The following is a 55,495-nucleotide window of genomic DNA, read 5'->3' as shown; positions in this document are numbered from 1 at the left end:
GCACAGTCATGGGCTCGTTGCCCGGTCGATCCTGTCTTCGCGCGCAGGTCTCAGGGCAGTCGGCTGGAGCCTGCTGGTCCTGCTGTTCACCGCTGCTGCCCAGGTCGTGGTGTTCGTCGCTACCGGCTCGGTGGCGCTGCTCGCGGACCTGATTCACAACTTCGGTGACGCGTTGACCGCGATCCCGTTGGGGATCGCATTCTGGATGCGGTCATTCGTGGCGGAGAAACGCGCGGGCTACTTCGTCGTTGCCACCATCTTCATCAGCGCCATCGTTGCGCTCTTCGAATCGATCAACCGGCTGATTCACCCCCACCACCTCGAGAATTTAGTGGCGTTGGCGATCGCCGGGGTTATCGGCTTCGCCGGGAACGAAATCGCCGCGCTGATCCGCACCCGCGCCGGCAAACGTTTGAACTCGCCAGCCCTGATTGCCGACGGTGCGCACGCTCGCACCGACGGACTGGTCAGCCTGTCGGTGGTCGCCAGCGCCATCGTCGTCGGCCTCGGGTTTCAGCTCGGTGACGCGATCATCGGGCTGATCATCACCTTGGTGATCCTGCGGATCACCTGGCAGTCATTTCGCACCGTCCAACAAGACCCCGGCGGCGCGCTCGACACCGACGAGCATCACCATCACGAGCACGAGCATGCCTCCGAGCACGACCACTGACGGCAGTCGAAGTACGACCGGGTGAGCAGCGCTCGCCGGCCATCAAAGGAACCTCGCGACGAGTTCCTTCATGATCTCGTTCGTGCCGCCGTAGATCCGTTGCACTCGCGCGGCCGCGTACATCCGGGCGATCGGATATTCGGTCATGTAGCCGTAGCCCCCGAAGATCTGCAGGCACCGGTCGACGACCTTTCCCTGCATGTCGGTGCACCAGAACTTCGCCAGCGACGCGCCCTCCGCGCCGAGCTTCCCCTCGACGTGTTGGGCAATGCAGTGGTCGACCAGGGTGCGGGCCGCCAACGCGTCGGCGCTGCATTCGGCCAGCACGAAGCGGGTGTTCTGGAAACCGAGCAGGTTCTTGCCGAATGCTTCCCGTTCTTTGGCGTACGCCAGCGCCTCGCGCAGCGCGGCCTCGCACGCGGCGGCGCCACCCACCGCGATCGAGAGCCGCTCCTGGGGCAACTGGTTCATCAGCTGCCCGAACCCCTGACCCTCAACCTCGCCGAGCAGGTTCGCGGTCGGCACCACCATGTCGGTGAACGACAACTCTCGGGTGTCCTGCCCATGTCCGCCGATCTTGGCCAGCACCCGGCCCCGCTCGAAGCCGGGCAGGTCGGTGGTCTCGGCGACGATCAGCGACAGCCCCTTGCCGCCGGGCTCGTCGCCGGTGCGAGCCACGATGATCAACAGGTCGCAGTGAGTTCCGTTGGAAATGAACGTTTTCGAACCGTTGATGACGTAGTGGTCACCGTTTCGGACGGCCTTGGTGCGGACGCTCTGCAGGTCTGATCCGGTGCCCGGTTCAGTCATCGCGATCGCGCAGACCAGCTCACCCGAGGCCATGCCCGGCAGCCACTTCTTCTTCTGCGCCGCCGAGCCGTACTCGTTGAGGTAGTGCGCGCAGATCGTGCTGTGCACCTGGTTGGCCCAGGCGTCATCAGCGGCCATGGCCTGCTCGGCGATGATCACCGCCTCGTGACGGAAGTCGCCGCCACCTCCGCCGTACGCCTCCGGAATGGAGATGCACAAGAGGCCCGCGCTACCCGCCTTGCGCCAGAAGTCGCGGTCGACGCCGTGCTGGTCGGCCCAGCGCTCCAGATTCGGGACCACCTCCTTCGCGATGAAGGTGCGGGCGAGGTGTTGAAGGTCGGTGAGCTCCTCGTTCATCCACGGCGATCGGTAGTCATCCAAGATCATTTGGTGACCACCTCGTCACCTCGGGGCCATCCGGATCGAACCGTCCAGCCGGATGACCTCACCGTTCAGCATCCGGTTGGAAATGATGTGTGCGGCCAAGTCGGCGTACTCGGCCGGGTTGCCGAGCCGGGAGGGGAAGGGCACCTGCTGGCCGAGCGATTTCTGCGCTTCTTCGGGCAGGCCCTGCAACATCGGGGTGAGGAACAGACCCGGCGCAATGGTCATCACCCGGATCCCGTCACGAGCCAGTTCGCGGGCGATCGGCAAGGTCATCCCGACCACGCCACCCTTCGACGCGGCGTACGCGGCCTGGCCGATCTGACCGTCGTACGCGGCGACGGACGCCGTGTTGATGATCACGCCGCGCTCGCCGTCCTCGCCCGGCTCGTTCTCGCGCATCACAGCGGACGCGAGACGAATCATGTTGAATGTGCCGCCCAGGTTGACCTGGAGGACCTTCATGAAGGCGTCCAGCGAGTGCGGGCCTTCCTTGCCGATCACCTTCGCGGCGATCGCGATGCCGGCGCAGTTGACGACGCCGGACAGCGGGCCGCCCTGCTCACGGGCAACGTCGATCGCTTTCTGGACCTGCTGCTCGTTCGTCACGTCGGTCTCGACAAAGACCGAACCGGCCGGTCCGTCACCCGACAGGTCGGCGACGACGACATTGGCGCCGCGCTCCAGCAGGGTCTTGGTCGTGGCCCCACCGAGGCCGGACGCTCCGCCGGTGACGATGAAGGTCTTGTTCTCGAAATCCATTGCTGCTGCTCCTCGTTCGACGTTCGGTGCGAGTTTCGGGCCAACTCGTCCCGGTCGGCTGCTCGCCCCTGACGACGGTAGCGCCGCAGTCGGCAAGGCGGGCGTTGGGTGCAGCGAATGTTCGGGCGCGGACGGCTCAGAAGCCCGGGAACACCGTACGAAGTTCGTCGAGGGTGACGTTGCCCGTCACCGACACCTCGGCCGGCGTGTATTCCGACCGCAGCCGGCCACTGATCAATCGCAGTGCGGCCTCGGCCGGGCCCTCGAACGCGGCCGTCGGCCCGTCGACCGGTGTCACGAGCTTCACGCTGTCATCGATCGCCAAGCCGTAGCCGGAGTCGGCCACGGCCAGGACGACGGGCTCGCTCAGGAGGTCCGCCTTCCCGACGAAGCCCAGCAGCACCCCGAGGTCACCGGAGAACTGCTCGAGGAGAACGGGGGTGCTGGTGCCGAGCAGTCCGGCGCTGTGGTCGAGACCGACGCGGACGTCCCAACTGTGGTGAGCGACCTCGTTGAGTCGAAGTCCGGCGTAGGTCGCGACCGACACCGGCGCCGGCAGGAAGCCAATCGGCACAGACACCGAGTCGTGCTGCTCCGGGGTCAGCGCTTCGAGCGCCGCAACCAAGCGGGCGTTGTGGTCGAGAAACCCCGATCGCTGGTCGGCCGGTGACATCGCATCCCAGCGATCCCAGACGGACCGGTTGAAGTCGTCGGCCGGCGCTTCGCCCTCACCCAGCGCGGCGTGCAGGCTGGCAAGGCTGATCTCGGACCCGCTGCCGAGGTGGGAAAGAACCTGAGCGATCGTCCAATCGGTGGCGCCGGACGGGCCGTTCAATTGTTCGTCGCTCAGCGCGGTCACCAGGTCGGTGAGGGTGTCGTGTTCGTGGCGGAGTGCATCAATCGTTCCTGCTGCGAGGGTGCTCATGCCGGGAGTAACCGCGCCCAACCGGTCCCTGTTCCCAAGTCTTCCTATCGGCCGACCAGGATCGTCTCAAGCTGCGCCAACGCCTTGCTCGCATAGCCGTTCCACATCGCCCCAAAGACGGGCATGGCCAAGCGGCCGACCGTGGTCGGTGTGACGAGCCAGGTCCAGGTGATCCGTGTTCCGGTCCCCGCGGCTTCGAAGTCCCATCTCCCGATCGCCGAGGTGACCAGCGGCTTCATCGCACCCGTCACCTGGCTGATCGTGTAGCCGAACGAATCGGGACGATCGACTCGGTCGAGGGTCTCGAGCATCGTTCCGCCGTCGGTAAGAACGATCGTGCGAGTCTGGCCGGCCGAACCCCACTGCCCGACCTGTCCTCGTACGTCCTTGATTGGCGGGATCGCCAGGCTGCGCCGGGCGAACACCTCCGGTAGCGGATGCACCAGCACCCGGTCGAAGGTCTCCTCGAGCGGAACCGGGACAGCACGGGACTGGGACAGCTTCACGATGGCCATGCGGTCAGCCTCGCACGGCTGCCGAGTTGGCGGCGGCTAGCCGACTGAGACCTCGAGTGCCGCTCGGAATCGATGCTGAGGTGTGTGCAGAGGTGTGTGCAAACGTCAGCTCCGGCCGGGCCTGATCCATTCGCCGGTGAACCCCAAGACCCGGCTGCCGTCCAGATCGGCCAGCGAGGTCGACACGAACGCGCGGGCGGTATCCGAAGTCTGCCAACGGAATTGGTAGGTCGGGCTGGTCGCCGCGTCGGCGATCGCCCGGCCCGCATCGGCCGGGCTCTGGGCGTTGGCGAAGGCTCCCGCCGTACGAGACAGATAGGCGTTCTGCAGATCGGCATAGGGGCCGACCGCGGGTGTCCTGTTCGCGTTTTCAACAAACAAGCTCGCAACCGCGGCCGGCTCGATGACGCTGACCCACACCCCCATCTCGTGGGCGACGACCGCCAGCGACTGCATGAGCCCCTCGACCGCGAACTTCGCCCCGCAATAGGCGTCGGCGAACGGCTGACCGACAACGCCACCGACGCTCGTCACCGTCAGGATGCGACCGCTGCCCCGCTCACGCATGGTCGGCAGGACGGCCTTCGCCAGGCGTACGGGGCCGAGATAGTTCACCGCGAGCTGCGCCTCGATCTCGTCCATCGTCAGGTCTTCGGTGGTTCCGACCGCGCCCTGACCGGCGTTGTTGATCAGGACGTCGATGGCACCGAATTCGGCGGCGATTTCACCGAGGCGGTCGCCGCTGTCGGCGTCGGTGACGTCGAGGGCCCGCACCGACACCGTCACGCCGGCCTGTTCGGCCGCTGTCTGCAGCGCCCCGGCTTTGTCGGGGCTGCGCAACGTGGCCACGACGTCGAAACCGCGCCCGGCGAGTTCGACGGCTGCCGCGAGTCCCATGCCGGACGAAGCCCCGGTGACCACAGCGATCTTGTTCGACATCTGCTGCTCCTGAGCGCTCGACGAATCGGCCCGAAGAGGGTCGTGACAACCCTAGTCCGGCCGGTTGGGCCATTTCCTATCTCACTGGTCGGGATTATCTGGATTAAACATGACACCAAGCTATGGATTGAATAACTTCCTGTGATGTCACCGCAATGCCACAAGGAGTCCGACATGACCCGCACCTCCCGTACGCACCTGCTCACCACCGCTGTCGCAGGCCTCGGCATCGCCCTGGTGGCTACCGGCTGCGGCAGTGCCAGTGGCACCCAGAACAGCGGAAAAGTGGCGATCGTCGGATTCTCCGTTCCGAAACCGGCGTACGACGCCTTGGGGTCTGCCTTCGCCAAGACCGCCGACGGCAAGGGCACCACCTTCTCCGGCTCGTACGCCGCCAGCGGCAGCCAGAGCAAGGCAGTCGCCAACGGACAGAAAGCCGACTACGTCGCTTTCTCGGTCGGGACAGACATGAGCCGCCTAGTGCCGAAGTTCGTCGCCGCCAGCTGGGACACCGACGCGAACAAGGGCATCGTCTCCAGTTCGGTCGTGGTCCTGGTGGTCAAGAAGGGCAACCCGGAGCACATCACCGGCTGGGCCGACCTGGTCAAGCCCGGCGTCAAAATCGTCACGCCCGATCCCGCGTCGTCGGGGTCGGCGAAGTGGAACATCCTGGCGGCGTACGAACAAGCGATCTCCCGCGGGCAGACCCCAGCGCAGGCCAAAACCTATCTCTCGCAGCTGTTCAAGAACGTCGTCAGCAAGCCGAGCAGTGGCGCCGACGCAATGACCACGTTCACCCAGGGCACCGGCGATGTGTTGCTGTCATACGAGAACGAGGCGATCGCTGCCCGCCAGTCCGGCCTGCCGGTCGACTACGTGGTTCCGCCGCAGAGCGTTCTGATCGAGAACCCCGGCGCGGTCACCACCAAGGCCTCCCCCGCCGCGAAGAAGTTCCTGTCGTTCGTCACCAGCGCCGACGGCCAGAAAATCTTCGCCAGCAAGGGATACCGACCGGTCAACGACATCGTCGCTCCCGGAACCGTCGCCGGCGCGAACAACCCGGCCAACCCCTTCCCGAAGGTCGCGCAGTTGACCACGATCGCCGACCTGGGTGGCTGGAAGAAGGTCAACACCGACTTCTTCGACAAGAAGACCGGCATCGTCACCACCGTGGAGAACGCGTCGGGATGACCGCACTCGACCAACGACCGACCGTGACCGCTGCCGGCGACAAGCCCGCGGCCGCCGCGGCGGCTGAAGCCCTTCGCGCGCCGCTCGGCCCGTGGTCCGGGCTGGGGTTGGGCACAGGCGTGCTCTGGCTCAGCCTGCTGGTTCTCCTCCCGCTCGCGGCGGTCGTGGTCAACGCCACCTCCGGCGGCCTGGGCCAGTTCTGGGCCAACGTCACCGCACCCGGGGCTATCGCGGCGCTACGCCTGACGGTGCTCAGCTCACTGCTGGTCGGCCTGATCAACGCGGTCATGGGAACCCTGCTGGCTTGGATTCTGGTGCGAGACGCCTTCCGCGGACGGCGCGCGGTCGACCTGATCATCGACATCCCGTTCGCGCTGCCGACCATCGTCGCGGGGGTGGTGCTGCTGAGCGTCTATGGCAGCGGCAGCCCGGTGGACCTGCTCGGCAGCCAGAAGGCGATCGTCTTCGCGCTGCTGTTCGTCACGCTGCCGTTCGTCGTACGGTCGGTGCAGCCGGTGCTCATGAGCCTGGACCTCGAGGCCGAACAGGCCGCGACCTGCCTGGGCGCCTCCGGTTTCACCACGTTCCGGCGCATTGTGTTGCCGGTGATTTTCCCGGCGGTCGTCTCCGGCGCGGCGCTGGCCTTCGCCCGGGCGATGGGCGAATACGGGTCGGTGCTGCTGATCTCCGGTGGCCTGGACAAGACCCGCGTCGCCTCGATGTATGCCTTCCAGCAGATCCAGAACTTCGACTACGCCGGGGCCGCCGCGACCGCGACGGCGCTGCTGGTCGTCAGCCTCGTGGTGCTCGCTGCGGTCGACGTCCTGCAACGCAGGGTGGCTCGCCGTGGCTTCTAGTCGCTCCCGGTTAGCGCTGCGCGGCGCCGGGCTGGCGTACGTCGGTGTGTTGGTTCTGATCCCACTCATCGCCGTCACCTGGCGCACTGTGTCGGGTGGGGTAGGTCAGTTCTGGACCTCGATCACTGCGCCGGAGGCGCTGGTCGCGTTTCGACTGACGGCCGAGGTCGCCATTCTGGCGGTGATCTTGAATCTGCTGTTCGGGGTCGGGATGGCGACCCTGCTGACCCGCTACCGGTTCCGCGGTCGGCGGCTGCTCGGAATGCTCACAGACCTGCCAATCTCGGTGTCCCCCATTGTCGTTGGCCTGGCGCTGATCTTGGTCTACGGACCGGTCGACGGGTGGTTCGGGCCAGGTCTGGCGACCGCAGGGATCTCGGTCATCTTCTCGATTCCCGGGATGGTGCTCGCGACCGCATTCGTCTCACTGCCACTGATCCTGCGCGAAGTGGCGCCGGTGTTGATACAGGAAGGCACCGACCAGGAGGAGGCGGCGCGGGTTCTGGGCGCGAACGCCTGGCAGACCTGGTGGCGGATCACCTTGCCGACCATCCGCCCTGCGCTCTTCTACGGGATCGTGCTCTGCCTTGCCCGCTGCATCGGTGAGTTCGGCGCCGTTCGCGTGGTGTCGGGTGGCGTGAGCGGCGATGGCCAGACCCAGACGGTCCCGTTGTTGGTCGCCGAGCGGGTCGAACAGTTCGAACCCGGCTCTTACCAACTGTCATTCGTGCTGGTGCTCGTCACCATCCTGGCGATTTTGGCTGTCTCCCACCACCGGAAAGGAACGCTGCGATGAGCATCGAGATCAAGGGAGTCGTCAAGACATTCGGCAGCTTCACCGCCCTCGACGGGATCGACTTGGACATCCGCGACGGCGCACTCACCGCGCTGCTCGGCCCCAGCGGCGGCGGCAAGTCGACGCTGCTGCGGATCATCGGCGGCCTCGAACCGGCGGACAGCGGGATCGTACGGATCGGTGGCCAGGACATGAGCGAGGTCCCGGCGCAGCGGCGCGGGGTGGGCTTCGTCTTCCAGCATTACGCCGCGTTCAAACACCTGAGCGTCTACCGCAATGTTGCCTTCGGGTTGGAGATCCGCAAGCGCCCCAAGGACGAGATCCGCAGGCGGGTCCACGAGCTGTTGGAGTTGGTCCACCTCGACCAGTTCGCCGACCGCCTCCCGTCGCAACTGTCGGGCGGGCAGCGTCAACGGATGGCGCTGGCGCGGGCACTGGCCGTCGAACCGTCGGTGCTCCTGCTGGACGAGCCGTTCGGCGCACTCGATGCGAACGTCCGCAAGGAACTGCGCGACTGGCTGCGCCGACTGCACGACGAGGTCCATGTGACAACGGTCTTCGTCACCCACGACCAGCAAGAGGCCCTCGAGGTGTCCGACGAGATCGCCGTCATCAACCACGGCCGGATCGACCAGGTGGGCAGTCCGACACAGCTCTACGATCACCCGGCGAACGAGTTCGTGATGGGCTTCCTCGGGCCGACCACGCGGCTCGGTGGTCGACTCACTCGGCCGCACGACATCGAAGTTCTCACCAACGCGACGGCCGGCGCCACCCCAGCCCGGGTGCGGCAGGTCGTACGGATCGGGCATGAGGTGCGCGCCGAATTCACCGCCGGTGACGAGACGCCGTGGGCCCAGCTGACCCGCGGTGAGGCGGAAGCGTTGCGGCTGCGCGACGGCAGTGACGTGTGGGTCCGAGCAATCCCCACCCCGCTACACCCGTAGTAAAGGATTCCGGTCGTTATAGCGACCACTTCCGTAGCCTGGCGTCCATGACGCAGTTGCCTCACCCGATCACCGGTGACCTCTTCCCCTCCCCGGTCCGCCCGGGGACGGGCTGGCCTGGCGACCCGGCCGGACAGCGGACGCCGGTGGCTCGGGATGCCGCCGCGGTCGTCGACTTGGCAGCGCGGTCCCGCGACGTGAGGCAACTCGACGCCCGGATCTCGCTCTGCCGCGCCTGCCCCCGACTGGTCGATTGGCGCGAGCAGGTCGCCGAGACCAAGCGGGCGTCGTTCGCCGACCAGCCCTATTGGGGTCGCCCCGGCCCCGGCTTCGGCGACCCCGCTGCCGAGTTCTTCATCGTGGGCCTGGCGCCGGCCGCGAACGGCGCGAACCGCACCGGGCGAATGTTCACCGGCGACCGCTCCGGCGACTGGTTGTTCGCGGCGCTCCATCGAAGCGGTTACGCCAGTCAGCCGACGGCGACGCACGCCGGTGACGGGCTCGAGCTGCGCAACATGAGGATTGTGGCGACGGTGCGCTGCGCGCCGCCGGACAACAAGCCGACCACCAACGAACGCCACCGTTGCGCGCCCTGGCTCGACCGCGATCTGGAACTGGCGACCCCGCGACTACGGTCGATCCTTGCCCTCGGCTCGATCGCCTGGGACGCGACTCTTGCCTCGGCAAGGCGGCTGGGTTGGGAAGTCCCGCGTCCGAAGCCGAAGTTCGGACACGCGACGACCGCGTTGCTGCGCAACGAAACCCGCACCGTACGGCTGGTCGGGAGCTACCACGTCAGCCAGCAGAACACCTTCACCGGGAGGCTCACCGAAGAGATGCTCGACCACGCGATCGGACTGCTGGCCAACCAGGGCTGATGCTCAACCGGGCTGAGCCCGGGCTGATTGTGCTCGCTTGAGCAGCACAGACCGCTCGCCTTCATTCGAGGTCGCCGCGGCTGCGGCCCGGAAACTCGTGGCCGCCTCTGCGCCACGGCCAGCCCGCTCCAGCAAGTCCCCCCGCACGCTCATCAGCAGGTGGGAGTCGGTGAACACAGCATCGTCGATAGCGGCTAACACGGCGAGGCCCGCTGCGGCGTCGTAGGCCCGCCCGTGGGCAACCGCCCGATTGACTTCGACGATCGGACCTGGCGCGGCCTCGGCCAACAGGTCGTAGCAGCGCGCGATCGCCGGCCAGTCGGTCTCGCCGGCCACCGCGGCCCGCGCATGCATCGACGCGATGGTCGCCTGCAGGAAGTAGCGGCCGACCGGACGACCGCGAGCGCCCAATTCACGAGCCCTCGCCAGCGCGGCCAGACCCCGCCTGATCAGCAGGGCGTCCCACCGACTGCGGTCCTGGTCATCCAGCAACACCGGGTGACCAGCGCCGTCGAGCCGGGCCGGAATGCGGGAAGCCTGAAGTTCCAGTAGCGCCTGCAGGCCGTGAGTTTCGGGTTCCTCAGGCACCAACTCGGCGAGCATCCGAGCCAGTCGAATGGCTTCGCCGGTCAATTCGGGTCGCATCCAGTCCTCGCCCGCCGTCGCGGTGTAGCCCTCGTTGAAGACGAGGTAGATCACCGCCATCACGTCATCAAGGCGAACCTCCCGCTCGGCGCCGACCGGCAGCTCGAAGTCGGCGCCGGACTCCTTCAGAGTCTTCTTCGCGCGCGAAATCCGTTGTCCCATCGCCTTTTCGGTCGACAGGAAGCCGCGCGCGATCTCGCTGGTGGTGAGGCCACCGACGACACGCAGGGTGAGCGCGGCGCGCGATTCCGGCGACAGCAGGGGGTGGCAAGAGAGGAAGATCAGCCGCAGCACGTCGTCCTCGATGAAGTCGACCTGACCGGTGAGGTCGGGCATGACGCTCACCTCCTGCCGGTGGCCGAGTTCTTGGGTTTTGCGCTGCAGCGTGGCCGCGCGCCGGAACGTGTCGATACCGCGACGCTTGGCGATGCTCATCAGCCAGGCGCCGGGGTTGGCGGGAACACCGCCAGTCGGCCACTGTTCGAGGGCGCTGACCAGCGCGTCCTGCGCCAGGTCTTCGGCGAGGTCGAGATCTCCGGTCATCCGGGTGAGGGCGCCGACCAATCGGCCCGACTCCGCGCGCCAGACGGCCGCGATCGCGGCATCTGTGGCGGATTCGGTCGTGGAGGTGCGCTCGGAGGTGCCCTCAGCAGTCGGGTCGTCGCTCCGGTCGGCCATACGGCCAGCGTACGGACCCACTTACGGACCGGCGGTTGTCCGTCATCGGCGTTCGATCATCAAACGCCGACGACGGACAAGCGGCGGGTCATTCGGTCGGTGCGTCAGGACCGTCCGAGATCTGGCGCATGGTGGCGACCATTTCGCACTCCGGCCAGTGCGTTGCGTGCAGCGCAGCGAACTCTTCCTGGCCGGCGATCGCGGCCTCGACCGAGTCGTACTCGGTGATCGCCCAACCGCCGACGACCTCCTTGGCCTCGGCGTAGGGCCCGTCGACCCGGGTCACCTCGCCCTTGCGAACCACGAAGTTGATCGCGTCCTCGGTGCCATACAAACCGCCGCCATCCAGGAAATGACCTGCGGCAGCCTGCTCGCCGATGTACTTGTCCATCGCGTCGAACAGCGCCTTCGGCGGCATGCCGCCACCTTCGACCATCCGTACGAATCCCATGAAACGAGGCATGTCCTGCTCCTGTTACTCGGTGGGTCACCGCGGTTCGGTGACCGACTCACCCCTACGTCGGACAGCCTGCCGCGTTTTCGACATGGCGACGACAATCTTTTTTTCCCGGGCGTGGGGAGCCGGGCGGATGGGTCAGATTGGTTCGAGGATGCGGCGCAAGAAGTCCTGCGTACGCGGGTTCTGGGCGTTGGAGATGACCTGCGCCGGCGGCCCCTGCTCGACGATGAGTCCGTTGTCGATGAATAGCACCTGATCGGCAACCTGCGCCGCGAACTTCACCTCATGGGTGACGATCACCATCGACCACCCTTCGGCGGCGAGGTCGCGCATCACCCGCAACACATCACCGACCAGTTCCGGGTCGAGCGCTGAGGTCGGCTCGTCGAAGAGCACCAGTTCGGGCTTGAGGGCGAGCGCCCGGGCGATGCCGACGCGCTGCTGCTGGCCACCGGAGAGTTGGTAGGGGTATTTGCTGACGTGGTCCGAGAGGCCCACCTTGTCGAGCAATTCCAGCGCCTGCTCGCGGGCTTGCGCGGCCGGCACTCCCTGAACCACGACCGGTCCCTCGGTGACGTTCTCCAAGGCCGTGCGGTTCGGGAACAGGTTGTAGCTCTGGAACACCATCGCGCTGCGGTCGGTGAGCCGGGCAATTGACGCGCGCTGCTGCTTGGGCAACTGGCCGCGCTTGCCGGGGTGGACCTGCCCGAAGTCGACGCTCACATCGTTGATCGAAACGGTTCCGGATTCGGGTAATTCGAGTCCGTTGAGCGAACGCAACAGGGTTGTCTTGCCGGATCCGGACGGGCCGAGGATGACCGTGACCGTGCCCTCCTCGACGGTGAACGAGATGTCGTCGATCACCCGGTGATCGCCGAACGACTTGCGCAGGTTCTGAACCTTCAAGAGTTGTCTCATGCGACGAACCTGCTCACTCGCTTCTCGATGCGGGCTTGGATGAACGACAAGACAACGCTGATCAGCCAGTAGTAGATCGCGGCCAGGCCGTAGAGGGTGAAGAATTTGAACGTCGGCGCGGCAGCGATCTGCGCCTGCCGGAGCAACTCCACGACCAGGATGGCCGAGGCGAGTGAGGTCGATTTCACCAAATCGATGAGGGTGTTGGACAGCGGAGGAACAGCGGTGCGGGCGGCCTGCGGAATGATCAGCCGGCGCAGCGTGGTGCGGTGGTCCATCCCGATCGTGCGCGCCGCTTCCCACTGCCCGCGGGGCACCGACTGGATCGCGGCCCGGATGATCTCCGCGCCGTAGCCGGCGACGTTGAGTGAGAACCCGATGACGGCCGCGGTGAACGGCGACAGTTTCCAACCGAACTGGGGCAGCCCGAAGTAGATCAGCAACAGCAGCACCAACACCGGAATCCCGCGGAACACCGAGACGAAGAGCCGGGCCGGGAGGAATGCCAGCGGGTTGGTCGACATGCGCGCAACCGCGACACCAAGGGCGATCAACAGACCGATGATGAAGCTGACGATGGTCAGCGGGATAGTCACCTTGATCGCCGCCCAGGCCATCGGCCAGGCGTTGTCCTTGGCGATCTGCCAGTCGGTGATCGGCTTGGCGTCGGGGTTGAAGTACTTGTCGTACAACGTCTTGGTCGTGCCGTCGGCCTTGAGCTGGGCGATCCCGGCATCAAGTTGCGGCATGAAGCCCGAGTTCTTCCGCGCGGCCAACACCGACTCGGACCGATCGGCGGTCTCCGCAACGATCTTTACGCCGGGGTCGCTCTGGGTCGCCATGAAGTTGCGGACCGCGAGCTTGTCGTTGACCATCACATCGACGCTGCCTTGGCGCAGGTTCTGGATCGCCTTGTCCATGCTGTCGACACCGACGACGGTGGCGCCGTTCTGCTTGGCGACGTCGGCCCAGTTGCTGGTCAGGTTCTGCGCCGCCCGTTTGCCCTTCAGGTCCGACAGTCCCTTGATCGAAGTGTTGTTGTTCGCGACGACCACGACACCGGTCGTGTCGATGTAGGGGGTCGACAGGTCGTACAACGCCTTGCGTTGCGGGTTCTCGGTGACCTGGTTGGCGACGACGTCGATGCGGCCCGCGCCCAACGCGGCGAACATCGAATCCCACGGGACCTCGACGAACTGCACGTCGATGCCGAGCTTCTGGCCAAGAGCGCGCATGAACTCGACGTCGAAGCCGGTCAGCTTGTCACCTTGATGGAAGCTGAACGGCGGGTAGACGCCCTCGGTGCCGACTCGCAGCACCTTCGGCAGACCGGCGGCGTGGGCGGTCGCCGGCGCTGCCGAAGCGGCCGTCGCACCCCCGAAACCCAGCAACGAGGTGATCGCGACGAGCAGTGCGAACAGCACTGCGACCGCACGCGATGTTTTGTGACCCATGACGAACAGTTAACTCCTGCCAAAGGTTCCCGCGCCAATCCATCGGCGCCCATCCGTGGGATCCTCGACCGATCTTCCGTGACTAGGACCACATTCGCTTCTCGGGCTGGCAGGCTCGACCCATGAAAAGCACCATGCAGACCTCCAGCCTGAACATTGCCGGGCTGCTCGAACACGGCACCACGGTCCACGGCGAGTCCAAGTGCATCACCTGGACCGAGAATGGACCGCGGGAGACGACGTACGCCCAGATCGGCATCGAGGCGCGCAAGCTGGCGAACGCGTTGCGCGGGATGGGCATCGACGCGGATCAACGCGTCGCGACCTTCATGTGGAACAACGCCGAGCACCTCACCGCCTATCTGGCGGTGCCGGCCATGGGCGCGGTCATGCACGCCTTGAATATCCGACTCTTCCCCGAGCAACTGATCTATGTGGCGAACCACGGTGCGAGCGAGGTTGTCGTCGTCGACAACAGCCTCGCCGAGCCGTTCTCCAAGCTCCTTGCTCACCTGCCGAAGATCCGTCGAGTGATCGTCAACGGCCCGATTCCGGACGCCGTACGAGAGGCGCTTGGCGCGCCTGAACACGTCGAGGAGGTCCACGACTGGACCGAGCTGATGGCCGATCAATCAGACGAATTCGTTTGGCCGACAAGCGAGCTCGACGAGATGTCCGCCTCGTCGATGTGCTACACCTCCGGCACCACGGGCAACCCCAAGGGCGTCGTCTACAGCCACCGCTCGAACTACGTCCACGCCGTGTCTTGCGCGCAGTCACTGGAACTGACGTCGTACGACCGCACCTTGGTCGTCGTGCCGTTGTTCCACGCGAACGCGTGGGGTTTCCCCTACAGCGCGATGGTCGCGGGCAACACGCTCGTCATGCCCGACCGCTTCCTGCAGCCCGAACCGCTGTTGCGGATGTGCGGCGAGCTGGCCGTTACCACCGGCGCGGGGGTGCCGACCATCTGGAACGGCATGCTGCAACTGCTCGACGGCAAGGGTGGCGATGTCTCCCACCTGCGCCGACTCGTATCGGGCGGCTCGTCCTGCCCACCGGCGGTGATGAAAGGCTTCCAGGAGCGCCACGGCGTGGAGGTCATCCAGGCCTACGGCATGACCGAGACTTCACCGCTGGTCAGCGCGGCCAACCCGCCAACCCGACTTGAAGAGGGCTCCGACGAATACTGGCGCTACCGCCTCTCCCAGGGCCGCTTGATCGCCGGCGCCCGGGGCCGGATCGTCGGACCCGACGGCGAGGTGAAGCCGTGGGACGGTGAATCGATCGGCGAACTCGAACTGTCCGGACCGTGGATCACCGCCGCCTACTACTCCAACGGAACCGAGTCCGAAGCCGAACTCGCAGACATGGCCAGCAAGTTCGAAGGCGAATGGCTGCGTACGGGTGATGTCGGCACGATCAGCTTTGACGGCTTCATCTTCTTGTCCGACCGCGCGAAGGACGTCATCAAGTCCGGCGGCGAATGGATCTCCTCGGTCGACCTCGAGGACCTGTTGATGGCCCACGACGATGTCATCGAGGCCTCGGTCGTCGGCGTGCCCGACGAGAAGTGGGGCGAACGCCCGCTGGCGGTCGTCGTCGTCCGCGACGGAGTGAGCGTCTCGATGGAAGACCTGCGCGACCATCTGGCCGCCCACCTCGCGCGCTGGCAGGTGCCCGACCGCTGGGCGTTGATCGACGAGGTGCCCAAGACGTCGGTCGGCAAGTTCGACAAGAAGCGGATCCGCGCCCAGTTCGCTGACGGCGATCTAACGGTCAGCCGCACCCAGATGCCAGCGGAGTAGCCACCGCTGCGATCAGCGGGCCGTGCGCGAGGTCGACCACCAGAAACCCCGCGTACGCCTGCTGTTCGCCGGTTGGCCATTCCAGCGGGGTGCGCAGCGCCTCGTCCAGATCGAAAACACCTGCCTTCACCAACGCCTCCCCGCGTACGAACGACCGGCCGGAGCGGCCCATCGCCAGTTCGGTGTCGGGCGCGCCGGCCTCGATATCGATGCCCACCGGACCGGCTGAAGCCGCGACGGCCGCTACCCACCCGCCGGTATGTGACCACGACACCGCCAGGTCCGAATCGATGATCCGCGGCCGACCGTGTGGCCCCCCGCAGCGCTCGCAGCGCTGCTCGAAGCGGGCATCCGGAACCCCCAGCGCGGCCGCTGCTCGCGCCGCGAGCGCGCGAGCAGCGACGAAGTCGTCCCGATCCTGAGAACGCAGAAGGCGCGACCATCTGTCCCGCTCAGGGGCGGACAGATGATCCGGCGACAGACCGCTCCCGCTGGGTTCGATCAGGATCACTGGGTCCACCGCTCCATTGTCGGGGGTAGGCATCAAGATCGCGTCAACGCCCGTCAATGCCACCTCAAGGTGCGCTCCGCCACGGGCGGGCAGGCGTTGCCTGGTGTCATGGTCGAAAATCTGGCGGCCGCATTCGTCGCCCTCGCTCTGGTCGGATACCTGCTTTATGCGCTGATCCGCCCGGATCGGTTCTGAAATGTCCATGCCCCTGACGACCGTGGCTTTCGTCGCCAGTGTGGCGGTTCTGCTCGCCGCCCTCCACATGCCCTTGGGCAACTGGATCCACCGCGTCTTCACCGACGAGCATGACTGGGCACCCGAGCGATTCGTCTACCGGCTGGTCGGCGTCGACCCCCGGGCCGAGCAGTCCTGGCCCAGCTACGCCGTCGCCTGCGTGTCCTTCGGTGTCGTGTCGGTCGCGCTGCTGTTCGCGGTGGTGATGGGCCAGGCGATGTTGCCCTGGGACTTCGGCCGAGGGCAGGACTGGCATACCGCGCTGAATACCGCCATCTCCTTCACCACCAACACCAACTGGCAGTCGTACGGGGGTGAGAGCGGCGCCGGCTACAGCCTGGCGACTGTCGGCCTCACGGTTCAGAACTTCGTCTCCGCCGGAACGGGTCTCGCAGTCGCCATCGCCCTGTGTCGCGGGCTGTCCCGCGACCGCGTCGGAACCATCGGCAACTTCTGGGTCGATCTGGTCCGCGGCTGCCTGCGCGTGCTGCTCCCGCTGGCGGCCATCGGTGCGCTGGTCCTGCTCGCCGGCGGGGTCATCCAAAACTTCGACGCACCCCACTTGGTCTCCACGCTCACCGGCGGCCACCAGAGCATCCCGGGCGGTCCGGTGGCCTCGCAGGAAGCGATCAAACTCGTCGGCACCAACGGTGGCGGCATCTTCAACGCCAACTCCGCCCACCCGTTCGAGAACCCGTCATCGTGGACAAACCTCGTCGAGATCGTCCTGCTGCTGATGATCCCGTTCGCCCTTCCTCGGACGTACGGGCTGATGGTCGGCGACCGTCGCCAGGGTCGGGTCCTGCTGGTCACCATGGCCTCGCTGTTGATGCTCACTACCGCGTTGGCGGTGTGGGCCGAACAGGCCTCTGCCCACACCACCGGTTTCGGCGCGATGGAGGGCAAGGAGGAGCGCTTCGGCGTCGTCGGTTCGATCATCTTTGGGTCGGCCTCGACCGGCACCTCGACCGGATCGGTGAACGCCATGCACGACTCAATGAGCGCGCTCGGCGGCGGCCTGATGATGACGAACATGATGCTGGGCGAGGTCTCCCCCGGCGGTGTTGGAACTGGTCTCTACGGGCTGCTGATCCTGGTTGTGGTCACGGTGTTCATCGCCGGCCTGATGGTCGGCCGCACGCCCCAACTGCTCGGTAAGTCGATCGGCAGGTGGGAGATCACCTGCGCCGCGCTGTCCACGGTCGTCACTCCGGCGTTGGTGCTGATCTCGACGGGCGTTGCCTTGCTCGTCCCGGCAGCCCGAGCCGGACTGCTGACCTCGGGCCCCCACGGTCTGTCCGAAATGCTCTACGCCTACACCTCCGCGGCCAACAACAACGGCTCAGCATTCGCCGGACTTACCGCCGACCAACCCTTCTTGAACCTGACGCTCGGCTTCTGCATGTTCGTCGGGCGGTTCGTGCCGATCGTTCTGGTGCTGGCCGTCGCCGGGTCGCTGGCTCGGCAACAGCGACGCCCCGCGACTGCCGGCACCATGCCGACGCACGGGCCGGTCTTCGCCGGCCTGCTGATCTCGATCGTGCTGGTCGTCGCCGGACTCACCTACTTCCCTGCCCTTTGTCTCGGACCCATCGCGGAGGCCCTGTCGTGACCACGCCCCTGCTCGTCACCGCGTGGCATGCCCTCCCCCAGGCGTTGCGCAAGCTGGACCCGCGCCATTGCGTCCGATCGCCAGTGATCTTCGTCGTCTGGGTCGGATCGGCGATGACCACGCTGCTGGCCATCGCCAACCCGTCGGTCTTCGCCATCTCGATCACCGCCTGGTTGTGGCTGACGATCGTCTTCGCAAACCTGGCCGAGGCCATCGCAGAGGGCCGCGGAAAGGCGCAGGCCGAAGGGCTGCGCAACTCTCGGCGTACGACAGTGGCTCGCCGGTTGATCGACTCCGGCCAGGAGCAGGAGGTTGCCGGAACCGACCTACGGATCGGCGACCGGGTCGTAGTCGAGGCCGGCCAGGTAATCCCCGGCGACGGCGACATCATCGAAGGCGTCGCCTCGGTCGACGAGTCGGCCATCACCGGCGAATCCGCCCCTGTCATTCGCGAGTGTGGCGGCGATCGCTGCGCGGTGACGGGCGGCACAACCGTGTTGTCCGACCGGATCGTGGTTCAAATCAGCAGCAAACCGGGCGAGACCTTCGTCGACCGGATGATTGCACTGGTCGAAGGAGCACAACGGCGCAAGACACCCAACGAGATCGCCCTGGGCATCCTGCTCACGACCCTGACCTTGATCTTTCTGCTCGCCGTCGCGGCCATCCAACCCATGGCGTCGTACGCGGGCAGCCGGCTTCCGCTCGTCGTTCTGGTCGCGCTCCTGGTCTGCCTGATCCCCACCACGATCGGAGCTCTGCTGTCGGCCATCGGGATCGCCGGGATGGATCGACTGGTGCAACGCAATGTGTTGGCGATGAGCGGCCGAGCGGTCGAGGCGGCCGGCGACGTGTCGACCCTGCTGCTGGACAAGACCGGCACCATCACCTTTGGCAACCGGCAGGCGACCGACAGCATCCCCGCGGATGGAGTCGAACACAGTGTGCTGCTGCAAGCAGCACATCTCTCGTCACTGGCCGATGAGACGCCGGAGGGTCGATCGATCGTCGACCACGCGCTCGCCCAGGGAGTGACAGCGCGCCCAGCCGATGTCGCCGAGCTGACCGCGGCCGGTGCGCAGGTCGTGCCGTTCACCGCCCAGACGCGGATGTCCGGTGTCGACTTCGCCGACGGGTCATGTGTGCGCAAGGGCGCGGGGGCCGCGGTCGATGACTGGATTCAGAAGCAAGGCGGTCACTCCAGCGCCGACATCGCCGCCAACATTGATCGGATCAGCGGCGCCGGTGGCACACCTTTGGTGGTCGCCGAACGCGACGCTGCCGGGACCGCCCGCGCGCTCGGCGTCGTCCACCTGAAAGACGTCGTTAAGCCCGGGATGGCGGAACGGTTCGCGCAACTGCGCGCGATGGGGATCCGTACGGTGATGGTCACCGGCGATAACCCGCGCACCGCGGCGGCGATCGCAGCAGAGGCTGGGGTCGACGACTACCTCGCTGAGGCCACGCCCGAGGACAAGATGCGCCTGATCAAGAAGGAGCAGGACGGCGGCCGGATGGTCGCGATGACCGGTGACGGCACCAACGACGCCCCCGCGCTGGCCCAGGCCGACGTCGCAGTGGCGATGAACACTGGCACCTCCGCAGCGAAGGAGGCTGGCAACATGGTCGACCTCGACTCCGACCCCACCAAGTTGATCGACATCGTGCGGATCGGAAAGCAGCTGTTGATCACCCGCGGCGCCCTCACCACCTTCTCGATCGCAAACGACGTGGCTAAATACTTCGCGATCCTTCCGGCGATGTTCGTCGCGATTCACCCCGGTCTCGGGCGCCTAAACGTGATGCACCTGCACAGCCCGCAGACCGCGATGCTCTCGGCCGTCATCTTCAACGCCCTGGTGATCGTCGCGCTGATCCCGTTGGCGCTCAAGGGTGTTCGCTGGCGACCGTTGGCCGCGGCCGCGGTCTTACGCCGCAACCTACTGATCTACGGCGTCGGTGGCGTCATCGCGCCCTTTGCCGGGATCAAACTCATCGACCTCGTGTTGTCCATCGCCCCCGGAATGAAGTGATTCTCGTGTCCACCTCTCGTCAGGCCCTCGTGGCTTTGCGCACCCTGCTGGTGCTGACGGTTCTGCTCGGGATTGGTTATCCGCCGCCATCAGCGCCGCTGCTCTCGCTGTTCCAGGTCGCGCTCACGGGTCGCTGACCAGCTCCGGCGGTCGAGTGGTCGGCTCCACGCTGTTGGGCCAAATCACCACCGGCGCCGGTTGGTTCCGGCCGCGCCCGTCGGCCTCGGACTACTCCGGGCTGACCAGCGGCGGCAGCAACTATGGCCAGTCCGACCCGCAGCAGAAGGCCGCGGTGGCCGCGCGCCGCACGGCACTACTGTCAGCGAACCCCGCTGCGGTCGGCGCCCCGCCGGCCGACGCGCTCACCGCATCCGGGTCCGGTCTCGACCCCGACATCTCGACCGCGTACGCCGTCTGGCAGGTTCCGCGGGTAGCCGCGGCTCGGCATCTCGCAGCGGCCCAACTGCTCGCTTTGATCAAGCAGCAGACCGAAGCGCCCCTGCTGAGGTTTCTCGGTGAGCCTCGAGTGAACGTGCTCGAGCTGAACCTGGCGTTGTCTGCCTTGCCCGGGGCAGCAGAATGAACCCATGAGTAACGGCTCGCTGCGTGTCTATCTCGGTGCCGCTCCCGGCGTCGGAAAGACCTGTGCGATGTTGGCCGAAGGGGTCCGTCGAGCAAGCCGCGGCGCCGATGTCGTGGTGGGTTATGTCGAGACCCACGGACGGGCCCGCACAGCGGCGATGATCGGCAACCTCGAGGTCGTGCCCCGCAGGGTGATCGACCACCACGGGGTTGTCGTCCAGGAGATGGACCTGGCTGCCGTCCTGGCCCGCAAGCCCGCCGTTGTGCTGGTCGACGAATTGGCCCACACCGATGCCCCCGGGTCGGCTCACGAAAAGCGCTGGCAAGACGTCCACGAACTGCTGGCCGCGGGGGTTGACGTGATCAGCACTGTGAACGTGCAACACCTGGAGTCCCTCAACGACGCGGTCTTCGCGATCACCGGAGTGCGGCAGCGCGAGACGGTACCCGATGCGGTGGTGCGGGCGGCCGAACAGATCGAACTAGTCGACATGTCGCCCGAGGCGCTGCGGCGCCGCATGGCCCACGGCAACGTATATGCCTCCGACCAGGTCGATGCGGCATTGGCGAACTATTTCCGGCCGGGCAACCTGACCGCGCTGCGCGAACTGGCGCTGCTCTGGCTCGCCGACCGAGTCGATGAGAGTCTCGACCGCTACCGCAGTGACCACGACATTCGCCGCAGTTGGCCGACCCGCACCCGCCTGGTCGTCGCGCTCTCCGGTGGTCCCGAGGGCGACACCCTGCTGCGCCGGGCGGCGCGGATCGCAGCCTCCGGCTCAGGCGGAGAGCTGCACGCCGTCCATGTTCTCCGCGAGGACGGGCTGGCCGGCCCGGACCTGCCGACCATGGCGCGTCTGCGCCGGTTGACCGAGGAACTCGACGGTACGTTCCACACGGTCACCGGCAGCGTCCGGCCCGCGGCGGTGCTGGATTTCGCCCGCGGCATCAATGCCTCCCAGATCGTGGTGGGGATGAGTCGGCGGGCGCGCTGGCGCGGCATCTTTCGGCGTGACACCGCTGAGGCTCTCATCGCGGCCTCCGGCGATATCGACGTTCACGTCGTCACCCATGAGCTGGCGCGCACCGCCGGGTGGAGGCGGCCGCCCTCCGGGTTGGCCCGGAATCGATTGCTCGCCGGTTGGTTGTCCGCGTTGTTGGCCCCGCTGCTGTTAACCGGTGCTCTACACGCGTTGCCTGATGCTGCCGCGCCAAACCTGCCCCTCATCGTGCAGGTCTATCTGCTGCTGACCGTCACGGTGGCGCTGATCGGCGGAATGCTGCCCGCGGTCACCGCCGGGGTGTGCTCTTCGCTGCTGATCAACTGGTTCTTCACTCCACCATTCGGCACCCTCACCATCGCCAGCACCCAGAACGCGCTCGCGCTCGCGCTGTTCATCGCGGTCGGCGCGACGGTGAGTTTGGTCGTCCACCGCAGCGCCCGGCGCGCCGCGACGGTGGTGCAGGTCGGCGCGGAGTCGGCGGCGCTCGCCGAGCTCAGCCACACCCTGCTGGCGTCCACCGACCAGCTGACCCTGCTGCTCTCACGCGCCGGCGACCTGTTCGGGGTAAAGGGCGCCGCCGTTGTGACCACGCCACGCGACGGTGCGCGCGAGGTGGTGGCCGCCTCCGAGGGCTATCCCGGGCATCCCTGGACCACGTTGGAATCGATCGACGACGATCACGATCTTGTCTTGCTCGGAGCGCCGGTTCCGGCGGAACGGCAACGCCTACTGAGTGCGTACGCCGCCCATGCCGGCGCGGTGTTGCACCGCCGCGGGCTGGAGGAAGTCGCCCGCAGCACCGCCGGGTTGGAGCGCGACAACCGGGCCCGCACTGCGTTGCTCTCCGCGGTGTCCCACGACCTGCGCACTCCGTTGGCCGGGGTGAAGGCCGCCGTCGGCAGCCTGCGCAGCAACGTGCAGTTCAGCCCGCAAGATGAGGCCGAATTGCTTGAGGTGATTGAGAACTCGGCCGATCGGCTCGAGGGTCTGATCGACAACCTGCTCGACATGTCCCGGCTGCAGGTTGGCGCGTTGGTGGCCCACCCCCGAGTCGTCGACCTCGCGGAAGTGATCCTCCCCGCGATCGCTGCGACCGGAGCGAGCACTCGGATGCGATGGGCTATCGGGGAGAACGCGCGCTACGCGGTGGCCGACGCGGGGCTACTGGATCGGGTGTTGGGAAACTTGATCGAGAACGCGTTGCGCTATCAGGCGACCGATAGCCCACTGACCGTGACGACCAGCCGGATCGCCGCTCAGGTGGAGATCCGGGTGGTCGACACGGGGCGGGGGGTCCCGCCCGCGCTGCACGCCACGATCTTCCGACCGTTCCAGCGACACGACGATGTCCCGACCGACAGCGGTGTCGGGCTGGGTCTCGCCGTGGCCCGCGGCCTCACCGAGGCGATGGGTGGAACCCTGGAGTTGGAGGAAACTCCAGGCGGTGGGCTCACCTCGGTCGTGGCGCTTCCGGTGGAGACCGATGCCCACGACCCGCGGGAGCCCCGATGACCGACCGCCTGCTAATCGTCGACGACGACCCAACCATCCTGCGCACGCTGCGCATCACGTTGCGCGCCCACGGCTTCGAAGTCGAAGCGGTGACCAATGCGGCCGACGCCCTCAGCAGCCTCGCCCAGGCGCCGCCCGACCTGGTGGTGCTCGACCTGGGCCTGCCAGACCTAGATGGCGTCGAGGTGTTGCGGCGCATCCGGCGTACGAGCACGGTGCCGGTCGTCGTGCTGTCGGCCCGGCGGGAATCCGAGGACAAAGTCGAAGCGCTCGACTCCGGAGCCGACGACTTCGTCACCAAGCCGTTCGGTTCCGAAGAGCTACTGGCCCGCGTACGAGCTGCGTTGCGCCGCAGCGGCCCTCGCCTCGAGGTGACCCCAGCGGTCAGGACAGACGACTTCGTTCTCGACTTCGCGACGTACACCGCCACGACAGCGGCCGGAGCGGTACACCTCACGCCCACAGAGTGGCGTTTTGTGGCGACGCTGGCCGCACACCGCGGGCAGGTGGTGCCCCAGACCGCACTGCTGCATGCGGTCTGGGGCCCTGGCTACGGCCAGGAATCGAATTACCTGCGCGTCTACATCAATCAATTGAGGCGCAAACTCGAGCCGGAACCTTCCCGGCCGCGCCACCTGATCACCGAACCGGGGATCGGCTATCTGCTGCGCTGAACCTCAGAGGTTCGCCTTCTCGACCGACGCCTGCGGGGTCCACCCGCCGTTGGCCAACCGGCTCTTGCGGTAGCCATAGGCGAAGTAGATCGCGAACCCGAGCGCCATCCAGATCACGAACCGGATCCAGGTCTCGACCGGCAGTGTGAGCATCAGGTAGAAACAGATGACCGCCGACACGATCGGCAGCACCGGACTGAACGGCACCTTGAACGGTCGGTTCATCTCCGGGTTGCGACGTCGCAACACCGGCACCGCGATCGACACCAGGAAGAACGCGGTGAGGGTGCCGATGTTGATCATGAATTCGAGCTCACCGACCGGGGTCAGCGCGGCAACCAAGGCCACGATCAGGCCGATACCGAGGGTGATCCGAACCGGGGTTCCGGACTTCGGGTTGGTCTTGCCCAGACTCGGCGGGAGCAGCCAGTCGCGAGACATGGCGAACACGACGCGGGACGCGCCGATCAACAAGGTCATCACCACGGTCGTCAAACCCGCGACTGCCCCGGCCGAGATCAGCGTCGCGAAACCAGGATGGCCGACCTGCTCGAAGGCGTTGGCCAGCGACGCCTCGCTGGAGATCTTGTTGTAGGGCACCATGCCGGTGATCACGAGCGCAACGCCGCAGTAAAGAACGGTGCAGATGATCAACGAGCCGATGATCCCCTTGGGCAGGTCCTTCTTGGGGTTCTTCGCCTCCTCGGCCGTGGTCGCGACGACGTCGAACCCGATGTAGGCGAAGAAGACCAGCGATGCGGCGGCGAGGATGCCGCTGACCCCGAAGTGAGTCTGGGTGAATCCGAACATCCACTCGATCAGCGGGGTCTTGGCCACCGACGCCGCCTCAACGCCCTTGCTCGGCGGAACGAATGGGGTGTAGTTCGCGCCCTTCACGAAGAACAGGCCAGCGACGATGACGAACAACACGATGAACACCTTCAGCGCGACCAGAACCAGGTTGACCCGCAGCGACTCCTTGATCCCCACGCTCACCAAGACGGTCAAAACGGCCACCAGCAGGAACGCCGGCATGTCGAAGTGCGAGCCGTAGGAGATGGATTCGGGCAGCGTTATGTTCAGATGCCCGAGGAAGACCCCGAGATACGCCGACCAGCCCTGCGCAACGACCGATGCGCCGAGCATCAACTCCAGCAGCAGGTCCCAGCCGATGATCCACGCGACGATCTCGCCGAGAGAGGCGTAGCTGAAGGTGTAGGCCGACCCGGAGACCGGGATCGACGAGGCGAACTCGGCGTAACACAGGGCAGCGAGCGCGCAACAGGTCGCAGCGATGACGAATGACAACACCACCGACGGGCCGGCCAGCTCATGGGCCGCGCGACCGGCGACGGTGAAGATTCCCGCACCGATGACCACACCGACGCCGAACACTGTCAGGTCGAGCGCGGTCAGCCGTTTCTTGAGCTGATACTCCGGCTCGTCGCCTTCGGCGATCGACTGCTCGACCGATTTGGTACGCATCACGTTCACGGGCACATCACCTCTTCTCCACGCCACCCGGGCGGGCGCCCGTTGGTGAGTCCATTTGTACCGATATACCCATCGGTAGTGACCCCCGTCTCGCAATCCGCACGAATGGTTCGTGCTGCGTACGCTGGGGTCGGTCCAATCGAAGGAGAACTGATGACGTACGACGGCATGGGCGCCATCCGCTACGACGGCGGAGTCGCGTTCCGGGTGTGGGCTCCAAACGCCGAATCGGTCGGGGTGATCGGCGACTTCAACAGTTGGTCCGCGAGCCCGCTGACCAGCGAGGGCAACGGATATTGGTACGCCGAGGTTGCCGGTGCGAACCCGGGCCAGGAGTACAAATACGAGCTCACCCACGCCGGGCAGACCTTCCAGCGGATCGACCCCTATGCCCGCCAGGTGACCAACTCTGTCGGCAACGGCATCGTCTACGACCACGGCGCCTTCGACTGGGGCGACGACCAGCCGCAGCTGCCCGCGATGTCGGAGCTGGTCATCTACGAACTGCACATCGGGTCGTTCATGGCGCAGGGTTCGCGCGGCTCGTTCGCCTCGGCGGCGACCCGGCTTGACCACCTGAAGTCGTTGGGAGTCAACGCGATTGCGTTGATGCCAGTAATGGAGTTCGCCGGTGACGACTCCTGGGGCTACAACCCCGCCCACATCTTCGCGATCGAGTCGGCGCTCGGCGGCCCCGACGAACTGAAGAAATTCGTCCGCCAGGCCCACCAGGCCGGGCTTGCTGTTGTGGTCGACGTCGTCTACAACCACCTCGGCCCCAGCGACCTGTCGACCTGGCAGTTCGACGGGTGGTCGGAGGCTGGGAAGGGCGGCATCTACTTCTACGAGGACGACCGCTCCTCCACCCCGTGGGGCGACACTCGCCCCGACTACGGCCGCGGCGAGGTCCGCGAGTTCCTGCGCGACAACGCGCTGTCCTGGCTGAGCGACTTCCACGCCGACGGCGTCCGCTTCGACATGACGCCCTACATCCGCAGCCGCAACGGATCCGGCAAGGACATCCCCGAGGGCTGGGACCTCATGCGGTGGATCAACACGACCGTCCGTGAACAGTTCCCCGACCGGATCCTGATCGCCGAAGACATGCAGGGCGACGGGTCGATCAGTTCGACCGAGCCCGATGGCGCGGCCTTCCACGCCCAGTGGGACGGGGCGTTCGTTCATCCCGTACGAGAGATGCTCGCCGCAGCCGACGACGCCGCCCGGTCGGTCGACGCGGTCGCAGGTGCCGTCACCACCACCTACAACGGCGACGCCTTCCAACGGGTCATCTACACCGAGTCCCACGACGAGGTGGCCAACGGCAAGGAGCGTGTTCCCTCCGAAGTCGCTCCCGATGACACGCTCGGCCTGCTCGCCCAGAAACGGGTCACCCTCGGCGCAGCGATCCTGCTCACCTCGCCCGGCATCCCGATGCTGTTCATGGGTCAGGAGTTCCTGCAGGACGGCTGGTTCCAAGACACCGACCCGCTCGATTGGTCTCGGGCGGAGAAGGTGCCCGGTGTCGGTCGCGCGTGGAGTGACCTGATTGCGTTGCGCCGCAACGCATCCGGACACACCAAGGGTCTCACCGGGCAACACACCGAAGTGATTGGCAGCGACGAAGACCGCAAGCTGCTGGCCTATCACCGGTGGGCCGATGGCGGCGCCGGCGACAGCACCGTCGTGGTTCTCAACCTGGCCGGCAGCCCCGGCTCGCTGCCGGTTCACTTCCCGGCCGCAGGCTCCTGGGACCTCCTGCTCAACACCGACGGTGTCAGTTACAACGAGCAGTTCGGCTCGGTGGAGACCGGATCGGTCACGGCCGGCAACGACGCGGTTGAGGTGGCCGTAGGGCCGTACGCCGCCCTGGTCTTCGGACTGAGCTGAGTGCGAACGGGTGGGCGAGCGCATTTCTCGGGCGGTTGCTCGTCAGATATGCGCTCACCCGCCGGCCTCAGAACGTCAGCGGCGCACCCGTCTTGGTCTGTAGCTCTTCCTGAGATACACCGTCAACGAGCTCACGCACCACGAGCCCGTCGGTGGTCACGTCAATCACTGCCAGATCGGTGATGATCCGCTGCACCACCGCCTTGCCGGTCAGCGGCAACGAGCACTCCTGCACGATCTTGTGGGCGCCGTCCTTGGCAACGTGTTCCATCAGCACGATCACCTTCCGAGCGCCGTGGACCAGGTCCATCGCGCCGCCCATCCCCTTGACCATCTTTCCGGGGATCATCCAGTTGGCGATGTCGCCCGCGACGCTGACCTGCATCGCACCGAGGATCGCGGCGTCGACCTTGCCGCCACGGATCATCCCGAAGCTGGTGGCGGAGTCGAAGATGCTGGCCCCCTTGCGCAGAGTGACGGTCTCTTTGCCGGCGTTGATCAGATCAGGGTCGGCCTCGCCCTCGTACGGGTACGCGCCCGTTCCGAGGATGCCGTTCTCGGACTGCAACACCAGTTCGATGTCGTCGCCGACGTAGTTGGGAACCAGCGTCGGCAGACCGATGCCGAGGTTGACGTAGTCGCCGTCGTGCAACTCTTGGGCCGCGCGGGCGGCCATCTCTTCCCGGGTGAGCGGCATGTCAGGCCTCCTGCTGGTGACGCGGGCGCGTCGTGGTTCGTTCGATGAGTTTGTCGGCCGCCTGTTCTGGGGTCAGCGCGACGACGCGGTGCACATAAATCCCGGGGAGATGCACGGCGTCGGGATCGAGCTCACCGGGCTCGACGAGGTGCTCTACCTCGGCGATGGTGACTCGGCCGGCCATCGCGCAGACCGGGTTGAAGTTGCGGGCCGAGGCACGAAACACCAGGTTGCCGTGGCGGTCGCCCTGATAGGCGCGCACCAACGCAAAGTCGGTGGCGATCGCTTCTTCCAAGACGTAGTCGTGTTCGACGCCGAGGCTGTCGAACGACCGGGTCTCCTTGGCGGGCGAGGCCAGCTCGATGCCGCCGTCCGTGTCGTACTTCCACGGCATCCCGCCCTCGGCCACCTGGGTGCCGACGCCAGTCTGCGTGAAGAACGCCGGGATACCGGCGCCGCCGGCGCGCAGCTTCTCGGCGAGGGTGCCCTGCGGCGTCAGCCGGACCTCCAGCTCTCCGCTGAGATACTGCCGGGCGAACTCCTTGTTCTCACCGACGTACGACGCCTGCACCTTGCTGATCCGCTTGTCCCCCAGCAGAATTCCGAGGCCCGCGCCGTCGACGCCGCAGTTGTTCGAGACGACCGAGAGGTCGTCGGCGCCCTGGTCGTGCAGCGCCTTGATCAACACCGTCGGGATCCCGCAGAGTCCGAATCCGCCGACCGCAAGCGATGAGCCCGCGCCGATGTCGGCGACCGCCTCCGCCGCTGAAGCAACAACCTTGTCCATGCCTGCGCACGCCTGTCTTTCGTGTTTCCGGGGCTTGTTTCTACCGATGCTACGACCCGCCCGGTGATCCAGGTCACACCCACCCCGGGCTGCGTACGCTGGTCGCATGACCAAACGGATCGCGGTGGCCCTTGGCTCGGGCGGCGCCCGCGGCTACGCCCACATCGGCGCCCTCGAGGCGCTGGCCGAACGCGACCTGGAAATTGTCACGATCGCCGGGACCTCAATGGGCGCGCTCGTCGGCAGTTTCGCCGCTTCGGGGCGGCTGGAATACCTCAAGGAGTGGTCGCTGAGCCTCACCCAGCGCGACATTCTGCGATTGGTCGACCCGAGCCTGCGTGGCCCGGGCGTGGTGCGCGCCGAGCGGATCATCACCAAAATCGCCGACCTACTGGCCGATTCGCGCATCGAGGACTTCCCGATTCCGTTCACCGCCGTCGCCACCGACCTCGACGACCGACGTGAAGTGTGGTTCCAGCGCGGTCCGGCCGACGTCGCGATCCGCGCCTCGATCGCGATGCCTGGCGTCATCCAGCCGGTCATGGTCGACGGTCGAATGCTGGTCGACGGCGGCCTGATGAACCCGATTCCGATCGACCCGACAAGGGCGGTCCCCTCCGACCTGACGCTGGCCATCTCGCTGAACGGGGTGCGCCAGAGCCAGGGCCGCAGCGAGGCTGTGCCGATGTCGCCGCTGCGCACCTATTTGGAAAGTAAAGAGTCCCTGTCCCGGGGCGCGCGCCTGGTCCGCGATGAGATTCGGGACAGCGCCACGATGCAACGACTGTCGACCCGGTTGGCCGAGCGGCGGGCAGCGCATGACGTCGCAGTCGACCCGGACAGTCTCGAAGCGCTCCTCGGAGCACGCCTGCCCAAGGACCTGACGACCGTCGAGATCTTCAACCGCTCGTTCGACACGATGTCGTCGCTGGTCGCCCGCTATCGGATGGCCTCGAACCCGCCGGACATCCTGGTGACGCTGCCCTCCGATGCCTGCCGCACCCTGGAATTCCACCGCGCGGCCGAGATGATCCAGCTCGGGCGCGAGCTGACCGACAAGGCCCTCGACGCCGCTGGTCTCTGACCAGCCCGCCCCTCTCCCCCAACGGTGCACCTAGCGACAGACCCTGCAGGCACACCTGCAGGGTCTGTTCGGTGAATGCCGCGTTTGGGCGAAGGTCAGTCGGCGGAGGTCTGAACGATGGCCGGGCCACCGGGCACCTGCTGCTTCTTCACGCCACGGCCACGAGCCTTGAGCCGGCGGTCGATGTATTCCGCCAGCTTCGAGATCGAATAGTTGATCAGGATGAAGAGGATCGCGACCACGATGAGGGTCGGCACGATGTTGGCGTTGTTGGTGCCGCCGGTCTGACTTTGGTAAAGCAGTTCGCCGTAGAGGACGTTGTAGCCCAAGGCTGTGTCCTTCAGAACGACGACGAGCTGGCTGATGATCGCCGGCAGCATCGCGGTGATCGCCTGCGGGAGTTGGATCGTACGCAGTGTCTGCGACGACGTCAGGCCGATCGACAGCCCCGCTTCACGCTGACCGGATGGCAACTGACCGACACCGGCTCGTACGACCTCAGCCATGACCGAGGCGTTGTAAAGCACCAGCGCGGTCACTGTGGCAACCAGCGGAGCGTTGTCCGAGCTGACCAGATTATTAGTCGTCAACATGCCGTAGACGAACAGCATCATGATCAACACGGGCACGGCGCGGAACACTTCGACGAAGGTGGCGCACACCCATCGCAGCGCAGCGATCTCGGACATCCGGCCCATGGCGAAAAGAAACCCGACAATGCCGGCAATCACGATCGATATCGCGGCGGCTTTCAGGGTGCCGAGCAGCCCCGGGATGATGTAGTCGTTCCAGGTTTGGGCCTTGGTGAACGGGGCCCACATCCGGCTTTCGAGCTGTCCCTTGTCGGACAGTCGCATGACCACGACGTAGAGGACGGCCAGGAACAACAGGATCCCGACGCCGCTCAGGACCAGGTGGCGCCGACGGGCCTTGGGCCCTGGGGCGTCGAACAGAACACCGGCGCTCATCGCTTCACCGCCAACTTCTTGCCAAGCCAACCGACCAAGAGGCCGGTCGGGAGGGTGATGATCACGAACAGCAGTGCCACCGCCAAGAAGGCCATGTTCAGCAGACCGGGGTCATCCTCGGTGACTTTCGACAGCACCGACGCCATTTCAGCAACGCCGATGACGACGGCGACCGTGGTGTTCTTCGTCAGCGCGATCAGTGTGTTGCCGAGCGGAACAACAGCGCCGCGGAATGCCTGCGGCAAGATCACTTCACGCAGCGATTGGCTGAACGTCAGGCCGATCGAACGAGCCGCCTCTGCCTGCCCCAGGGGGATGGTGTTCACCCCGGAACGCAGCGACTCACACACGTAGCTGGCGTGATAAATCACCAGACCAAGCACCGCCAACCGGAAGTTGTTGGTGTTGAAGAACGTCGGGCTCTTGCTGTCGGCCAGGTTCACTCCGAGCTTTGCCCAGAGCACCAGGTTGGTGCTGAGGATGATCAGCGTGAGTGGCGTGTTGCGGAAGATGTTCACATACGACGTCCCGAGGAACCGCAGCATCGGCACCGGGCTCATCCGCAAGATGGCCACAAAGGTGCCCAGGATTGCCGCGCCGATGGCAGCAGCAACCGTGAGTTTGATCGTCATCCAGAATCCGGCCAGAAGGTCGAATTGGTTGAAAAGCGCTGACATGCACGGCCTTTCGAGGAGTCAGCTACGGCGTACGGTCACGGCTGGGTGAGCATCCCGCCCTCCCAGCCGTGGTCGTCACGCGCAGGCTTCGAACGTCTTCGGCGGGTTCTCCGAGGTGTTGTACTTGTAGTCAGAACCGAGGTTGTCCTTCAGTGCCTTCTCCCAGGATCCGTCGCTGATCATCTTCTTGATCGCGGCGTTGACCTTGGTGCAGGTCTCCTTGTCGCCCTTCTTCAGACCGACGCCGTAGCGCTCGGTGGAGAAGGTGCCGCCGACCAACTTGAACTTGCCCTTGTACGCGTCCTGGTTGGCATAACCGGCCAGGATCGTGTCGTCGGTGGTCATCGCGTCGATAGCGCCCGAGGCCAACGCGTCGGCGCACTGCGAATACTTGTCGTAGCTCTGCGGAACCAGCGCGGGCTGTTCCTTCTTCAAGTTGTCGACCGAGGTCGACCCGGTGACCGAGCAGACCTTCTTGCCGGCGAGATCGGCGACCTTGGAGATCGAGCTGTCCGACTTGACCAGCAACGACTGGCCGGCGACGAAGTACGGGCCGGCGAACCCGACGAGTGCCTTGCGCTTGTCGGTGATCGAGTAGGTCGCGAAGGTCATCTTCACGGTGCCGGCCTGCAGCATCTTCTCGCGCTGCTTGGAAGGCGACTCGATGAATTCGATCTGATTTTCCTTGAAGCCCATGTCCTTCGCGACATACTTCGCGACATCGACGTCAAAGCCCTTGTAGGTGCTTCCGACCTTCTGGCCAAGGCCCGGCTGGTCGAACTTGATCCCGATCTTGATCTTGGAGCCACTACCCGAGTCGCTGCTGCCGCCACAGGCGGACAGACCGAGGCTGGCCACGGCGGTCATCGCGACAAGTGCTGACGTTCTGCGCAGATTCATTGATTTCTCCCTTGAAGTGACGAACTGATGTGACGGACTGCTCGAATGCGGGTCAATGGGTGAGGATCTTGGACAGGAAGTCCTTGGCACGATCGGTGCGCGGATTCTCGAAGAACTCCTGCGGCGTCGCGTCCTCGAGAATCTCGCCGTCGGCCATGAATACGACCCGGTCAGCGGCGCGTCGGGCGAAGCCCATCTCGTGGGTCACGACGATCATCGTCATGCCCTCCTTGGCCAGTTGGGCCATGACGTCGAGGACCTCGTTGATCATCTCCGGGTCGAGCGCCGAGGTGGGTTCGTCGAACAACATCACCTTCGGCTGCATCGCCAGCGAGCGCGCAATGGCTACGCGCTGCTGCTGACCACCCGAGAGTTGCGCGGGGTACTTCGCGGCCTGCTGTTCGACACCGACTCGCTTCAGCAGCTCCATCGCCTTGGCCTGCGCGTCTTTGGCGTTCTGCTTGCGCACCTTCATCGGGCCGAGGGTGACGTTCTGCAGGATCGTCTTGTGGGCGAACAGGTTGAACGACTGGAAGACCATGCCGACGTCGGCACGCAGCTTGGCGAGCCCGGGGCCCTCTTCGGGTAACTGCTGCCCGTCGATGGTGATCGAGCCCGATTCGTAGGTCTCGAGTCGGTTGATGGTCCGGCACAGCGTCGACTTACCGGAACCCGAGGGACCGAGCACGACCACCACTTCGCCGCGGCCGACGGACAGGTTGATGTCCTTGAGAACGTGCAGCGGGCCGAAGTGCTTGTTCACCCCGGTGAGCTGCACCAACGGCTCGCCGATCGGGGTCCGTGGCGCCTGCGCGGGGTCGTTGTCCGGCGTGGCGCCCTCGTTGAGGTCCGTCATGGGGCACAACCATAGACGGCACCCAGGTGAAATTGTCCGGACATTCAGGTTGTCCGGGGGATTTTGTGCCCAAACGTGACCTACACGTTGTCGGCCGCCACCTGCTCCGCGATCTGCAACATGTTCAACACCGACCCGCGCCGCAAATTGTCGGCACACACGAACAACTCGATCGATCGGGGGAAGTCGCCCGGCTGTCGCACCCTGCCAACGAACACCGGATCGGTGCCGACGACATCGACCGGGGTCGGCCACTCGGCCCGCATCGGATCGTCCAACACAACGACCGCATTGCGGTCCTCGGTCAGGGCTCGTACAGCGTCGTCCCTGGTCAGTCGGCGATCGAATGTCAGGTGCAAAGACGCCGAGTGGCTGATCGCCACCGGCACCTGAACGCAGGTGGTCGCCATCCGCAACTCGGGAGCGTGCAGCAGCCGCCGAATCTCCTCCCGCGTACGCAATTCGGTGGAGGACCAGCGCCCGTCGCCGGAGCCACCGACCCACGGAATCACGTTGAACGCCACTGGTGCCGGGAACGGGCTGACGCCCTCCAGATCGGAGAGGAAGCGGCGCACGTCACCGGGCCGCTGGCCCACCCCGCGGTTGCCGGCGAGTTCGCTGGTCTCGTCATACAGCCGTCGGACACCGCCGACCCCGGCGTCGGAGACCGCTTGATAGGTGGAGGCGATCACGTCGGTGAGATGCCAGTGCTGGTGCAGGGTGTTCAGCACGTTCGACATCAGCAAGGTGGTGCCGCTCGGGCTGCCGATAATGCGCGGTTCGGGGATCGCAATGGGTCCCCGCGCAATCTCGGGAACGATCAACGGCACCCTTGGATCCGCCGACTGCGCCCCGGAGTTGTCGATCACCACGGCCCCGCGGCTGGCGATGATCGGGCCCCAGGTTCGGGCCACCTCCACCGGCGTGGCGAGGATGCAGACGTCGACGTCGTCGAACAGGTCAGCCCCGAGTTCGTGCACCGGCAGTTCCTGCCCGAGAACGGTGAGCGTACGGCCGCCGGAATGCCCCGACGCGACCAGCCGTACGTCGTGGTCCCAGATGTCTTGGCGGGTCGAGAGCTGGGAAAGCAGGACAGAACCGACGACGCCGGTCGCGCCGACGATCGCCAACACCGGGCGGCGGTTCATCGCGTCACCGACCGGCCGCGATGACCTCCGCGATCTGCACCGTGTTCAGCGCGGCACCTTTGCGCAGGTTGTCGCTGGAGATGAACAACACTAGACCCTTGCCGTCGGGCACGGACTGGTCCTGTCGAATCCGACCGACCAGCGACGGGTCGATCCCGGCGGCGGCCAACGGAGTCGGCACATCCGTCAGCTGGACGCCGGCGGCATCCTGCAGGATCGAGGTCGCCTGCTCGGGCGTGATCGGCTGGTCGAACTCGGCGTGAATCGACAGCGAGTGACCGGTGAAGACGGGAACACGCACGCAGGTGCCGGCGACCAGCAGGCCGGGCAACCCCAAGATCTTGCGGCTCTCGTTGCGTAGCTTCTGCTCCTCGTCGGTCTCGTTCGAACCGTCATCAACGACGCTACCCGCGAGGGCAATGACATTGAAGGCGATCGGCGCGACGTACTTCGCGGGCGGGCCGAGGGTGACCGCCGAGCCGTCGTGAGCGAGGTCTTCGAGGTGCTCAGAGCCGGTGCCCTGGCGGGCCTGCCCGGCGAGCTCCTCGACACCAGCGAGGCCCGAACCCGAGACCGCCTGGTAGGTCGCGACGGTCATCCGGCGCAGGCCGGCCGCGTCGGACAGCGGCTTGAGAACCGGCATGGCCGCCATCGTGGTGCAGTTCGGGTTGGCGATGATGCCCTTCGCCGGCGAGGCGACCTCGGCGGCGTTGACCTCACTGACAACCAGCGGAACCTCGGGGTCCATCCGCCAAGCGGAGGAGTTGTCGATCACGGTGACGCCCGCGGCGGCGTATTTGGGGGCGAGCGCCTTGGAGGTCGCACCACCGGCGGAGAAGATCGCGATGTCGAGCCCGCTCGGATCAGCGGTCTCGGCGTCCTCAACCGTGATGCTGCGGCCCTGCCACTCGATCTGCTTGCCGGCCGAACGCGCCGAGGCGAAGAGCCGCAGGTCGCCGACCGGGAAGTTGCGTTCAGCGAGCAGGGTCAACACGACCCCGCCAACCTGGCCGGTCGCGCCGACAACACCGATGTTGAGCGTCTTGGAGTCAGTCATGTCAGCGCCCCGTCCCGCCGTAGACCACGGCCTCGCCGGCGGCGGTGTCGAGACCGAACGCGGTGTGGACCGCTCGTACGGCGTCATCGAGTTGGTCGTCCTTGGTGACGACCGAGATGCGGATCTCGGAGGTGGAGATCATCTCGATGTTGATCCGGTTGTCGGCGAGCGCCTGGAACAAGGTGGCGCTGACGCCGGGGGCCGAGCGCATGCCCGAACCGATCAGCGAAAGCTTGCCGATCTGGTCGTCGAACTGCAACTGGTCGTAGCCGATGTCCGCTTTCGCGGCTTGGAGCGCCGCGACCGCTCGCGGTGCGTCGCTCTTGGGACAGGTGAACGAGATGTCGGTCAGCCCGGTGTCCAGAGCGGACACGTTCTGCACGATCATGTCGATGTTGATTTCAGCGCCGGCCACGATCTGGAACACCTTCGCCGCGACACCCGGAGCGTCCTTCACCCCGACAAGAGTGGTTTTCGCCTGGCTGCGGTCGTGTGCGACCCCGGCAATGATCGGATCTTCCACGCCTTCTTCTCCTTCTGTGGTGTTCACAACCCAGGTGCCCTCGTGATGACTGAACGAGGAACGCACGTGGACCGGGACGTTGAACCGTCGTGCATATTCGACACACCGGAGCATCAGGATCTTGGCGCCCGCGGCGGCCATCTCCTGCATCTCTTCGTTGCTGATCCGGTCGATCTTGTGGGCGCGCGGAACGATCCGCGGGTCGGCGGTGTAGACACCGTCGACATCGGTGTAGATCTCGCAGTAGTCGGCCTTCAGCGCTGCGGCGAGCGCCACGGCGGTCGCATCTGAAGCCCCCCGCCCGAGCGTGGTGATCTCATTCGAGTCCTCGCTGACGCCCTGAAAACCGGCGACGATCACTATGTGGCCGGATTCGATCGCCTGCTGGATACGACCGGCCCGAATGTCGATGATCTTGGCCGAGCCGTGGCTGTCGTCGGTGATGACGCCGGCCTGAGATCCGGTGTAGGAACGGGCCGAGTGGCCGAGGTTAGCGATCGCCATCGACAGCAGCGCCGCCGAGATCCGCTCACCGGAGGTGAGCAGCATGTCCATCTCACGGGCGGGTGGCGCGGGTGAGATGGCCGCGGCCAGGTCGTGCAGTTCGTCGGTGGTGTCACCCATGGCCGACACAACGACGCAGACACTGTTGCCCGCTTTACGGGTGTCGACGATGCGGCGCGCGACGCGCTTGATGCTGTCGGCATCCGCGACCGACGACCCGCCGTACTTCTGGACGACCAGACTCACTTCAACTTCTCCGTGACACTCGGCTGCGGTGGCCTCTGGGTGACCGCCGCCACACGCACCGATCGCTCGGAATGCCTGGCATGGAGCCGTTGTTGCCACCTGGGACGTCCATCGTATCGACGCCTTTATGCCGCACCCGCTGGGCGACCGCCATGCGGACCCCTTATCCACTCGCGGGCAACGCGGCACTGCCCTACCATGAACGCTGAGCAAACCGTGGGAGACTGACAAATATGTCAAGCAGTGCTGACAGTGTCGGCGGGGGGACCACTGCACACCGCAGTCGGACGCTTCCCGCGCTGTTGCCTGCCCGGGTGCGGGCATATCGCGCTCCGCGGTGGTGGGTCGAAATCGCGATTCTCGTTGCGCTCGACGTCATCTACGAACGGTTGCGCAACCTTGCGCCGACTCGCAAGAGCGTCGCGATCAACCGCGGCGAAAAGGTCCATCAACTCTCGGAAGACTTCCACGTCTCGTTCGAGGTGCCGGTCAACCATTGGGTGGCCCACCACGACACAGTCGCGACCTGGATGAACTATTACTACAGCTTCCTGCACCTCCCGGTGACCGCGACTGTCCTCATCTGGATTTTCTGGCGTCACCCGAAGATCTATCGACCCATCCGGTCGACGTTGGTGTTCACGACCGTGATCGCGCTGATCAGCTTCTACCTGCTGCCGATGGCTCCGCCGCGCCTGCTGCCCTCCGGCCAATTCTTCGACATCAGCATGCTCCACCCGACCTTCGGCTCCTGGAGCAACCCGACCGTGGCCGAACACAGCAACCTTTACGCCGCGATGCCGAGCCTGCATTGCGCGTGGGCGTTGTGGTGCGGCCTGACGGTGTTCAGCGTGGCGACCCACCGCGTCGTGCGATATATCGCGCTGCTCTATCCGCTGGCGACCTTCACGGTCGTGATCGGGACGGCCAACCACTTCGCCATCGACGGGGTGGCCGGCGCGATGGTCATTGCGATTTCGCTCGGCGCAGTCCGGGCGCTCTACGGACATTCGGCCTACACGCCGGCCAGGACTTACGAAGAGCTCACCCTCAGCAGCGACGCTGGCCCGGCTCCTCGCGACCATCAACCAGAAGCGCAGCCCACCCGGCGATAGACCGTGACGCGGTCCACCACTGTCGTTCGGCGATAGCACCGCTTGATCAGCCTCTCCAGCTCAGGCACGACGGTCATCGGGTAGGACCCATATCCCCGCATGCCAGCCGTCGAGGTGTCCACGACAAGGGTCGGGCGCTGCCGGACAACCGCGGTCATGAAGGCGGTCGTCGTGGCCACCGGAACGGTGGCGACAGTCGACGGATCTGGGTCGCGATAGCCGGTCAACCCGGTGACGAAGTCGCTATGCACGAAAGCACCTGCCGCGGGTCGATCTGCGGTCCACAGAGCCTCGGGGTAGTTGCCCCATACGAGGACCTTCTGTCCGGGAAGGGTGAGGGCATCGACGGTGGCGGCAAACCGGGTTGGGTTCGGATAACTGCGAACGATCGCCGGCCAGAACGCGAGGCCCAATGTCGCGAGCGCCGTCGCGGCCAGCACCGCGATTGCTCGCCGGCGGTGATGACTAGTGAGGCCGACCAGAACCGGCGCGGCGAGTACTGCCATAGGTGGGAGTGACTGCAGGAAGTAGTGGCCGAAGAAACGCCACCCAGCAATGAACGCGATGAGTCCGCTACAGACCCACACCCACAGGTCCGGATGGGCGCGCCAGGTCGACCGGGCACGCCACACCAGCCAGAGCAAGGCGGCGTGCATCACCACCACTTGGCCCACCACATTGACCCCCAAAGCCTGCGCCAATCCAGCTGTGGACGGCAGCGAGGTCAGGAACCCGCCTGTTCCGAGAATCGCCCAGTGCAGCATGCCCGCGGCATCGCCACTCACCACCACGACGACCGCAGCACCGACGCCAAGCCCGGCCAGCCATTCGGCGAATCGCATCTTCTTGCCCACACACCAGATCGACACCGCCGAGGCCGGGATTCCGATCAGCCACGTCTGCCGGCAGCCCACGGCAAGAATCACGGCCACTCCCGCGACAAACGCCGATCCGCGTTCAGACCGGCGAGCAAGAACCATCGCCGCCGCCCCGGGAAGGACTGCGAAGTGAGCAAAGTTGGCGGACTGCGCGGTCGAGGGTAGGAAGGCAACGCAGCCGAGAACGAAGAGTGCTGCCGCGGTCCACCGACTACGCCGATCGCGCAGCGACGGATCTGTGGAAATCATCCACGCCGCCAGGCCGAGACAGACCGTCACCATCAGGTGCACCGGCCGCAGGTCGGTGCTGCTGGTCAGGTCAAATATGCCGCGATAGATCTCGGCCGGAAGCGGCGGTTTTCGGTCGATCGCGTCGGTGTAGAGCTGGCCGCCGTGGGTGAGCGTGATGGCTTGGTCGGCAAGAACCGCTTCGTCCGGGTCGAAGAGTTGCCGCCATAGTGACGGCATTCTGAGAATCAGCAGTCCGGCGACAAGCGCCCCGGCTGCCCACCGTCCGCGTCGGCCACGATCGAAGATCCTCGCCAGTCCGCGGTCGCGGGCATGTTCGACCATGGCTGAAGATTACGGGGAGTTCCTCAGTTTTCCCTGGGCTCCCCGCTGATGCGGTTCCAGACCGCCGAAGCCCAGCGCGACCAACGGTTGGGACTGACCTGAGCGGCGTCAACTCCGACCGGCTCGACCTCGCGGCCGCAGCAGTTGGTCCGGATGTCGGCGGTAGGTCGTAGGCTGATCACCGTGTACGAAGGCGTGGTCCAAGACCTAATCGACGAGCTCGGCCATCTGCCGGGGATTGGGCCGAAGTCTGCCCAACGCATTGCGTTCCACCTGCTCGAGGCCGAAAAAGCCGACGTCGACCGGCTGGTCGAAGTGCTGCGTACGGTGAAGGCGAAGGTGCGCTTCTGCGACACCTGCTTCAACGTCTCCGAGGCCGAACGCTGCCGGATCTGCTCCGACGGCAAGCGCGACCGCACCAAGTTGTGCGTGGTCGAGGAGTCCAAGGACGTCATGGCCATGGAGCGGGCCCGCGAGTTCCGCGGTGTCTATCACGTTCTCGGTGGCGCGATCGATCCGATGTCCGGTATCGGCCCCGACGACCTGCGGATCACCGAACTGTTCCGCCGGTTGGGCGAGGAACCGATCGAGGAAGTGCTGATCGCCACCAATCCGAACCATCTGGGTGAAGCGACCGCCACCTATCTGGTGCGCAGCATGCGCACACTGGGCATCACCATCTCCCGACTGGCTTCCGGTCTGCCGGTCGGCGGCGATCTGGAATATGCCGACGAGGTCACCCTGGGCCGCGCGATCGAAGGACGAAAGGTGCTGTCTGGTGTCTGAGATCTCCGACTGGGGCGGCCTGGCCGCCGAGACCGCCCACGACGCGAAGTCGTTCAGCGATGGGGTGCGAGAGGTGGCCTCCGGCGGGTCGCCCGAGACTTCCATCCCGTTGCTGTTACTCCTGCTTTCCCACCTGCAGGTCTGCGGCGCCCGGCTCGGCGCCGTGCAGGACATCGTTCCGCAGGAACGCTTCGAACACGATGCCGGGCTCGAGGGCGACCTGGACCCGCTGCGCGAAAACCTGGCCAACCTCTTCGAGGGCATCGACGACTACACCGATCTGGTCGACCCGGTCACCTCGCTCGAGGTGGCCCGTGGCGCGATCAGCGACGACCTCGCCGACATCGTTCAGTCGCTCGACCACGGCTTCGCCCACTACGACACCGGCCGCACCGTCGAGGCGCTGTGGTGGTGGCAGTTCAGCTACCTGTCGACCTGGGGCGTGCGAGTGTCGGCCTGCCTGCGGGTCTTGCAGACGATCCTGGGCCACCTGCGGTTGGACGTCGACGACGACGCTGCATCCGAAGCGGAGTTCGACGCCCTGCATCCCTGACGTCCATCCCTGACGTCGGTTCAGTGGCTGCGTTCGTTGTAGGAGTCGACCCGCTCCTGGCCAGACAGCGCCGCGATGGCGTTCATGATTTCGTCTGTCGCCTCGCGCCGGGCTCTCCCGTGGGGAACCCCCTCGAAACGGTGCCGGAAATCCAACGGCTCGCCGAAGCGCACCGTGAACGGCACGCGACGCGGGCGGTTGCTGCCCACCGGTTGAACGTTCTGGGTGTCGATGAGGCCGACCGGGACGACCGGGACCCCCGCCGTCAACGCGAGGTGAGCCACGCCGACGTGGCCGCGGTAGAGCCGGCCGTCGCGTGAGCGGGTCCCTTCGGGGTAGATCCCGAACGCCTCTCCCCTGCCCAGCACCTCCAGCGCGATCTCCAACGACTGGCTCGCCGCCCGAGAGTCATCGCGATCCACCGGCACCATGCCCATCGCGGTGAACCATCGGCGCATCGCCGCGCCCTTGAGTCCACTGCCGGTGAAGTAGTCGCTCTTGGCCAGGAACGCGACCTTGCGTGGGGCAGCGAGCGGGATCGCGAAACTGTCAATGAAGGAGAGATGGTTCGAGGCGAGCAGCACCCCACCGCTGGTCGGGACGTGGTGGGTTCCCTCGATCTTCGCCCGGAAATAAGCGCGGGCGACCGGGGTCGCCACCAGCTTGGTGGCGATATAGAGCATCAGAGATCCCTCCGGTCCTCGATGACGGTCGCCCCCAGAACTGCGGTCATCACCGGCAGACCGACCTCGCCGGCGTCGTCGACATCCTCGTCGTCCATCGATTCGACCGGACTCTCGTCGACCGGTTCGGTCGCCGCTGGCGAGCGAGGGGCGAACTCCGCCGTTGCCCAGTCCGGCGCGGCACTGGCGTTGCTGCCCCAGTCACCGGCGGAATCATCGCGCTGCACCCGCGACATCGCCGCCTGCGCGTCGAGGTCGGCGGCACCGGTGGTCGGGCGGCCGGCGGCCCCTCCCGGTCGGGGCTCGGCCGGAGCAACAGAATCGCCACCGGCGCGTTGAACGCGCTGCTGCCAACGGGATCGGAGCGCGGCCTGCTGCGTCTGATCGTCGGCCTTCTGCACCTTCGGACGTTCAACACCAGGGCCCCACCCGGTGGACGGCGCCGATTCCCGCTGCTCGCTGGGCGCAGCAGCGCCACCGTCGCCGAGACGAGCCTGCACTCGTACGTCGATGCCGAGCGCGTCATGCACGGCGCTGCGGACTATGTCGGGGTTGGGATCGGAGCTGATCCGCTCCACCAAACCGGGGTGGTTGCTGGTGAGGACCAGGACCGAGCCGTCGTAAGAGGCGACGTGGGCATGTTGGCTGATCAGCGTCCAGGTGACCCGACGCTTGGCCGCGATGCGGCGCAGGATGTCGGGCCATTCCTGCCGGATCGCATCGACGGAGATGCCGCCGCGGGTCGGGGCGGGCGCAGGCGGCTGCGGGACCGGCTGCGACTGCGGGGCCGGCCGCGGCTCCGCAATCGGACGCGGGTCGTCCACCGGCTCCGGGGCCGGCTCATCCTCAGGCGGCGGCTCAGCGTCGCGGGATACCTCCGGCTCGGGCACTGGAGCGGCCGAGACGTGTTCGGGCGCGGGGACCGCAGCCGTCGAGACACGTTCGGGCGCAGCCGGGGCCGGCTCCGGCTGCGCCGGAGCAGCCTCAAGCGGCTCGGCAGTAGGGGGCTCAGCAGTAGGGGGCTCAGCAGTAGGGGGCTCGGCGTTAACCGGCGCCGCCTGAACCTGCTCGCCCATTACCTGCTCAGCCTTGACCGGCGCAGACCCAACCGGCCCGGTCTGAACCGACTCAACCTGGACCTGCTGCACGGCCACTGGCATCCGACCAGCCGGCACCCCGGAACTGATGTCGAGTCGACGCTCGACCCGGTCGAGGCGGGCGGCATAGCCCTCCTCCCCCATGGCGCGCGGCAGCAGCGCTCGGGCAGCCATCAACTCCAGTTGGAGACGCGGGCTGGTGGCGCCGGTCATCTCGGTGAGGCCGGCATTGATGATGTCAGCCGCATGGGTCAGCCCGCCCGGGCCGAACGCACCCGCTTGCGCGCGCATCCGCTCCAACTGGTCCTCGGGCAACCCGCGCAACACCCGCGCCGCCCCGTCCTGCACAGCGGCAACCACGATCAGGTCGCGCAGACGTTCCAACAGATCCTCAACGAACCGCCGCGGGTCCTGGCCGGACTCGACGACGTGGTCGATCTGAGTGAAGACACTGGCACTGTCGCCCGCAGCGAAAGCGTCGACCGTTGCGTCGAGCAGCGCCGTGTCGGTGAAACCGAGCAACGCGGTCGCGCCGGAGTAGGTCAGCCCGACGTCGGTCGAGCCGGCAATCAGCTGGTCGAGAACCGACAACGAGTCACGCACCGACCCGCCGCCCGCGCGGGTCACCAGCGACAGCACGCCCGGCTCCACCGGCACGCCCTCAGACCCACACAGCTGCTGCAGATAGTCGGCCAGCCGGGCCGGCGGGACGAGCCGGAACGGATAGTGGTGGGTGCGTGACCGGATGGTGCCGATCACCTTCTCCGGCTCGGTCGTCGCGAAGATGAACTTCACATGTTCCGGCGGTTCCTCGACGATTTTCAGCAGCGCGTTGAAGCCCTGCGGGGTGACCATGTGGGCCTCGTCGATGATGTAGATCTTGAAGCGGCTCTGCGCCGGGCCGTAGGACGCCCGTTCGCGCAGATCACGCGCGTCGTCGACGCCACCATGGCTGGCCGCGTCAATCTCGATCACGTCGACAGTTCCGGAACCACCACGGGCCAGCGCAACACACGACTCGCATGTTCCACACGGGGTGGGGGTGGGGCCCTGCTCGCAGTTCAGGCAGCGGGCCAGAATGCGCGCACTGGTCGTTTTGCCACACCCGCGGGGGCCGCTGAAGAGGTAGGCGTGGTTGACCCGGCCGGTGCGCAGCGCCTGCATCAACGGCTCGGTGACGTGTTCTTGGCCGATCACCTCGGCGAACGTCTCCGGCCGGTAGCGGCGGTAGAGGGCGGTGCTCACCCGGCCACTCTATTGCGCGGGACCGACAGCCACCGATCGCAGGGCAAGAGGGTGTGAAAGGACCCCTCACGCACCTGGAAGAGCTCGCCTGCCCTTGCTGCATTCCTGCCCTGGGGGAGTTCAGCGAGGTACCACCACGTGAGGGGCCGACGCTCAGGATAGATCACCGACGCCGCTGAACAAAAAATCGCCCGGTGGTGCGAAAGCACCACCGGGCGAGCTGCGGAGGATGCGGGATTTGAACCCGCGAGGGGTTTCATCCCCAACACGATTTCCAATCGTGCGCACTAGGCCACTATGCGAATCCTCCAGGCCGGTCGAGAATACCGGCTCGGTCAGTTCCTGCGAAATCGGCCGTACGGAGTGCCTATGTGGGAGTTTCTCAGCACCGGTCGGCATACTGGACACCGGAACCGTCCGAAAAGGGGATCGCGCGGGAGACTGGCGCTGTCGGCTCGTACGGAACCGCCTCTCCTGATGGGACGATCGAGTCCCGATGACACGCATCGAAAGGGTCCCCAGTGCAGCCTCGCTTGGCGCTTGCCACCCTGGCCGTTCTCGTGGCGTCCTCCGGTGTTCTGACCGCGTGTTCCCAGGACGCCAAACCGAAGGCCTCAGCCTCTCCCTCGTGTCCGACCACGATTGCGACGCCGACCTTCAAGGTCGCCCTGCAACAGACCTACCTCAACGTCTACAACGCCAGCAACAAGGACGGCCTCGCTTCCCAGGTCTCGTCGGAGCTCTCTTGGCGCGGTGCCCATGTCTTGAAGACCGGGAACGACCCGAACCCCGATGAGCGCCCAGTGCCGAAGGCGGCCGAGATTCGCTATGGCAAGAACGGTCGGCAGGTCGCGCTCAACCTCGCGGGGGCCGTGCAGAACGCCGTGCTCTACCAGGACAGCCGCACCAACCCCACGGTCGATCTGGTGCTCGGCAACTCCTTCGCCTTGGTGCCAGTTCCGCCGCCGGCCGCGAACAAGGTCACGCTGAACGTCTACAACACGACATTCCGTACGGGATTGGGCGGCACCATCGGCGGCGAAATGGGCGCTCGCGGTTTCCAGATCGCCAAGACCGGGAACGACCCGCGGGCCCAGTTCCTGCCCGATGACACCGCGATCGTGCGCTACGGCGACCACGGCGAACCAGCAGCCCGCCGCGTCGCGCTGTCGGTGAAGGGTGCCCGACTGGTCAAGGACGGACGCACCGACACCAGCGTCGACCTTGTGCTCGGCAGCAAGTTCGATGCACTGGTGCCGGTCGCTCAAGCGACGGCTGCCCCGACGCCCACCTCGACGCGTCCGCCGGGTTGTTGAACCGCTGCTAGTCAGCGACGACGGGCGGTGCCGAAGATGCCGCGGGTGATCTCCCGACCGAGCACCGTTCCGGCCGAACGCATCGCAGACCTGAAAGCACTGGACTTGATGACCTGTTCGACCATGCCGGGCTGCGGCTTCGCGGCCTTTGCCGGGGGCCGAGCCGGTTCCGGCACCTGCGGGTCGCCCGGAGCGGGCGCCGGCGCGTTGGCCACGCGGGCGTTCAACATCTCGTACGCCGACTCGCGGTCCACCGCTTGTCCGTATTTAGCCGCGAGCGGTGAGGCCGCGACGATCTGATCGATCGTGGCGTCGGGCGAGGGCGCCATCAACGAGGTCGGCGCGAGCATCCGGGTCCACGCGACCGGCGTGGGCGCTCCGTTCTCGGACAACACGGTGACCACCGCTTCACCGGTGCCGAGCTGGGTGAGCAACTCCTCCAGGTCGTACGCGCTGTTCGGGAAGGTCTTGACCGTCTGGCGCAGCGCCTGCTGGTCGTCGGGGGTGAACGCGCGCAGTGCGTGCTGGATCCGGTTGCCGAGCTGAGCGAGCACGTCGTCGGGGACGTCCTTGGGCGTCTGGGTGACGAAGAAGATGCCGATGCCCTTGGAACGGATCAGCTTGACGGTCTGCTCGATGGCGGTCAGGAAGGCCTTCGAGGCGTCCTTGAACAGCAGGTGGGCCTCGTCGAAGAAGAAGACCAGCTTCGGCTTGTCGGCGTCGCCGACCTCGGGCATGTCGTGGAAAAGGTCGGCCAGCAGCCACATCAGGAAGGTCGAGAAGAGGGCCGGGCGGTCCTGAACCTGGGGCAGTTCGAGGCAGGTGATGACGCCCTTGCCGTCGGCACCGACCTTCAGCAGGTCCTGGGTGTCGAACTCAGGCTCCCCGAAGAACGCGTCGGCGCCCTGGTCGGAGAAGGTGATCAGCGACCGCAGGATGACGCCGGCGGTGGCCGGCGAGAGCCCGCCGAGACCCTTCAGATCAGCCTTGCCCTCATCGGAAGTCAGGAACTGGATGACCGCCTGGAGGTCTTTCAAGTCCAACAGCGTCAGGCCGCGAGCGTCGGCGTAGTGGAAGATCAGCCCGAGGCTGGACTCCTGAGTGTCGTTGAGCCCCAATACCTTTGAGAGCAGGGTCGGACCGAACGAGGTCATCGTGGCTCGGATCGGGACACCCTTGCCGAGGCCGCCGAGCGAGAGGAACTCGGTCGGGTAGCCGCCGGGCTTCCAGTCCTGCCCGATCGCCTGGGTTCGCGCCGTCAGCTTGTCGTTCGGCGCTCCCGGGCTGGCCAGACCGGAGATGTCGCCCTTGATGTCGGCAACGAACACCGGAACACCGTCGAGCGAGAGTTGCTCGGCCATCACCTGCAGGGTCTTGGTCTTTCCGGTTCCGGTCGCGCCGGCCACCAGGCCGTGGCGGTTCATCATCGACAACGGCAGGCGCACCGGGACCTGAGGCTGCGGGTTGCCCGCATCCATCGCGACACCCAGTTCGAGGGCCGCGCCCTCGAATCCATAGCCGGTCTTGATCTGGTCGAGTTGGCTGGCAGCAGATTCGCTCACGGGTGGGACTCTAGACCCGCGGCGGCGGCAGTGGGCAGACTCACAGGCAACCCCAAGGAACACCGGCGGACAACTCCCGGATCCTGCGCGCTGGCGACCTACAATGACGCGGTGATCTTCAAGGCTGTGGGCGAGGGGCGCCCCTACCCGGACCACGGCCTGGAGACCCCAAAACAGTGGAGCTCCGTCGCGCCGCGACTGGTCCGACTCGACCAACTGATCACCACCAAGCGGGTGCTCGACCTCGGCACCCTGCTGTCGGAGGACTCCACCTTCTACGGCGATATCTTCGCCCACGTCGTCGAGTGGCATGGCGATCTATACCTCGAGGACGGCCTCCACCGCGCCTTGCGCGCCGCGCTGCAGCAGCGACCGAACCTGCACGCCCGCGTGTTGGTGGCCTGAGATGAAGTACGCCCAGCCGAACGGTCTTGCGCAGGCCCGCGCCCGAAAGCGCCGGCGCTCGATCATCGTCATGGTGGTGGTCGCGCTGTTGGTGATCGCCGGAGCCGCCTACGCGGCTGCGTACGCCGGTGGTCTGATTCCCGGCAGCCGTCCGGCGCCGCTTCCCGCGAGTTGTTCGCCGACGACCACCATTCCGCCGAATTCTGGCTTCCCGGTGAACGTCTACAACGCCTCGACCGGCCAGGGGAAGGCGAAGGAGACAGCCAAGGCGCTCAAGAGTCGGCAGTTCTCGGTCTCGGTCGTCAGCAATGACCCCTATTCAATGAAACTGACTGGCGTTGGCCAGATTCGGTTCGGTCCACGGGGCGTCGCGAATGCTAAGAAATGGATCCAGCCGCTATTCCCGAATGCCACGCTGTTGCAGGATGGCCGCGACGACGCCAGTGTCGATGTCGTGACGGGCGACCAGTTCCCCACCCTCAGCGAGGTCACCCAGCCGACGGTCACCACCCCGGCTGGCTGCTGAGCAACACTGCACCACAAGGAGATCCGATGTACGGGCGAGATATTCAGTCGCGGATCTACTCCGCAGGAGTGTTCGGCCGTCGCCCGGTGGTGCCAACCAATCCGCAAGCCCTGACCGACCGTGGACGCGCAGCGATGTCGGGCCCGGCCCGCGACTATGTGGAGACCGGAGCCGGCCTGGGCAGCACCATGACCGCCAACCGCGCCGCATTCGACCGACACCGGATCGTCCCTCGGATGCTGCGCGATGTGTCTCAGCGCGATCAGTCGATCGAGTTGTTCGGAGTGCGCCACCCCTCGCCCTTCTTGACCTGCCCGATCGGGGTGCTCGAGATGGCCCACCGAGACGCCGACCTGGCCGTCGCTCGGGCAGCGCGCGCCGCACAGGTTCCGATGATCATTTCCTCGCAGGCCTCCGAGCCGATGGAACAGATCGCCGCCGAACTGGGCGACCACGAACGCTGGTTCCAGCTCTACTGGAGTAATCAGCCAGCCGTCGTGGAGTCCTTCGTACGACGGGCCGAGGCGATCGGCGCGCGGGCGATCGTTGTCACCCTCGACACCCTGGTGCTGGGCTGGCGCACCCTCGATCTGGACCGCGGCTTCCTGCCGTTCGCCCGCGGGATGGGCATCGCCCAATACACCTCGGATCCCGCGTTCAACGAGATCGCCGGTTCGGCGCAAGCGCCTGTGGTGCAAGGGCGCCCGACGCCCAGCGCCGTACGATCCCTGGTTCAGATGTCGCGCCGACACCCCGGGTCGCTGGCCGACAACTTGCGGTCGCCGGCGCCGCGCAAGGCGGTGCAGACCTTCCTGGACGTCTTCTCCAAGACCGACCTCACCTGGGATGACCTGGCGACCTTGCGGGCAATGACCGACCTGCCGATCGTGGTGAAGGGTGTGCAGTCCGCCGACGACGCCCAACGCGCGCTCGATCATGGCGCCGACGGGATCTATGTCTCCAACCACGGCGGCCGCCAGACCGACGGCGCTATCGCCTCACTCGATGCGCTGGAGGCGGTCGCGCCGGTCGTCGATGGGCGGGTTCCGGTCCTGTTCGACAGCGGAATCCGTTGCGCAGCAGACGCTTTCAAGGCATTGGCGCTCGGGGCCGACGCCGTCGGGATCGGTCGGCCGTACGTTTATGGCTTGGCGATCGCCGGGTCGGCCGGGGCCCAAGCCGTCCTGGAACACTTCCGCGCCGAACTTGACCTGCAAATGGCCAACGCGGGCGTCCGGTCGATCGCGGAGATCGACCGGAGCACCCTCGCCGGTTGAGCCGCGTGGCCGATCCCAGCCCGGGCGGCACACCGCTCAGCCCTGCTTCAGCGCGCCGTTGATCCGCACCATGTTTCCGGCGGGATCGCGGAAGGCGCAGTCCCGAACGCCGTAGAACTGGTCGGCCGGCTCCTGCAGAACCTCCGCGCCCGAGGCGTTGACCTGCTCGAACACCGCATCGACGTCGTCAACGGTGAAAATCAGCGCACCGAGAACGCCCTTGGCGGTCAGTTCGGCGACGGCCTTCTTGTCCTGTTCGGAGTAGGGCATCCCCTCGGCCTGTTGCAGGGTGATCGCCGGCTGGTTCTGGTTCGGCGTCGTGAGGGTCAGCCAACGGAAGTCACCGTTGCGAACATCGGTCTGCACGCTCAGCCCGAGAACATCGCGGTAGAAGCCGAGCGCCTTCTCCGGGTCGTCGACGTAGAGGAAGCAGTTGGACAGGGTCAGGGATTCCAGTGGGTTGCTCATGCCAGCAACGCTATTCGCGCCGGGCGTCGAGCGCTTCTCGAAAAGTGATCACTTGCGGCCCGCGCGGCGCGGCCGGTTCACCTGCTTGACCACACAGCCCGGAACCCCCGACCACTCCTGGTGGCTGCGCGCTCGGTAAGCCGTCGGGGTCTCCCCCACCAGATCGGTGAACTTCGCGCTGAACGACCCCAGCGACGTACACCCGACAGCCAGGCAGACGTCGGTCACGCTGAGATCACCCGAGCGCAGCAGTGCCTGCGCCCGCTCGACGCGCCGAGTCATCAGATAGGCGTAGGGCGTCTCGCCGTAGGCCTGCTTGAAGACTCGCTGGAAGTGGCCGACCGACATCAACGCGTCGGCAGCCAGCGCCGGGACGTCGAGTGGCTGCGCATAGTCGCGGTCCATCCGGTCGCGCGCCCGCCGCAGTCGTACGAGGTCATCGAGGTCCACCGACACAGCGTGTCACGTCGGTTTTGGGCTGATCCAGTCGTTCCGGTATTGTCTCCGGCGGTGGCGTGTCCGAGCGGCCTAAGGAGAACGCCTCGAAAGCGTTTGTGGGTTAACCCCCACCGAGGGTTCAAATCCCTCCGCCACCGCCAGTCGGAACGGCCCCGCCACTGCGGGGCCGTTCTGCTGTTCATTTGCCCCTGCGCGCCCGGAAGAAATCGGTGAGCAGCTGAGCGCACTCCGCCTCCCGTACGCCCCCGGTCACGGTCAATTTGTGGGGGCTGGGGTTGGTCGAAACGACGTCCCAGGCGCTGCCGCAGGCCCCGGCCTTCGCGTCCCACGCCCCGAAGATGACCCGGCCGATCCGCGACTGCATCACTGCGCCCGTACACATCAAGCAGGGTTCGAGGGTCACGACCAGGATGCAGTCATCGAGGCGGTAGTTGCCCAAAGTGGCCGCAGCGTCACGGATCGCGACGATCTCGGCGTGCGACAGCGGGTCTTTTCCGTGGATCCGCTCGTTGCGGCCGCGACCGATCACCTGCCCGGTCTGATCGAGCACCACCGCCCCGACCGGGACGTCCTGGGTGGCCAGCGCGGCGCGCGCCTCGTCGAGCGCATACGTCATCGCGTCATCGGCAGCCGGATCCACCCGTACAGTTTCCTTCATGCGTGTTCTCGTCGCCAATCACCCGCTGATCGCCCACAAGCTGACCTATTTGCGGGACAAGCGCACCGACTCCCCCACCTTCCGCCGACTGGCGGAAGAGCTGATGACGCTGCTGGCCTATGAAGCCACCCGCGAGGTGCGCGTCGAACCGTTCGATATCGAGACGCCGGTCTCGCCCACCCAGGGCATCAAGCTCAGCGCCCCGAAGCCGCTGATCGTGCCGATCCTGCGCGCGGGCCTGGGCATGCTCGAGGGCATGGTGCGGCTGCTGCCGAGCGCTGAGGTCGGGTTCCTCGGGATGCAGCGCGACGAGGAAACCTTCGAGGCGGTCACCTACGCCAACCGGTTGCCCGATGACTTGTCGGGCCGCCAGGTCTACGTCCTTGACCCGATGCTCGCGACCGGCGGCTCGTTGGCTGCCGCGATCCATTACCTCGCTGAACGTGGCGCTGACGACATCACCGCGGTAACGCTGCTCTGCGCTCCCGAAGGCATCGCGTTCTTGGAAAAGGACCTGGCTGAGCTGAAGGTTCCGGTCACCCTGGTCACCGGTTCGATCGACGAGAGGCTCAACGAGCAGGGCTACATCGTGCCCGGCCTGGGCGACGCCGGCGACCGCTTGTACGGCGTCGTCTAGGCGGCCTTTTCAAACGCAGGTGCCCGACGCATATTTCGTACGGAGGGCACCGCGAGGGTGCCGAGCGAGATCACTGCGTAGGCCACCGCGCTGACCACCAGCAGCCGCCGGTGGTCGACGGCGGTGGCGAGCCAGCCGTACGCGAGCAGTCCGATGGGCATCGCGACGAACGAGCCGACCATGTCGTAGCTGCTCACTCGGGACAGCACCGCCGAGGGAATGTGTTCTCCGAGGGCGACATTCCAACCGGTGCCGAAGGTTTCGCTGCCCGCTCCGGCGAGCGCCGCGACCGCCATCAGCGGCAACGTTGCGGGGTGCAGGCCGAGCATCGCGATCGGCAGAGAGACCAGCGCGATGGCGCCCATCCCGGCTAGGAGCGGCCGCTTCATCGGCACCCGCAGCAACACCACCGACATCACCAGCATGCCGACCGCCTGGGTGCCCATCACCAGGCCCCAGCCTCGGATGCCCAGCGACTCGGTGTTCTTTGCCAGCACCGGACCGATGACGCCGATCACTCCCGACTGGATCGCGTTGAGCAGCCCGAACGCGACCACGATGACCCACAACCAGCTGCGCGATCGGAACTCGCCCCAGCCTTCGCGCAACTCCTGGACGATCCCGGTGTCGCCGCGTACGACCGCCGGCAGCCCGACCGGCAACAACAGCAGGCTCGCCAGAAGGTAGGAGCACGCGTCGACCGCGAGCGCCCACTGCGGGCCGGCAAAGGCAACCAGCATCGTTCCAAGGACGGGCCCGAGGAACTGAGCACCGTTTCGTACGAACGACATCAGCGCATTTGCCTGCTGCAGATCCGCGCGCGGAACGAGTTGCGGAACGATCCCCTGCATCGCTGGCATCGAGAACGCGGTGGTGCCGCCGGCGAGCGTGGCCAAGCCGATCAGCAGGGCCACGGTGGCGCGATCGGTGGCCAGCAGGAAGGCGGTGGTTCCGATGATCAGCGCCGACGAGAGATAGGTCGATTGCAACACGACGCGTCGACTGAACCGGTCGGCGATCACCCCGCCGAACAGGGCGCAGAGCACGTTCGCGGTGATCTCGGCGGCGAGCACCTTCGACAGCGCCTCGGCCGAGTTGTCGACATGGAGAACGGCGAACGCAATGGTGACCGGCGTCATCATCCCGCCGAGGCGGTTGACGGTGGTTGCTCCGAAGAACCATCGGAAGTCCTTGTGGCGCAACACCCCTGAGAAGTCAGTGCCGTTCATCGGCGGACCCCATCGGGAACATCCAGCTGACGAAGGAGACCTGGCGGGCGCCTGCCGTACGAGGTGGTCTGGCTTGGTCGTGCACCAACATCGAGGCGCGTCTCACGAGGTCGTGAGCTTCCTTCCAGACTGCCGCGTCGACCCACACCTCGGCGTCGGCGAACAGAGCCGGACCGTCCGTGGCCAACGGGATGCGACGCTCCAGTTCTCTGTTCAGTGCAGCGCGCATCGCCTGGTTGCGGGCAACGTGAGTGTCCGGGTCAACGGGGGTGCGGTTCGCTTCGGCTTCGCTGGCGACGTAGCGATACTTCTTGGCCACCCCGCCGCGCACCTTCTCGGTTCCACCGATCACCAGTTCGCCGGCACCCGCGAGTTTGCGAAGGTGATAGCTGGCGTTGGCCTGGGTCACACCGAGCTCGCGGGCCACCTCGGCCGCGCTCAACTCGACCCCGGTGAGCAGGGACAGAATGCGCAACCGGAGCGGATGGGCGTAGGCCCGAGCCGCTCGCAACTCGCTGGCGCCAGGCCGATCTCCCAAAGACATGTTTGGCAGTCAACACCCTCAGTTGGTTGACCGTCAAGCACTTGTTGGGGAGTCGCAGCTCAGTCGCCCACCCTGCCCCACGGGTCGCCCCAGCGCAGGTCGCGGGCGCGCTTGTAGTCCCCGCCGCGCTTGCGACTGATGACCTCTCGGCCGTGTCCGCCCTCGCTGTCACAGATGGTGAGCTCGAGGTAGCCCTTCCGCTTGACCGGATGACGCAGGACCCGCGAACCGGCCGGTTCGCCACCTTCGCGGACGGCGAAGATGAAGGAGAATTTCTCGTCTTCGTACGACAGATCGCCGCCCTTGATCTGCCGGTGCACGGCGGAGCGTTCGACACGCGCGGCGAAGTGGCACCAATCCGGCGGCGAGATGGGGCAGGCGCCGGATTGGGGGCAGGGCGCCGCGATGGTCCAACCGGCGGCGACCAGTCGAGATCGCGCGGCAAGTATCCGCGCGTAACCATCCGGAGTTCCCGGCTCGATCACAAAGACCGCCTTGGCGGCCGACATCGAGGCGGCATCAACGATCGACATCTGTTGCGCTGCAGTTAATTCCGATAGGACGTACGAGACAGAGACCAGGTCCGCCGCTGGCACCGCCTCACCCAGGCGCCACCGTGCGAAGTCGGCATCAATGACCCCGTCGGCCAGTCGGCGCCCAACCTGCAGCGCCGGGTCGGCCTGCTCCAACACCCGGATCGTGGCCGGCTCGAAGACCGCCTGCGCCGCCCACGCAGCGGCTCCGGTTCCGCCGCCGAGGTCGACGACCGAGTCGATCGACTCGGCAACACAACGGGCCGCAAGGTCGAGCGCCCGCTCACCGGCGGCGTACGTGGCCGGCATCCGGTAAGCCGCATACGCCGCGACGTCCGTCTCGTCGGACAGGATCGGCGCGGTCGCCGCGCCACCGCGCCGATACCGCTCGGAGAGCCGCGCTGTCGCAGCCGTGAGCGCCGCGCGCGGACGCCCCGACAACTCCTCGTCGAGGGCCGAGCGGAGACTGAGCGCAAGCGGGTTCACGGCGTGAGATTAGCCGCTCGTCGCGCCGTTCGACACACCCGAAACACACGCCACATGGGTCACGCGGCGAATGCCTGGCATGATGATCGACGGATCCTGCCCAATCCCCTGGGCGCACAGCAGTTCACGCGGCCGTCGAACCGGAGGCAACCATGGCTACCGAGAAGATCAAGAAGATCACCATCTGGGTGATTTTCGCCTTCATTCTCTATGCCGTTTTCACCAACCCCGACAAGTCCGCCGACATCGTTCACTCGATCTGGGACCTGCTGGTCAGTGGCGTGAAGAACATCGGCAAGTTCTTCCAGGCGATCCTGGGCAAGTAGCCCGCGATGGACTTGGTCGACCCGCGCGGAGCGGCGACCATGCGCCGGTTCATGGTTCCCGGCGAACGCATGGTGGTCGTGCACCGACCGCATGCCATGTCGCTGTTCGGAACCGTCTTCGCGCTCTTCGTCGGTTTCATTCTGACCATCGCGATCGGTTTCACCGCGCCCGCCTCGCTCGGGGCGCTGACCAACGCCACCTGGTATGTGCTGGCGGCCATGACTGCCTACACCTTGATCGTGCTGTGGCTATGGAGCCGCGACTGGTTCATGGCCACCAATCAGCGGTTGGTCTGGCGACGCGGCGTGTTCAACCGGAAGACCGCGATGATGCCGCTGTCAAAGGTCACCGACATGTCGTTCAATCAACCCCTGATCGGGCGGTTCCTCGGCTACGGCGAATTCATCATGGAGAGCGCCGGCCAGGAGCAGGCGTTGCGCGACATCCGCTGGATCCCGCACCCCGAGAAGGCCTACCGCGCCATTTGCGCCGAGCTGTTTGCCGGCGAGGAGCCAGTCATCCCACCGATGGTGCCCGTCGCCGCCGGCGAGACCCGCATTGATGACACCGATCCGAACCTCCCGCGCGGGGTCGAACCCGCCGCCGTCCCCGAGATGGCCAGCCACGCCATCGACGAGGAAGCACTCTCCCGCTTGGGGTCGTACGTCGACCGTTACCGCACGCAGGCTCGCACCCCGCTGCGCGAGCGGCTGCTGCGTGGCCCGCAACCGACGGAGCCCACACCCGATCACCGGATGGGAACCGAACTGCAGGATGTCGGCGACGAGGACGGCGCCTGGGCGGTCAGCCGGGAGGACTCGACCAAGGTCGTGTGGGTCGAGCGCGACAAGCGCCCTTAGAATCGGCGGTCGAACCCCTCCCGCACGACAGAAGAGACACCATGGCCGTCCGCCCCATCACGATTGTTGGACACAAGGCGCTGCACCAGCCGACCAAGAAGGTCAAAGAGGTCACCGACGAGGTGCGCACCCTGGTTGCCGACATGTTCGACACCATGGAGGCAGCCCACGGCGTGGGTCTGGCCGCCAACCAGGTTGCTTCCCGGCTGCGGCTTTTCGTGTTCGATTGCCCGGACGACGACGAGGACGTGGCCAACCATGTCGGCGTGGTGATCAACCCGGTGTTGGAGCGAGGGGTCGTTCCGCCGGGCGAACCGGATGAAGATGATGGCCTTGAAGGCTGCCTCAGCGTTCCGGGCGAGAACTTCCCCACTCCGCGTGCAGACTGGGCGCGGGTGACCGGCACCGACCTCGATGGCAAGCCGGTGTCGTACGAAGGCCACGGCCTGTTCGCGCGCTGCCTGCAGCATGAGACCGATCACCTCGACGGCAAGCTCTACCTCGATCGGCTGACCCCCACCGAGCGCCCATTTGCCCGGCAGGCGCTGAAGGAGCGCGGCTGGCAGGACGAGCGGATCACCAAGTGGGACCCCGCGACGCAGAAGGCCGACAAGGTCTGAGGTCGCCAAAGGCGCCCTAACTCAA

58 protein-coding genes, 2 tRNA genes and 1 other RNA gene (2 of these 61 cut by a window edge) are annotated in these 55,495 nt (G+C 66.2%); 28 read left to right on the top strand and 33 right to left on the bottom strand.

Annotated features, from left to right (window positions below; all coding sequences use genetic code 11):
- Positions 1-673, top strand: the 3' portion of a protein-coding gene (locus ACYU98_RS12890) for a cation diffusion facilitator family transporter (RefSeq protein ID WP_460468619.1). It extends 38 nt beyond the left edge of the window; 673 of the gene's 711 nt are visible here — the last part of the coding sequence; its start codon lies beyond the left edge, outside the window; it ends in the stop codon at positions 671-673.
- 42 nt (positions 674-715) lie between these two features.
- Here ACYU98_RS12890 and ACYU98_RS12885 read toward each other — a convergent pair whose 3' ends face one another.
- The 5 genes from ACYU98_RS12885 to ACYU98_RS12865 all read right to left on the bottom strand — a co-directional run bounded on the left by ACYU98_RS12885 (position 716) and on the right by ACYU98_RS12865 (position 5,008).
- Positions 716-1,870 carry an acyl-CoA dehydrogenase family protein gene (locus ACYU98_RS12885; RefSeq protein WP_460468618.1) on the bottom strand — a complete coding sequence of 385 codons (1,155 nt, stop codon included), beginning with the start codon at positions 1,868-1,870 and terminating at the stop codon, positions 716-718.
- A gap of 15 nt (positions 1,871-1,885) precedes the next feature.
- Positions 1,886-2,629 (bottom strand): 3-hydroxyacyl-CoA dehydrogenase, encoded by a 744-nt coding sequence (locus ACYU98_RS12880; protein WP_460468617.1) that lies wholly within the window; start codon positions 2,627-2,629, stop codon positions 1,886-1,888.
- 136 nt (positions 2,630-2,765) lie between these two features.
- The gene (locus ACYU98_RS12875) at positions 2,766-3,554 is read right to left on the bottom strand and encodes a maleylpyruvate isomerase family mycothiol-dependent enzyme (RefSeq protein ID WP_460468616.1); all 789 of its coding nucleotides are present in this window, start codon (positions 3,552-3,554) and stop codon (positions 2,766-2,768) included.
- A 44-nt stretch (positions 3,555-3,598) separates the two neighbouring features.
- Positions 3,599-4,069 (bottom strand): SRPBCC family protein, encoded by a 471-nt coding sequence (locus tag ACYU98_RS12870; RefSeq protein WP_460468615.1) that lies wholly within the window; start codon positions 4,067-4,069, stop codon positions 3,599-3,601.
- 105 nt (positions 4,070-4,174) lie between these two features.
- Positions 4,175-5,008 carry an SDR family NAD(P)-dependent oxidoreductase gene (locus tag ACYU98_RS12865; protein WP_460468614.1) on the bottom strand — a complete coding sequence of 278 codons (834 nt, stop codon included), beginning with the start codon at positions 5,006-5,008 and terminating at the stop codon, positions 4,175-4,177.
- A gap of 174 nt (positions 5,009-5,182) precedes the next feature.
- Here ACYU98_RS12865 and ACYU98_RS12860 point away from each other — a divergent pair, with 174 nt between their 5' ends.
- The 5 genes from ACYU98_RS12860 to ACYU98_RS12840 are packed head-to-tail and all read left to right on the top strand — an operon-like array spanning position 5,183 to position 9,677.
- The gene (locus tag ACYU98_RS12860; RefSeq protein WP_460468613.1) at positions 5,183-6,199 is read left to right on the top strand and encodes an extracellular solute-binding protein; all 1,017 of its coding nucleotides are present in this window, start codon (positions 5,183-5,185) and stop codon (positions 6,197-6,199) included.
- On the top strand, positions 6,196-7,056 hold the full coding sequence (cysT, locus tag ACYU98_RS12855) for a sulfate ABC transporter permease subunit CysT (protein ID WP_460468612.1): 861 nt from the start codon (positions 6,196-6,198) through the stop codon (positions 7,054-7,056). Before ACYU98_RS12860 ends, cysT begins: the two co-directional genes overlap by 4 nt.
- A complete protein-coding gene (locus ACYU98_RS12850) occupies positions 7,046-7,852 on the top strand; it encodes a sulfate ABC transporter permease (RefSeq protein WP_460468611.1) in 807 nt (268 codons plus the stop codon). The genes cysT and ACYU98_RS12850 overlap by 11 nt, the downstream gene beginning before the upstream one ends.
- The gene (locus ACYU98_RS12845; protein ID WP_460468610.1) at positions 7,849-8,799 is read left to right on the top strand and encodes a sulfate/molybdate ABC transporter ATP-binding protein; all 951 of its coding nucleotides are present in this window, start codon (positions 7,849-7,851) and stop codon (positions 8,797-8,799) included. The genes ACYU98_RS12850 and ACYU98_RS12845 overlap by 4 nt, the downstream gene beginning before the upstream one ends.
- Positions 8,800-8,846: 47 nt before the next feature.
- Complete coding sequence (locus ACYU98_RS12840) at positions 8,847-9,677, top strand: uracil-DNA glycosylase (RefSeq protein WP_460468609.1); 831 nt, start codon at positions 8,847-8,849, stop codon at positions 9,675-9,677.
- Between the two features lie 3 nt (positions 9,678-9,680).
- Here the strand turns inward: ACYU98_RS12840 and ACYU98_RS12835 are convergent, their stop codons facing one another.
- From ACYU98_RS12835 to ACYU98_RS12820, 4 genes are all read right to left on the bottom strand, one after another.
- Complete coding sequence (locus ACYU98_RS12835; RefSeq protein ID WP_460468608.1) at positions 9,681-11,000, bottom strand: RNA polymerase sigma factor; 1,320 nt, start codon at positions 10,998-11,000, stop codon at positions 9,681-9,683.
- 88 nt (positions 11,001-11,088) lie between these two features.
- Positions 11,089-11,463 carry a YciI family protein gene (locus ACYU98_RS12830; protein WP_460468607.1) on the bottom strand — a complete coding sequence of 125 codons (375 nt, stop codon included), beginning with the start codon at positions 11,461-11,463 and terminating at the stop codon, positions 11,089-11,091.
- Positions 11,464-11,595: 132 nt separating this feature from the next.
- Positions 11,596-12,378 (bottom strand): amino acid ABC transporter ATP-binding protein, encoded by a 783-nt coding sequence (locus ACYU98_RS12825; RefSeq protein WP_460468606.1) that lies wholly within the window; start codon positions 12,376-12,378, stop codon positions 11,596-11,598.
- On the bottom strand, positions 12,375-13,832 hold the full coding sequence (locus ACYU98_RS12820; protein WP_460468605.1) for an ABC transporter substrate-binding protein/permease: 1,458 nt from the start codon (positions 13,830-13,832) through the stop codon (positions 12,375-12,377). Before ACYU98_RS12820 ends, ACYU98_RS12825 begins: the two co-directional genes overlap by 4 nt.
- A gap of 122 nt (positions 13,833-13,954) precedes the next feature.
- On the opposite strand from ACYU98_RS12820, the gene ACYU98_RS12815 reads away from it, so the two are divergent.
- Positions 13,955-15,640 (top strand): fatty acid--CoA ligase, encoded by a 1,686-nt coding sequence (locus tag ACYU98_RS12815; RefSeq protein WP_460468604.1) that lies wholly within the window; start codon positions 13,955-13,957, stop codon positions 15,638-15,640.
- On the opposite strand, the gene ACYU98_RS12810 is transcribed toward ACYU98_RS12815, so the two are convergent.
- A complete protein-coding gene (locus ACYU98_RS12810) occupies positions 15,612-16,160 on the bottom strand; it encodes a 4'-phosphopantetheinyl transferase family protein (RefSeq protein ID WP_460468603.1) in 549 nt (182 codons plus the stop codon). The genes ACYU98_RS12815 and ACYU98_RS12810 overlap by 29 nt on opposite strands.
- A 60-nt stretch (positions 16,161-16,220) precedes the next feature.
- Between ACYU98_RS12810 and kdpF the strand changes: the two genes are divergently transcribed.
- From kdpF to ACYU98_RS12775, 7 genes are read left to right on the top strand one after another with little or no spacing between them, the layout of a single operon-like run.
- Positions 16,221-16,346: a K(+)-transporting ATPase subunit F gene (gene kdpF, locus ACYU98_RS12805; protein ID WP_460468602.1), complete on the top strand. Its 126-nt coding sequence runs from the start codon at positions 16,221-16,223 to the stop codon at positions 16,344-16,346.
- 1 nt (position 16,347) lies between these two features.
- Positions 16,348-17,997 carry a potassium-transporting ATPase subunit KdpA gene (gene kdpA / locus ACYU98_RS12800; protein ID WP_460468601.1) on the top strand — a complete coding sequence of 550 codons (1,650 nt, stop codon included), beginning with the start codon at positions 16,348-16,350 and terminating at the stop codon, positions 17,995-17,997.
- On the top strand, positions 17,994-20,030 hold the full coding sequence (gene kdpB, locus ACYU98_RS12795; protein ID WP_460468600.1) for a potassium-transporting ATPase subunit KdpB: 2,037 nt from the start codon (positions 17,994-17,996) through the stop codon (positions 20,028-20,030). The genes kdpA and kdpB overlap by 4 nt, the downstream gene beginning before the upstream one ends.
- Before the next feature lie 5 nt (positions 20,031-20,035).
- Positions 20,036-20,167 carry a hypothetical protein gene (locus ACYU98_RS12790; protein ID WP_460468599.1) on the top strand — a complete coding sequence of 44 codons (132 nt, stop codon included), beginning with the start codon at positions 20,036-20,038 and terminating at the stop codon, positions 20,165-20,167.
- Positions 20,119-20,613, top strand: coding sequence for a K(+)-transporting ATPase subunit C (kdpC, locus tag ACYU98_RS12785; RefSeq protein ID WP_460468890.1), 495 nt, complete (start codon positions 20,119-20,121; stop codon positions 20,611-20,613). Before ACYU98_RS12790 ends, kdpC begins: the two co-directional genes overlap by 49 nt.
- Before the next feature lie 4 nt (positions 20,614-20,617).
- The gene (locus ACYU98_RS12780) at positions 20,618-23,128 is read left to right on the top strand and encodes an ATP-binding protein (RefSeq protein WP_460468598.1); all 2,511 of its coding nucleotides are present in this window, start codon (positions 20,618-20,620) and stop codon (positions 23,126-23,128) included.
- Complete coding sequence (locus ACYU98_RS12775) at positions 23,125-23,802, top strand: response regulator (protein ID WP_460468597.1); 678 nt, start codon at positions 23,125-23,127, stop codon at positions 23,800-23,802. The genes ACYU98_RS12780 and ACYU98_RS12775 overlap by 4 nt, the downstream gene beginning before the upstream one ends.
- Positions 23,803-23,805: 3 nt before the next feature.
- Here ACYU98_RS12775 and ACYU98_RS12770 read toward each other — a convergent pair whose 3' ends face one another.
- On the bottom strand, positions 23,806-25,296 hold the full coding sequence (locus tag ACYU98_RS12770) for an amino acid permease (protein WP_460468596.1): 1,491 nt from the start codon (positions 25,294-25,296) through the stop codon (positions 23,806-23,808).
- A gap of 153 nt (positions 25,297-25,449) precedes the next feature.
- On the opposite strand from ACYU98_RS12770, the gene ACYU98_RS12765 reads away from it, so the two are divergent.
- The gene (locus ACYU98_RS12765) at positions 25,450-27,186 is read left to right on the top strand and encodes an alpha-amylase family glycosyl hydrolase (protein WP_460468595.1); all 1,737 of its coding nucleotides are present in this window, start codon (positions 25,450-25,452) and stop codon (positions 27,184-27,186) included.
- Positions 27,187-27,253: 67 nt separating this feature from the next.
- Here ACYU98_RS12765 and ACYU98_RS12760 read toward each other — a convergent pair whose 3' ends face one another.
- The gene (locus ACYU98_RS12760; protein WP_460468594.1) at positions 27,254-27,883 is read right to left on the bottom strand and encodes a CoA transferase subunit B; all 630 of its coding nucleotides are present in this window, start codon (positions 27,881-27,883) and stop codon (positions 27,254-27,256) included.
- Between the two features lies 1 nt (position 27,884).
- The gene (locus ACYU98_RS12755) at positions 27,885-28,670 is read right to left on the bottom strand and encodes a CoA transferase subunit A (RefSeq protein WP_460468593.1); all 786 of its coding nucleotides are present in this window, start codon (positions 28,668-28,670) and stop codon (positions 27,885-27,887) included.
- Positions 28,671-28,776: 106 nt separating this feature from the next.
- Here ACYU98_RS12755 and ACYU98_RS12750 point away from each other — a divergent pair, with 106 nt between their 5' ends.
- A complete protein-coding gene (locus ACYU98_RS12750) occupies positions 28,777-29,754 on the top strand; it encodes a patatin-like phospholipase family protein (protein WP_460468592.1) in 978 nt (325 codons plus the stop codon).
- A 95-nt stretch (positions 29,755-29,849) separates the two neighbouring features.
- On the opposite strand, the gene ACYU98_RS12745 is transcribed toward ACYU98_RS12750, so the two are convergent.
- The 7 genes from ACYU98_RS12745 to ACYU98_RS12715 all read right to left on the bottom strand — a co-directional run bounded on the left by ACYU98_RS12745 (position 29,850) and on the right by ACYU98_RS12715 (position 36,633).
- Positions 29,850-30,722 carry an amino acid ABC transporter permease gene (locus tag ACYU98_RS12745; protein WP_460468591.1) on the bottom strand — a complete coding sequence of 291 codons (873 nt, stop codon included), beginning with the start codon at positions 30,720-30,722 and terminating at the stop codon, positions 29,850-29,852.
- Entirely contained in the window at positions 30,719-31,399 is a 681-nt protein-coding gene (locus ACYU98_RS12740) for an amino acid ABC transporter permease (protein ID WP_460468590.1), read from the bottom strand. The genes ACYU98_RS12745 and ACYU98_RS12740 overlap by 4 nt, the downstream gene beginning before the upstream one ends.
- Before the next feature lie 75 nt (positions 31,400-31,474).
- A complete protein-coding gene (locus tag ACYU98_RS12735; protein ID WP_460468589.1) occupies positions 31,475-32,299 on the bottom strand; it encodes a glutamate ABC transporter substrate-binding protein in 825 nt (274 codons plus the stop codon).
- Positions 32,300-32,351: 52 nt separating this feature from the next.
- On the bottom strand, positions 32,352-33,080 hold the full coding sequence (locus ACYU98_RS12730; RefSeq protein WP_460468889.1) for an amino acid ABC transporter ATP-binding protein: 729 nt from the start codon (positions 33,078-33,080) through the stop codon (positions 32,352-32,354).
- 155 nt (positions 33,081-33,235) lie between these two features.
- Positions 33,236-34,303 (bottom strand): aspartate-semialdehyde dehydrogenase, encoded by a 1,068-nt coding sequence (locus tag ACYU98_RS12725; protein WP_460468588.1) that lies wholly within the window; start codon positions 34,301-34,303, stop codon positions 33,236-33,238.
- 4 nt (positions 34,304-34,307) lie between these two features.
- On the bottom strand, positions 34,308-35,360 hold the full coding sequence (locus tag ACYU98_RS12720; protein ID WP_460468587.1) for an aspartate-semialdehyde dehydrogenase: 1,053 nt from the start codon (positions 35,358-35,360) through the stop codon (positions 34,308-34,310).
- Between the two features lies 1 nt (position 35,361).
- Positions 35,362-36,633, bottom strand: a complete 1,272-nt coding sequence (locus ACYU98_RS12715; protein ID WP_460468586.1) for an aspartate kinase — start codon at positions 36,631-36,633, stop codon at positions 35,362-35,364.
- A gap of 314 nt (positions 36,634-36,947) precedes the next feature.
- Between ACYU98_RS12715 and ACYU98_RS12710 the strand changes: the two genes are divergently transcribed.
- Positions 36,948-37,748, top strand: coding sequence for a phosphatase PAP2 family protein (locus tag ACYU98_RS12710; protein WP_460468585.1), 801 nt, complete (start codon positions 36,948-36,950; stop codon positions 37,746-37,748).
- On the opposite strand, the gene ACYU98_RS12705 is transcribed toward ACYU98_RS12710, so the two are convergent.
- Positions 37,718-39,199, bottom strand: a complete 1,482-nt coding sequence (locus tag ACYU98_RS12705; RefSeq protein WP_460468584.1) for a hypothetical protein — start codon at positions 39,197-39,199, stop codon at positions 37,718-37,720. The two genes, ACYU98_RS12710 and ACYU98_RS12705, sit on opposite strands and share 31 nt — an antisense overlap.
- 183 nt (positions 39,200-39,382) lie before the next feature.
- Here ACYU98_RS12705 and recR point away from each other — a divergent pair, with 183 nt between their 5' ends.
- On the top strand, positions 39,383-39,985 hold the full coding sequence (recR, locus tag ACYU98_RS12700) for a recombination mediator RecR (protein WP_460468583.1): 603 nt from the start codon (positions 39,383-39,385) through the stop codon (positions 39,983-39,985).
- On the top strand, positions 39,978-40,538 hold the full coding sequence (locus ACYU98_RS12695) for a DUF5063 domain-containing protein (protein ID WP_460468582.1): 561 nt from the start codon (positions 39,978-39,980) through the stop codon (positions 40,536-40,538). Before recR ends, ACYU98_RS12695 begins: the two co-directional genes overlap by 8 nt.
- A gap of 20 nt (positions 40,539-40,558) precedes the next feature.
- Here ACYU98_RS12695 and ACYU98_RS12690 read toward each other — a convergent pair whose 3' ends face one another.
- From ACYU98_RS12690 to ACYU98_RS12675, 4 genes are all read right to left on the bottom strand, one after another.
- Positions 40,559-41,221 carry a lysophospholipid acyltransferase family protein gene (locus ACYU98_RS12690; protein ID WP_460468581.1) on the bottom strand — a complete coding sequence of 221 codons (663 nt, stop codon included), beginning with the start codon at positions 41,219-41,221 and terminating at the stop codon, positions 40,559-40,561.
- Positions 41,221-43,563, bottom strand: a complete 2,343-nt coding sequence (locus ACYU98_RS12685; protein WP_460468580.1) for a DNA polymerase III subunit gamma and tau — start codon at positions 43,561-43,563, stop codon at positions 41,221-41,223. The genes ACYU98_RS12690 and ACYU98_RS12685 overlap by 1 nt, the downstream gene beginning before the upstream one ends.
- A gap of 54 nt (positions 43,564-43,617) precedes the next feature.
- An RNA gene (gene ffs / locus ACYU98_RS12680) (signal recognition particle sRNA small type) lies at positions 43,618-43,714 on the bottom strand.
- Between the two features lie 72 nt (positions 43,715-43,786).
- A tRNA-Ser gene (locus ACYU98_RS12675) sits at positions 43,787-43,873 on the bottom strand.
- 211 nt (positions 43,874-44,084) lie between these two features.
- On the opposite strand from ACYU98_RS12675, the gene ACYU98_RS12670 reads away from it, so the two are divergent.
- Positions 44,085-44,879, top strand: a complete 795-nt coding sequence (locus ACYU98_RS12670) for a LytR C-terminal domain-containing protein (RefSeq protein ID WP_460468579.1) — start codon at positions 44,085-44,087, stop codon at positions 44,877-44,879.
- Between the two features lie 11 nt (positions 44,880-44,890).
- On the opposite strand, the gene ACYU98_RS12665 is transcribed toward ACYU98_RS12670, so the two are convergent.
- Entirely contained in the window at positions 44,891-46,441 is a 1,551-nt protein-coding gene (locus ACYU98_RS12665) for a helicase HerA-like domain-containing protein (protein ID WP_460468578.1), read from the bottom strand.
- Positions 46,442-46,552: 111 nt separating this feature from the next.
- On the opposite strand from ACYU98_RS12665, the gene ACYU98_RS12660 reads away from it, so the two are divergent.
- Genes ACYU98_RS12660 through ACYU98_RS12650 form a run of 3 tightly spaced genes read left to right on the top strand, consistent with a single transcriptional unit; the run spans position 46,553 to position 48,649 of the window.
- Positions 46,553-46,846 (top strand): type II toxin-antitoxin system VapB family antitoxin, encoded by a 294-nt coding sequence (locus ACYU98_RS12660; RefSeq protein ID WP_460468577.1) that lies wholly within the window; start codon positions 46,553-46,555, stop codon positions 46,844-46,846.
- A 1-nt stretch (position 46,847) separates the two neighbouring features.
- On the top strand, positions 46,848-47,372 hold the full coding sequence (locus ACYU98_RS12655) for a LytR C-terminal domain-containing protein (RefSeq protein WP_460468576.1): 525 nt from the start codon (positions 46,848-46,850) through the stop codon (positions 47,370-47,372).
- Between the two features lie 26 nt (positions 47,373-47,398).
- Positions 47,399-48,649, top strand: coding sequence for an alpha-hydroxy-acid oxidizing protein (locus tag ACYU98_RS12650; protein ID WP_460468575.1), 1,251 nt, complete (start codon positions 47,399-47,401; stop codon positions 48,647-48,649).
- 36 nt (positions 48,650-48,685) lie between these two features.
- Here the strand turns inward: ACYU98_RS12650 and ACYU98_RS12645 are convergent, their stop codons facing one another.
- The gene (locus ACYU98_RS12645; protein ID WP_460468574.1) at positions 48,686-49,117 is read right to left on the bottom strand and encodes a VOC family protein; all 432 of its coding nucleotides are present in this window, start codon (positions 49,115-49,117) and stop codon (positions 48,686-48,688) included.
- Between the two features lie 48 nt (positions 49,118-49,165).
- A complete protein-coding gene (locus ACYU98_RS12640) occupies positions 49,166-49,522 on the bottom strand; it encodes a helix-turn-helix transcriptional regulator (protein ID WP_460468888.1) in 357 nt (118 codons plus the stop codon).
- A gap of 104 nt (positions 49,523-49,626) precedes the next feature.
- On the opposite strand from ACYU98_RS12640, the gene ACYU98_RS12635 reads away from it, so the two are divergent.
- A tRNA-Ser gene (locus tag ACYU98_RS12635) sits at positions 49,627-49,716 on the top strand.
- Between the two features lie 38 nt (positions 49,717-49,754).
- Here the strand turns inward: ACYU98_RS12635 and tadA are convergent.
- Positions 49,755-50,234 carry a tRNA adenosine(34) deaminase TadA gene (gene tadA, locus ACYU98_RS12630; protein WP_460468573.1) on the bottom strand — a complete coding sequence of 160 codons (480 nt, stop codon included), beginning with the start codon at positions 50,232-50,234 and terminating at the stop codon, positions 49,755-49,757.
- On the opposite strand from tadA, the gene upp reads away from it, so the two are divergent.
- Positions 50,233-50,871 (top strand): uracil phosphoribosyltransferase, encoded by a 639-nt coding sequence (upp, locus tag ACYU98_RS12625; RefSeq protein ID WP_460468572.1) that lies wholly within the window; start codon positions 50,233-50,235, stop codon positions 50,869-50,871. The two genes, tadA and upp, sit on opposite strands and share 2 nt — an antisense overlap.
- Here the strand turns inward: upp and ACYU98_RS12620 are convergent.
- Genes ACYU98_RS12620 through ACYU98_RS12610 form a run of 3 tightly spaced genes read right to left on the bottom strand, consistent with a single transcriptional unit; the run spans position 50,868 to position 53,663 of the window.
- On the bottom strand, positions 50,868-52,100 hold the full coding sequence (locus tag ACYU98_RS12620; protein WP_460468571.1) for an MFS transporter: 1,233 nt from the start codon (positions 52,098-52,100) through the stop codon (positions 50,868-50,870). The two genes, upp and ACYU98_RS12620, sit on opposite strands and share 4 nt — an antisense overlap.
- Positions 52,087-52,644, bottom strand: a complete 558-nt coding sequence (locus ACYU98_RS12615; RefSeq protein ID WP_460468570.1) for an ArsR/SmtB family transcription factor — start codon at positions 52,642-52,644, stop codon at positions 52,087-52,089. The genes ACYU98_RS12620 and ACYU98_RS12615 overlap by 14 nt, the downstream gene beginning before the upstream one ends.
- Positions 52,645-52,703: 59 nt before the next feature.
- Positions 52,704-53,663: a small ribosomal subunit Rsm22 family protein gene (locus ACYU98_RS12610; RefSeq protein ID WP_460468569.1), complete on the bottom strand. Its 960-nt coding sequence runs from the start codon at positions 53,661-53,663 to the stop codon at positions 52,704-52,706.
- A 152-nt stretch (positions 53,664-53,815) separates the two neighbouring features.
- On the opposite strand from ACYU98_RS12610, the gene ACYU98_RS12605 reads away from it, so the two are divergent.
- From ACYU98_RS12605 to def, 3 genes are read left to right on the top strand one after another with little or no spacing between them, the layout of a single operon-like run.
- Positions 53,816-53,989: a hypothetical protein gene (locus ACYU98_RS12605; RefSeq protein WP_460468568.1), complete on the top strand. Its 174-nt coding sequence runs from the start codon at positions 53,816-53,818 to the stop codon at positions 53,987-53,989.
- A 6-nt stretch (positions 53,990-53,995) separates the two neighbouring features.
- Entirely contained in the window at positions 53,996-54,850 is an 855-nt protein-coding gene (locus ACYU98_RS12600) for a PH domain-containing protein (protein WP_460468567.1), read from the top strand.
- Between the two features lie 41 nt (positions 54,851-54,891).
- The gene (gene def, locus ACYU98_RS12595; protein WP_460468566.1) at positions 54,892-55,470 is read left to right on the top strand and encodes a peptide deformylase; all 579 of its coding nucleotides are present in this window, start codon (positions 54,892-54,894) and stop codon (positions 55,468-55,470) included.
- Between the two features lie 16 nt (positions 55,471-55,486).
- Here def and ACYU98_RS12590 read toward each other — a convergent pair whose 3' ends face one another.
- On the bottom strand, positions 55,487-55,495 hold the 3' end of the coding sequence (locus ACYU98_RS12590; RefSeq protein WP_460468565.1) for a TSUP family transporter. It continues 717 nt past the right edge of the window; only the last 9 of its 726 coding nucleotides appear in the window; its start codon lies off the right edge, out of view; it ends in the stop codon at positions 55,487-55,489.

The sequence above is a fragment of the Calidifontibacter terrae genome, from assembly GCF_054778835.1.
Note: the sequence above shows the minus strand (reverse complement) of the source record. Positions and strands in the feature narration are given on the sequence as shown.

Bases quoted from the DNA above. Each gene is read 5' to 3' on its own strand.
- ACYU98_RS12655 (WP_460468576.1), top strand. From the start codon at position 46,848: ATGAAGTACGCCCAGCCGAACGGTCTTGCGCAGGCCCGCGCCCGAAAG.
- ACYU98_RS12600 (WP_460468567.1), top strand. From the start codon at position 53,996: ATGGACTTGGTCGACCCGCGCGGAGCGGCGACCATGCGCCGGTTCATG.
- ACYU98_RS12755 (WP_460468593.1), bottom strand. From the start codon at position 28,670: ATGGACAAGGTTGTTGCTTCAGCGGCGGAGGCGGTCGCCGACATCGGC.
- ACYU98_RS12735 (WP_460468589.1), bottom strand. From the start codon at position 32,299: ATGAATCTGCGCAGAACGTCAGCACTTGTCGCGATGACCGCCGTGGCC.
- ACYU98_RS12825 (WP_460468606.1), bottom strand. From the start codon at position 12,378: ATGAGACAACTCTTGAAGGTTCAGAACCTGCGCAAGTCGTTCGGCGAT.
- ACYU98_RS12690 (WP_460468581.1), bottom strand. From the start codon at position 41,221: ATGCTCTATATCGCCACCAAGCTGGTGGCGACCCCGGTCGCCCGCGCT.
- tadA (WP_460468573.1), bottom strand. From the start codon at position 50,234: ATGAAGGAAACTGTACGGGTGGATCCGGCTGCCGATGACGCGATGACG.
- ACYU98_RS12760 (WP_460468594.1), bottom strand. From the start codon at position 27,883: ATGCCGCTCACCCGGGAAGAGATGGCCGCCCGCGCGGCCCAAGAGTTG.
- ACYU98_RS12765 (WP_460468595.1), top strand. From the start codon at position 25,450: ATGACGTACGACGGCATGGGCGCCATCCGCTACGACGGCGGAGTCGCG.
- ACYU98_RS12845 (WP_460468610.1), top strand. From the start codon at position 7,849: ATGAGCATCGAGATCAAGGGAGTCGTCAAGACATTCGGCAGCTTCACC.
- ACYU98_RS12620 (WP_460468571.1), bottom strand. From the start codon at position 52,100: ATGAACGGCACTGACTTCTCAGGGGTGTTGCGCCACAAGGACTTCCGA.
- ACYU98_RS12870 (WP_460468615.1), bottom strand. From the start codon at position 4,069: ATGGCCATCGTGAAGCTGTCCCAGTCCCGTGCTGTCCCGGTTCCGCTC.
- ACYU98_RS12835 (WP_460468608.1), bottom strand. From the start codon at position 11,000: ATGGCCGACCGGAGCGACGACCCGACTGCTGAGGGCACCTCCGAGCGC.
- ACYU98_RS12705 (WP_460468584.1), bottom strand. From the start codon at position 39,199: ATGGTCGAACATGCCCGCGACCGCGGACTGGCGAGGATCTTCGATCGT.
- ACYU98_RS12775 (WP_460468597.1), top strand. From the start codon at position 23,125: ATGACCGACCGCCTGCTAATCGTCGACGACGACCCAACCATCCTGCGC.
- ACYU98_RS12840 (WP_460468609.1), top strand. From the start codon at position 8,847: ATGACGCAGTTGCCTCACCCGATCACCGGTGACCTCTTCCCCTCCCCG.
- def (WP_460468566.1), top strand. From the start codon at position 54,892: ATGGCCGTCCGCCCCATCACGATTGTTGGACACAAGGCGCTGCACCAG.
- ACYU98_RS12880 (WP_460468617.1), bottom strand. From the start codon at position 2,629: ATGGATTTCGAGAACAAGACCTTCATCGTCACCGGCGGAGCGTCCGGC.
- ACYU98_RS12605 (WP_460468568.1), top strand. From the start codon at position 53,816: ATGGCTACCGAGAAGATCAAGAAGATCACCATCTGGGTGATTTTCGCC.
- ACYU98_RS12820 (WP_460468605.1), bottom strand. From the start codon at position 13,832: ATGGGTCACAAAACATCGCGTGCGGTCGCAGTGCTGTTCGCACTGCTC.
- ACYU98_RS12860 (WP_460468613.1), top strand. From the start codon at position 5,183: ATGACCCGCACCTCCCGTACGCACCTGCTCACCACCGCTGTCGCAGGC.
- ACYU98_RS12725 (WP_460468588.1), bottom strand. From the start codon at position 34,303: ATGAACCGCCGCCCGGTGTTGGCGATCGTCGGCGCGACCGGCGTCGTC.
- ACYU98_RS12645 (WP_460468574.1), bottom strand. From the start codon at position 49,117: ATGAGCAACCCACTGGAATCCCTGACCCTGTCCAACTGCTTCCTCTAC.
- ACYU98_RS12745 (WP_460468591.1), bottom strand. From the start codon at position 30,722: ATGAGCGCCGGTGTTCTGTTCGACGCCCCAGGGCCCAAGGCCCGTCGG.
- ACYU98_RS12650 (WP_460468575.1), top strand. From the start codon at position 47,399: ATGTACGGGCGAGATATTCAGTCGCGGATCTACTCCGCAGGAGTGTTC.
- ACYU98_RS12750 (WP_460468592.1), top strand. From the start codon at position 28,777: ATGACCAAACGGATCGCGGTGGCCCTTGGCTCGGGCGGCGCCCGCGGC.
- ACYU98_RS12865 (WP_460468614.1), bottom strand. From the start codon at position 5,008: ATGTCGAACAAGATCGCTGTGGTCACCGGGGCTTCGTCCGGCATGGGA.
- ACYU98_RS12640 (WP_460468888.1), bottom strand. From the start codon at position 49,522: ATGGACCGCGACTATGCGCAGCCACTCGACGTCCCGGCGCTGGCTGCC.
- ACYU98_RS12720 (WP_460468587.1), bottom strand. From the start codon at position 35,360: ATGACTGACTCCAAGACGCTCAACATCGGTGTTGTCGGCGCGACCGGC.
- cysT (WP_460468612.1), top strand. From the start codon at position 6,196: ATGACCGCACTCGACCAACGACCGACCGTGACCGCTGCCGGCGACAAG.
- ACYU98_RS12740 (WP_460468590.1), bottom strand. From the start codon at position 31,399: ATGTCAGCGCTTTTCAACCAATTCGACCTTCTGGCCGGATTCTGGATG.
- kdpA (WP_460468601.1), top strand. From the start codon at position 16,348: ATGTCCATGCCCCTGACGACCGTGGCTTTCGTCGCCAGTGTGGCGGTT.
- ACYU98_RS12830 (WP_460468607.1), bottom strand. From the start codon at position 11,463: ATGCCTCGTTTCATGGGATTCGTACGGATGGTCGAAGGTGGCGGCATG.
- ACYU98_RS12815 (WP_460468604.1), top strand. From the start codon at position 13,955: ATGAAAAGCACCATGCAGACCTCCAGCCTGAACATTGCCGGGCTGCTC.
- ACYU98_RS12875 (WP_460468616.1), bottom strand. From the start codon at position 3,554: ATGAGCACCCTCGCAGCAGGAACGATTGATGCACTCCGCCACGAACAC.
- ACYU98_RS12615 (WP_460468570.1), bottom strand. From the start codon at position 52,644: ATGTCTTTGGGAGATCGGCCTGGCGCCAGCGAGTTGCGAGCGGCTCGG.
- ACYU98_RS12885 (WP_460468618.1), bottom strand. From the start codon at position 1,870: ATGATCTTGGATGACTACCGATCGCCGTGGATGAACGAGGAGCTCACC.
- ACYU98_RS12780 (WP_460468598.1), top strand. From the start codon at position 20,618: ATGAGTAACGGCTCGCTGCGTGTCTATCTCGGTGCCGCTCCCGGCGTC.
- upp (WP_460468572.1), top strand. From the start codon at position 50,233: ATGCGTGTTCTCGTCGCCAATCACCCGCTGATCGCCCACAAGCTGACC.